At 71.4% G+C, this 57,671-nt stretch carries 45 protein-coding genes, 2 tRNA genes and 1 pseudogene (1 of these 48 running past the window's edge); 38 read left to right on the top strand and 10 right to left on the bottom strand.

Translation table 11 applies throughout. From position 1 onward, the window contains the following. The 9 genes from mrdA to obgE form a co-directional block, all read left to right on the top strand. Positions 1-1,573: the 3' portion of a penicillin-binding protein 2 gene (mrdA, locus tag QQM67_RS19190; RefSeq protein WP_314175185.1), read on the top strand. It extends 590 nt beyond the left edge of the window; the window shows 1,573 of its 2,163 coding nt (coding positions 591-2,163); its start codon lies off the left edge, out of view; its stop codon occupies positions 1,571-1,573. Continuing rightward, the gene (gene rodA / locus QQM67_RS19185) at positions 1,570-2,769 is read left to right on the top strand and encodes a rod shape-determining protein RodA (protein ID WP_314175184.1); all 1,200 of its coding nucleotides are present in this window, start codon (positions 1,570-1,572) and stop codon (positions 2,767-2,769) included. Before mrdA ends, rodA begins: the two co-directional genes overlap by 4 nt. Before the next feature lie 141 nt (positions 2,770-2,910). Then, a complete protein-coding gene (locus tag QQM67_RS19180; RefSeq protein ID WP_314175183.1) occupies positions 2,911-4,836 on the top strand; it encodes a TIGR03960 family B12-binding radical SAM protein in 1,926 nt (641 codons plus the stop codon). A 57-nt stretch (positions 4,837-4,893) separates the two neighbouring features. After that, complete coding sequence (locus QQM67_RS19175) at positions 4,894-6,249, top strand: hypothetical protein (protein WP_314175182.1); 1,356 nt, start codon at positions 4,894-4,896, stop codon at positions 6,247-6,249. 218 nt (positions 6,250-6,467) lie between these two features. Next, entirely contained in the window at positions 6,468-7,226 is a 759-nt protein-coding gene (locus tag QQM67_RS19170; protein WP_314175181.1) for a TIGR03936 family radical SAM-associated protein, read from the top strand. A gap of 576 nt (positions 7,227-7,802) precedes the next feature. After that, the gene (locus QQM67_RS19165) at positions 7,803-12,431 is read left to right on the top strand and encodes an Rne/Rng family ribonuclease (RefSeq protein WP_399067142.1); all 4,629 of its coding nucleotides are present in this window, start codon (positions 7,803-7,805) and stop codon (positions 12,429-12,431) included. Between the two features lie 430 nt (positions 12,432-12,861). Beyond that, positions 12,862-13,188: a 50S ribosomal protein L21 gene (gene rplU / locus QQM67_RS19160; protein WP_314175615.1), complete on the top strand. Its 327-nt coding sequence runs from the start codon at positions 12,862-12,864 to the stop codon at positions 13,186-13,188. 13 nt (positions 13,189-13,201) lie between these two features. Beyond that, the gene (rpmA, locus tag QQM67_RS19155; protein WP_314175179.1) at positions 13,202-13,459 is read left to right on the top strand and encodes a 50S ribosomal protein L27; all 258 of its coding nucleotides are present in this window, start codon (positions 13,202-13,204) and stop codon (positions 13,457-13,459) included. 253 nt (positions 13,460-13,712) lie between these two features. Then, entirely contained in the window at positions 13,713-15,155 is a 1,443-nt protein-coding gene (obgE, locus tag QQM67_RS19150; RefSeq protein ID WP_314175178.1) for a GTPase ObgE, read from the top strand. Positions 15,156-15,180: 25 nt separating this feature from the next. Here obgE and QQM67_RS19145 read toward each other — a convergent pair whose 3' ends face one another. Beyond that, entirely contained in the window at positions 15,181-15,894 is a 714-nt protein-coding gene (locus tag QQM67_RS19145; RefSeq protein ID WP_314175177.1) for an SDR family oxidoreductase, read from the bottom strand. 122 nt (positions 15,895-16,016) lie between these two features. On the opposite strand from QQM67_RS19145, the gene QQM67_RS19140 reads away from it, so the two are divergent. Next, positions 16,017-16,529, top strand: a complete 513-nt coding sequence (locus QQM67_RS19140) for a DinB family protein (protein ID WP_314175176.1) — start codon at positions 16,017-16,019, stop codon at positions 16,527-16,529. Between the two features lie 71 nt (positions 16,530-16,600). On the opposite strand, the gene QQM67_RS19135 is transcribed toward QQM67_RS19140, so the two are convergent. Then, positions 16,601-16,825 (bottom strand): hypothetical protein, encoded by a 225-nt coding sequence (locus tag QQM67_RS19135; protein WP_314175175.1) that lies wholly within the window; start codon positions 16,823-16,825, stop codon positions 16,601-16,603. Positions 16,826-17,018: 193 nt separating this feature from the next. On the opposite strand from QQM67_RS19135, the gene QQM67_RS19130 reads away from it, so the two are divergent. The 3 genes from QQM67_RS19130 (at position 17,019) to QQM67_RS19120 (ending at position 20,370) form a co-directional block, all read left to right on the top strand. Next, positions 17,019-17,945, top strand: a complete 927-nt coding sequence (locus tag QQM67_RS19130; RefSeq protein WP_314175174.1) for a hypothetical protein — start codon at positions 17,019-17,021, stop codon at positions 17,943-17,945. Between the two features lie 134 nt (positions 17,946-18,079). Continuing rightward, positions 18,080-18,715 (top strand): DUF4142 domain-containing protein, encoded by a 636-nt coding sequence (locus QQM67_RS19125; RefSeq protein WP_314175173.1) that lies wholly within the window; start codon positions 18,080-18,082, stop codon positions 18,713-18,715. Between the two features lie 356 nt (positions 18,716-19,071). Continuing rightward, the gene (locus QQM67_RS19120; RefSeq protein WP_314175172.1) at positions 19,072-20,370 is read left to right on the top strand and encodes an erythromycin esterase family protein; all 1,299 of its coding nucleotides are present in this window, start codon (positions 19,072-19,074) and stop codon (positions 20,368-20,370) included. 55 nt (positions 20,371-20,425) lie between these two features. Here QQM67_RS19120 and QQM67_RS19115 read toward each other — a convergent pair whose 3' ends face one another. The 5 genes from QQM67_RS19115 to QQM67_RS19095 form a co-directional block, all read right to left on the bottom strand. Beyond that, positions 20,426-20,929, bottom strand: a complete 504-nt coding sequence (locus QQM67_RS19115) for a GNAT family N-acetyltransferase (RefSeq protein WP_314175171.1) — start codon at positions 20,927-20,929, stop codon at positions 20,426-20,428. A 78-nt stretch (positions 20,930-21,007) separates the two neighbouring features. Next, positions 21,008-22,486 (bottom strand): S41 family peptidase, encoded by a 1,479-nt coding sequence (locus tag QQM67_RS19110; protein ID WP_399067137.1) that lies wholly within the window; start codon positions 22,484-22,486, stop codon positions 21,008-21,010. A gap of 136 nt (positions 22,487-22,622) precedes the next feature. Beyond that, positions 22,623-23,426, bottom strand: a complete 804-nt coding sequence (locus tag QQM67_RS19105) for a MerR family transcriptional regulator (protein WP_314175170.1) — start codon at positions 23,424-23,426, stop codon at positions 22,623-22,625. Further along, a complete protein-coding gene (locus QQM67_RS19100; RefSeq protein ID WP_314175169.1) occupies positions 23,419-23,964 on the bottom strand; it encodes a VOC family protein in 546 nt (181 codons plus the stop codon). Before QQM67_RS19100 ends, QQM67_RS19105 begins: the two co-directional genes overlap by 8 nt. A 59-nt stretch (positions 23,965-24,023) precedes the next feature. Then, complete coding sequence (locus tag QQM67_RS19095) at positions 24,024-24,845, bottom strand: TetR/AcrR family transcriptional regulator (protein ID WP_314175168.1); 822 nt, start codon at positions 24,843-24,845, stop codon at positions 24,024-24,026. A 158-nt stretch (positions 24,846-25,003) separates the two neighbouring features. Here QQM67_RS19095 and QQM67_RS19090 point away from each other — a divergent pair, with 158 nt between their 5' ends. Further along, complete coding sequence (locus QQM67_RS19090) at positions 25,004-26,209, top strand: FAD-dependent monooxygenase (protein WP_314175167.1); 1,206 nt, start codon at positions 25,004-25,006, stop codon at positions 26,207-26,209. Between the two features lie 114 nt (positions 26,210-26,323). Here QQM67_RS19090 and QQM67_RS19085 read toward each other — a convergent pair whose 3' ends face one another. Beyond that, a complete protein-coding gene (locus tag QQM67_RS19085; protein ID WP_314175165.1) occupies positions 26,324-28,432 on the bottom strand; it encodes a hypothetical protein in 2,109 nt (702 codons plus the stop codon). Positions 28,433-28,966: 534 nt separating this feature from the next. Here QQM67_RS19085 and proB point away from each other — a divergent pair. From proB to QQM67_RS19060, 5 genes are all read left to right on the top strand, one after another. Then, positions 28,967-30,106 (top strand): glutamate 5-kinase, encoded by a 1,140-nt coding sequence (proB, locus tag QQM67_RS19080; protein ID WP_314175613.1) that lies wholly within the window; start codon positions 28,967-28,969, stop codon positions 30,104-30,106. 280 nt (positions 30,107-30,386) lie between these two features. Then, complete coding sequence (locus tag QQM67_RS19075) at positions 30,387-30,803, top strand: hypothetical protein (protein ID WP_399067133.1); 417 nt, start codon at positions 30,387-30,389, stop codon at positions 30,801-30,803. A 171-nt stretch (positions 30,804-30,974) separates the two neighbouring features. Beyond that, on the top strand, positions 30,975-32,237 hold the full coding sequence (locus tag QQM67_RS19070) for a glutamate-5-semialdehyde dehydrogenase (protein WP_399067131.1): 1,263 nt from the start codon (positions 30,975-30,977) through the stop codon (positions 32,235-32,237). Positions 32,238-32,342: 105 nt separating this feature from the next. Next, on the top strand, positions 32,343-33,218 hold the full coding sequence (locus tag QQM67_RS19065; RefSeq protein WP_314175163.1) for an SCO2584 family spore wall biosynthesis protein: 876 nt from the start codon (positions 32,343-32,345) through the stop codon (positions 33,216-33,218). Positions 33,219-33,492: 274 nt separating this feature from the next. Further along, entirely contained in the window at positions 33,493-34,653 is a 1,161-nt protein-coding gene (locus QQM67_RS19060; protein ID WP_314175162.1) for an SCO2583 family membrane protein, read from the top strand. Positions 34,654-34,710: 57 nt separating this feature from the next. On the opposite strand, the gene QQM67_RS19055 is transcribed toward QQM67_RS19060, so the two are convergent. After that, positions 34,711-35,808 (bottom strand): M48 family metallopeptidase, encoded by a 1,098-nt coding sequence (locus QQM67_RS19055; RefSeq protein WP_314175161.1) that lies wholly within the window; start codon positions 35,806-35,808, stop codon positions 34,711-34,713. A gap of 354 nt (positions 35,809-36,162) precedes the next feature. On the opposite strand from QQM67_RS19055, the gene QQM67_RS19050 reads away from it, so the two are divergent. The 18 genes and pseudogenes from QQM67_RS19050 to QQM67_RS18970 all read left to right on the top strand — a co-directional run bounded on the left by QQM67_RS19050 (position 36,163) and on the right by QQM67_RS18970 (position 55,867). Then, the gene (locus QQM67_RS19050) at positions 36,163-36,330 is read left to right on the top strand and encodes a hypothetical protein (RefSeq protein WP_314175160.1); all 168 of its coding nucleotides are present in this window, start codon (positions 36,163-36,165) and stop codon (positions 36,328-36,330) included. A gap of 166 nt (positions 36,331-36,496) precedes the next feature. Beyond that, positions 36,497-37,123 (top strand): nicotinate-nucleotide adenylyltransferase, encoded by a 627-nt coding sequence (gene nadD, locus QQM67_RS19045; protein WP_314175159.1) that lies wholly within the window; start codon positions 36,497-36,499, stop codon positions 37,121-37,123. Then, positions 37,120-38,823, top strand: a complete 1,704-nt coding sequence (locus QQM67_RS19040) for an LCP family protein (protein ID WP_314175158.1) — start codon at positions 37,120-37,122, stop codon at positions 38,821-38,823. Before nadD ends, QQM67_RS19040 begins: the two co-directional genes overlap by 4 nt. A 75-nt stretch (positions 38,824-38,898) precedes the next feature. Beyond that, entirely contained in the window at positions 38,899-39,402 is a 504-nt protein-coding gene (gene rsfS / locus QQM67_RS19035) for a ribosome silencing factor (RefSeq protein WP_314175157.1), read from the top strand. Continuing rightward, the gene (locus QQM67_RS19030; RefSeq protein ID WP_314175156.1) at positions 39,399-40,079 is read left to right on the top strand and encodes a histidine phosphatase family protein; all 681 of its coding nucleotides are present in this window, start codon (positions 39,399-39,401) and stop codon (positions 40,077-40,079) included. The genes rsfS and QQM67_RS19030 overlap by 4 nt, the downstream gene beginning before the upstream one ends. 152 nt (positions 40,080-40,231) lie before the next feature. Further along, positions 40,232-40,307 (top strand) — tRNA-Ala (locus QQM67_RS19025). Between the two features lie 138 nt (positions 40,308-40,445). Further along, positions 40,446-41,231 (top strand): IclR family transcriptional regulator, encoded by a 786-nt coding sequence (locus QQM67_RS19020; protein ID WP_314175155.1) that lies wholly within the window; start codon positions 40,446-40,448, stop codon positions 41,229-41,231. 272 nt (positions 41,232-41,503) lie between these two features. Beyond that, positions 41,504-42,304 (top strand): IclR family transcriptional regulator, encoded by an 801-nt coding sequence (locus QQM67_RS19015; protein WP_314175154.1) that lies wholly within the window; start codon positions 41,504-41,506, stop codon positions 42,302-42,304. A gap of 255 nt (positions 42,305-42,559) precedes the next feature. Next, a complete protein-coding gene (locus QQM67_RS19010; protein WP_314175153.1) occupies positions 42,560-43,777 on the top strand; it encodes a sarcosine oxidase subunit beta family protein in 1,218 nt (405 codons plus the stop codon). A 67-nt stretch (positions 43,778-43,844) separates the two neighbouring features. Further along, a pseudogene (locus QQM67_RS19005) lies at positions 43,845-47,014 on the top strand (sarcosine oxidase subunit delta family protein). Beyond that, positions 47,007-47,714 (top strand): sarcosine oxidase subunit gamma, encoded by a 708-nt coding sequence (locus QQM67_RS19000; protein WP_314175152.1) that lies wholly within the window; start codon positions 47,007-47,009, stop codon positions 47,712-47,714. Before QQM67_RS19005 ends, QQM67_RS19000 begins: the two are co-directional and overlap by 8 nt. Before the next feature lie 69 nt (positions 47,715-47,783). Then, positions 47,784-48,440: an MBL fold metallo-hydrolase gene (locus tag QQM67_RS18995; RefSeq protein ID WP_314175151.1), complete on the top strand. Its 657-nt coding sequence runs from the start codon at positions 47,784-47,786 to the stop codon at positions 48,438-48,440. A 142-nt stretch (positions 48,441-48,582) separates the two neighbouring features. Beyond that, a complete protein-coding gene (locus QQM67_RS18990; protein WP_314175150.1) occupies positions 48,583-51,036 on the top strand; it encodes a GcvT family protein in 2,454 nt (817 codons plus the stop codon). Between the two features lie 93 nt (positions 51,037-51,129). Continuing rightward, the gene (locus QQM67_RS18985; RefSeq protein WP_314175149.1) at positions 51,130-52,329 is read left to right on the top strand and encodes a glycine cleavage T C-terminal barrel domain-containing protein; all 1,200 of its coding nucleotides are present in this window, start codon (positions 51,130-51,132) and stop codon (positions 52,327-52,329) included. Between the two features lie 20 nt (positions 52,330-52,349). Further along, the gene (locus QQM67_RS18980; RefSeq protein ID WP_314175148.1) at positions 52,350-53,186 is read left to right on the top strand and encodes a methylenetetrahydrofolate reductase; all 837 of its coding nucleotides are present in this window, start codon (positions 52,350-52,352) and stop codon (positions 53,184-53,186) included. Continuing rightward, positions 53,183-54,880: a formate--tetrahydrofolate ligase gene (locus tag QQM67_RS18975; RefSeq protein ID WP_314175147.1), complete on the top strand. Its 1,698-nt coding sequence runs from the start codon at positions 53,183-53,185 to the stop codon at positions 54,878-54,880. The genes QQM67_RS18980 and QQM67_RS18975 overlap by 4 nt, the downstream gene beginning before the upstream one ends. A 552-nt stretch (positions 54,881-55,432) precedes the next feature. Beyond that, positions 55,433-55,627: a hypothetical protein gene (locus tag QQM67_RS30690; RefSeq protein ID WP_399067123.1), complete on the top strand. Its 195-nt coding sequence runs from the start codon at positions 55,433-55,435 to the stop codon at positions 55,625-55,627. A gap of 6 nt (positions 55,628-55,633) precedes the next feature. Then, a complete protein-coding gene (locus QQM67_RS18970; protein WP_045863337.1) occupies positions 55,634-55,867 on the top strand; it encodes a hypothetical protein in 234 nt (77 codons plus the stop codon). Here the strand turns inward: QQM67_RS18970 and QQM67_RS18965 are convergent. Further along, positions 55,836-57,251 (bottom strand): glycosyltransferase 87 family protein, encoded by a 1,416-nt coding sequence (locus QQM67_RS18965; RefSeq protein ID WP_399067121.1) that lies wholly within the window; start codon positions 57,249-57,251, stop codon positions 55,836-55,838. The genes QQM67_RS18970 and QQM67_RS18965 overlap by 32 nt on opposite strands. Positions 57,252-57,476: 225 nt before the next feature. Between QQM67_RS18965 and QQM67_RS18960 the strand changes: the two genes are divergently transcribed. After that, positions 57,477-57,549, top strand: a tRNA-Ala gene (locus QQM67_RS18960). Positions 57,550-57,671: the final 122 nt, after the last annotated feature.

Genomic DNA, 57,671 nt, shown 5'->3' with positions numbered 1-57,671 from the left:
CAGGAAGACCAAGAACACCGACTCGCCCTTCCTCTCCTCCGACGAGATCGGGCGGTCCGGTCTGGAGCGTACGTACGACGCCATACTGCGCGGCAGTTCGGGCGTGACGCGCTACGAGGTGGACAACCTGGGGCGCGTGATGGGCCGGGCCAAGGGCGACAAGGCCGAGCCGGGCTCCAGCCTCGTGACGAGCATCGACTCGCGTGTGCAGGCCGTCACCGAGAACGAGCTGCTCACGGCGATGAAGAACGCCCGCAAGGAGCACGACAGGAACACCAACAGGAACTACAAGGCGGACGCCGGTGCCGCCGTGGTCATGGAGAACAAGACCGGCCGTGTCGTGGCCATGGCCTCAAACCCGGAGTACGACCCGAACGAGTGGGTGGGCGGCATCTCCGGCAAGAAGTACACGCAGCTCACCGGGAAGAAGTCCAACTACCCGCTGCTGAACCGCTCGATCCAGGGGCTCTCGGCACCTGGTTCGGTCTTCAAGGTGATCTCCACCGCGGCGGCGCTGAAGGCCGGCAACAAGTTCGACGGCGACTACAACTGCTCGTCCTCGTACAACGTCGGCGGGCAGACCTTCAAGAACTTCGAGTCGGAGAGCCACGGCAACATCAGCCTCGGCCAGGCGCTGGAGGTCTCCTGCGACACCGTCTTCTACGACCTCGCGTACAAGCAGTGGCTCAAGGACGGCGGCAACCACCCGAAGAAGGACGCCAAGGACTACTTCTACAAGGCCGCCCACAAGTTCGGCCTCGGCAGGAAGACCAGCATCGACCTGCCCAACGAGGTCGAGGGCCGCGTCCCGGACCGCCAGTGGAAGAAGGACTACTGGAAGGCCAACAAGGACGCCTGGTGCAAGCAGGCCAAGAACCCCAAGTCCTACGCCGACAAGATCGCCAAGGAGAACTGCGTCTCCGGCATGAAGATGCGCGCCGGTGACAGCGTCAACTACTCCATCGGACAGGGCGACACCCTCGTCACGCCGATCCAGATGGCGACGATCTACTCGGCGATCGCCAACGGCGGCACCATGTACGACCCCACCCTCGGCAAGGCGACCATAGGGCCCAAGGGCAAGACGATAAAGGAGATCAAGCCGAATCCGCACGGCAAGCTGCCGGTGAAGAAGGCCGACCTGAAGGAGATGGACAAGGCGCTCGCAGGTGTGGCCGAACGAGGCACGGCGGCCTGGCGGTTCGGCGACGCGGGCTGGCCCCAGGACAAGATCAAGATGCACGCCAAGACCGGTACGGCCGAGGTGGCGGGCAAGCAGACCACGTCCTGGTTCTCGACGTACACCAAGGACTACACGGTCGTCATGACGATCTCCCAGGGCGGTACGGGTTCCGGTGCGTCCGGGCCCGCCGTGCGCAACATCTACAACGCGATCTACGGGGTCAACTCCGACGGCGAGGTTGATGAGAAGGCGGCTCTGCTGCCGCACCCCGAGGAGGGTCTCCCGAAGGTCGACGGCCACGGCAACATCGAGTCGAGGGACGACAAGGACTTCAAGAAGCGCGTCGAGCGTGCCGTGAAGGGCGCACCTGCCGGCGGAGCGGCCGGATGAGCACCCACTCCTACACCCTCAGCGGCTACGGGCCGCAGAAGAAGTCGGCGTGGGGCAGGCTCACCGCGCGGGACTCGGCGGTCTGGCGGCTCGACTGGGTCATGGTGTCGGCCGGCGTGGGTCTCTCCATCGTCGGTTCGCTCCTCGTCTGGTCCGCGACGCGCAACCGCACCGACCTCAACCAGGGCGATCCGTACTACTTCCTGACGCGCCATGTGCTCAGCCTCCTCGTGGGGCTGCTGCTCATGGCCGGGATGGTGTGGCTCGGGCACCGCAGGGTGCGCGGTGCGGTGCCGTTCCTGTACGGGGCCTCGGTGCTGCTCGCGCTGCTCGTCCTCACGCCGCTGGGCGCGACCATCAACGGGCAGCGGGCGTGGCTCCACCTCGGCGGCGGATTTTCGCTCCAGCCCGCCGAGTTCATCAAGATCACGGTGATCCTCGGCATGGCGATGCTGCTGGCCGCGCGCGTGGACGCGGGGGACCGGGAGTATCCCGACCACCGCACCGTGCTCCAGGCCCTGGGCCTGGCGGCGGCTCCGATCGTGGTCATCATGCTGATGCCCGACCTCGGCTCCGTGATGGTCATGGTCATAATCGTTCTGGGAGTGCTGCTCGCCTCCGGCGCATCGAACCGCTGGATCGTCGGGCTGTGTACCGCGGGGACCGTCGGTGCCGTGCTGGTCTGGGCGCTCGGGCTGCTCGACGAGTACCAGATCAACCGCTTCGCCGCCTTCGCCAACCCCGCTCTCGACCCGGCCGGTGTCGGCTACAACACCAACCAGGCGCGGATCGCGATCGGTTCGGGCGGGCTGGCAGGCAAGGGGCTCTTCAAGGGGTCGCAGACCACGGGGCAGTTCGTCCCCGAGCAGCAGACGGACTTCGTCTTCACCGTCGCCGGCGAGGAACTGGGCTTCCTGGGCGGCGCGTTGATCATCCTGCTGCTGGGCGTGGTGATCTGGCGTGCCTGCCGCATCGCGCGCGAGTCCTCCGAGCTCTACAGCACGGTCGTCGCCGCGGGCGTGATCGCCTGGTTCGCGTTCCAGTCGTTCGAGAACATCGGGATGACGCTGGGCATCATGCCCGTCGCGGGTCTGCCGCTGCCGTTCGTCTCGTACGGCGGTACTTCGATGTTCGCGGTGTGGATCGCGCTGGGCCTGTTGCAGTCGATCAGAGTGCAGCGGCCGGTCTCCGCGTAGACCGCGCTCCCCGACGGTCGCCGTGGGGCGCGGCCTTCGGGGGTGGGCGGGGGTGCCCCGCGGCTTACGTGCCCTCTCCGCGTCCGCGTTACGCTGAAGGGTCACCTTGCACCGCGAACGCGCCCGATACGAGGAACCCCCATGCCAGTCGAGTCGGTCTTCCCGCGCCTGGAGGCCCTCCTTCCGCACGTCCAGAAGCCGATCCAGTACGTGGGCGGTGAGCTGAACTCCACCGTCAAGGACTGGGACTCCTGCGACGTCCGCTGGGCGCTGATGTATCCGGACGCGTACGAGGTCGGGCTGCCCAACCAGGGCGTCATGATCCTCTACGAGGTGCTGAACGAGCGCGAGGGCGTGCTGGCCGAACGCACCTACAGCGTCTGGCCGGATCTGGAGAAGCTCATGCGGGAGCACGGCGTCCCGCAGTTCACCGTCGACGCGCACCGCCCCGTCGGCGCCTTCGACGTGCTCGGCGTCTCCTTCGCCACCGAACTCGGCTACACGAATCTCCTCACCGCGCTCGACCTCTCCGGCGTCCCGCTGGAGGCGAAGGACCGCGGCGACGACGACCCGATCGTCATGGCGGGCGGCCACGCGGCCTTCAACCCCGAGCCCGTGGCCGACTTCCTCGACTGCGCCGTCGTCGGCGACGGCGAGCAGGCCGTGCTGGAGATCAGCGAGATCATCCGCGCCTGGAAGGCGGAAGGCCGTCCGGGAGGCCGCGACGAACTGCTGTTCCGTCTCGCGAAGACGGGCGAGGTCTACGTCCCGAAGTTCTACGAAGTGGAGTACCTGCCGGACGGGCGCATCTCCCGCGTCGTCCCCAACCGCACCGGCGTCCCCTGGCGCGTCGCCAAGCGCACCGTCATGGACCTGGACGAATGGCCTTACCCCAAGCAGCCGTTGGTGCCGCTGGCCGAGACCGTGCACGAGCGGATGTCCGTGGAGATCTTCCGCGGCTGCACGCGCGGCTGCCGCTTCTGCCAGGCGGGCATGATCACCAGGCCGGTCCGCGAGCGCTCCATCACCGGAATCGGCGACATGGTGGAGAAGGGCCTGAAGAGCACCGGCTTCGAGGAGGTCGGGCTGCTCTCCCTCTCCTCCGCCGACCATAGCGAGATCGGCGACGTCGCCAAGGGCCTCGCCGACCGGTACGAGGACGACAAGATCGGCCTCTCCCTGCCCTCGACCCGCGTCGACGCCTTCAACATCGACCTCGCCAACGAGCTGACCCGCAACGGCCGCCGCTCCGGCCTCACTTTCGCCCCCGAGGGCGGCAGCGAGCGCATCCGCAAGGTCATCAACAAGATGGTCTCGGAGGAGGATCTGATCCGTACCGTCGCCACCGCCTACGGGAACGGCTGGCGGCAGGTGAAGCTGTACTTCATGTGCGGGCTGCCCACGGAGACCGACGAGGACGTGCTCCAGATCGGCGACATGGCCGTCGACGTCATCGCCAAGGGCCGCGAGGTCGCGAAGTCCAACGACATCCGCTGCACCGTCTCCATCGGCGGCTTCGTGCCGAAGCCGCACACCCCCTTCCAGTGGGCACCGCAGCTCTCGGCGGAGGAGACCGACGAACGGCTCGGCAAGCTGCGGGAGAAGATCCGCGGCGACAAGAAGTACGGCCGCTCGATCGGCTTCCGCTACCACGACGGCAAGCCCGGCATCGTCGAGGGCCTGCTCTCCCGCGGCGACCGTCGCGTGGGCGCCGTGATCCGCGAGGTCTACGACCGGGGCGGCCGATTCGACGGCTGGCGCGAGTACTTCAGCTACCAGCTGTGGATGGACGCCGCCGCCCGTACGCTTCCGGCCTTCGGCGTGGACGTCGACTGGTACACGACGCGGGAGCGCACGTACGAAGAGGTCCTGCCCTGGGACCACTTGGACTCCGGGCTCGACAAGGACTGGCTCTGGGAGGACTGGCAGGACGCCCTCGACGAGACGGAGGTCGAGGACTGCCGCTGGACGCCGTGCTTCGACTGCGGAGTGTGCCCCCAGATGCAGACCGACATCCAGATCGGGCCGACCGGCAAGAAGCTGCTGCCGCTGACCGTCGTCAACTAGGCCGCCGAGTAGGTCCGTTCGGGCAACCGTACGGTGTGCTCGGGCGTCTTCGCCGGTGTGAGCGACAGCCAGCCCGGACACGCCCCCGACGCGGCGGACCCCGCGGGCCCCGCGGCTTCCGGACCCGCGCCCCGCGTCTCCCTGGAGAAGACCGCCCGCACCCCGGACGCGGGCGCGCACGCCGCCGCCGGCGAGGCGCCCTTCGAGGGGTGCCTCGTGAGGGTGGTCCGGATGCCCGTGCGGATCGTGACGCTGCTGCTGATCGTGCCTGTGCGGATGGTCTGGGACGCCCTCACCGTCTGCGGACGGGCGCTCAGGCGCACCCTGTGGGTGCCGTTCGCGCGGGCGATGGGGTGGCTGTGGCGCTCGGTTCTCGCGCCCGTCCTCTTCGCGCTGTTCGTCTGGCCGTGGCTCGCGCTGTGGCGGTACGTGCTCGCGCCGGTGGGCCGCGGACTGCTGTGGCTCGCGAGGACCGCCGGAGCCGGGATCGCCTGGGCCGCGAGCGGTCTGTGGGCCGGGCTGACATGGCTCGGCCGGACCCTCGTCGTCGCGCCGCTGAACTTCGTGTACCGGTACGTGCTGACCCCGCTCGGGCAGGGCGCGCTGGCGCTCGCGCGGGCGGTGGGCGCGGGGCTGGCATGGCTCGGGCGCACCCTGGTCCGCACTCCGCTGAGCTTCCTGTACCGGTACGTGCTGACTCCCGTGGGGCATGCGGTGGTTGCCGTGGTGCTGGGTTTCGGTGCGGGGCTTGCGTGGTTGTGGCGGTACGTGGTGGTGGCGCCGTGCGAGCTGCTGTACCGGTACGTGCTGACTCCCGTGGGTCACGGGGTGGTTGCCGTGGTGCTGGGTTTCGGTGCGGGGCTTGCGTGGTTGTGGCGGTATCTGGTGGTGGCGCCGTGCGGGTTCCTGTACCGGTACGTGCTGGCGCCGGTGGGGCGCGGCATCGCCGTCGTCGCGCGCGAGATCGCGGACGCGCTCGCGCATGCCTGGCGCGTGGCCGGATATGTCTCGCGCGCCGTGTTCCGGTTCTTCGGGCGCGTGCTGCGGTTCCTCGTCGCCGATCCCGTCGTATGGCTGTGGCGACACGTGGTGCGGCCCGTCGGCCGGGGCCTGCGGGACGGGGTGTGGCGCCCGGCCGCGCGCGCGGTTCGGGAGGCCGGGCGCGGCGTCCGTGCCGCCCTGGCCTCGGCCCGCGCCACCGTACGGGAGACGAGGGCGGAGCTCCGGCGGGCGCTGTTCGGCGGGCCGCGCGCGGGGAGGCCGGCCAAGGCGGAGGCGACTCCTGTCTCCGAGCGGAGGGCGCTGGCCGAGAGCGGGCGCGTACCCTGGGTCGCAGGATCACCGCACAACAGCGCGACGGCACCAGGCACATTCGGGCCGAAGCACGACGATGCGGATTTCCGCACCCTTTGAAGCACCCGCAGCACCCGCGGGCGGCACCCGTACCGCCCGCACATGACGCCAGAACCATACGAAGCACGAAGCAGAGCAGTGGTGCGGCACAGCCGCACCTTGAATCCGTACGTACGCGGAGGGCGGTCGACACCCCACGCGTCGCCGCCCTGCATCAGGCACTGAGGAGAGAACCACTGGGCAAGCGACAGCCCGAAGGCCCGCCGCCCGCACCCGCCGTGCAGCGCGTGCGACTGCGATACACCAAGCGCGGCCGCCTCCGGTTCACCAGTCATCGGGACTTCCAGCGCGCCTTCGAGAGAGCGCTGCGCAGGGCGGGGGTGCCCATGGCGTACTCCGCCGGCTTCACCCCGCACCCGAAGGTCTCCTACGCCAATGCCGCACCCACCGGCACGGGCAGTGAGGCCGAGTATCTGGAGATCGCCCTCGTCGAGCGGCGTGATCCGGAGGAGCTTCGGACGCGGCTCGATGAGTCCATGCCGCCGGGGCTCGACATCGTCGAGGCGGCCGAGGTCCGTACGTCCGACTTCACCGACCGGCTGGAGGCCTCCGAGTGGGAGCTCCGGCTGGACGGGGTCGCCCCGGCCGAGGCGGAACGAGCCGCGGCGGCGTTCCTCGCGGCGGAGTCCGTCGAGGTGGAGCGCCAGACCAAGAAGGGTCTGCGCACCTTCGACGCACGGGCCGCCGTCGCCTCGCTGACCTCGGCGGAGGCGATGCCCGGACCAGGGGGCGATGGTCGCGGGGAGGGACCCTGTGCGATACTGCGCCTGGTGGTACGGCACCTGACACCTGCTGTACGACCCGACGACGTCCTGTCCGGCCTCCGAGCTACGGCCGACCTGGCGCCGCCGGTCCCCGCAGCGGTGACCAGGCTGGCGCAGGGGCCGCTCGATGAGGAGACCGGCACGGTGACCGACCCGTTGGCGCCCGACCGCGACGCACCCCTCGTCGCGACGGCGCCGGGCGGCAGCGCGTAGGCCGAGGGCCTGGAGGATCAGCGTTGAAAGCGCCACCGCCGATGCAGGCACCAGGGAGCCACCCGGGTCCGTGTCGTGGCAGGCAGGCGCAGTGACCAGAAGACTTTCGCCGTAGCCGGGCCGTCTGTACGGAAGACAGACCGGAACCGGCGAGTGAGACAGAAGCTCCCGTGTGGCGCCCGCGCCCTGGAGCACGGCCCGCCCCGAGCGTGGGCCGTGGCCGTACGGATGAGGCGCGGCGCCCGGGAGCGTGACGGGAGAAACGCCCGCATGCTCGAACCGAACAACGAGAATGAAAGCGCAGCCGCGGAGAGCGCTGAGAACGCCTTGAACGCGGAGGGCGCGCAGCAGACAGGAAGCGCGGAGCCTCCACAGCCCGCGGAGACGGAGACTGGGGCGCGGGACTGGGCTCCGGCCGGGTCGCCCTGGCAGGCGCCTGCACAGTCCTACGTCCAGGCTGAGACTCAGCCTCAGGCCGAGGCGGCGCAGCCAGAGCCGGCGCAGGAGCAGGAGCAGCGCGAGGCCGCCGGGTCCGCCTCTCCGAGCGACACCCTGCCGCCGCGGCGCCGTCGCGCGGTGAGCAGGCCCGCTGGCCCGCCGTCCGAGTCGTCGACGCCCCCCGAGGTGATCGCGGCGAGCGACACGTCGGTCTCCGCAGGTGCGGCGGCGGCCTCGGAGCCGGTTGGATTCGCAGGTCAGGCCGGTTCCGGCGAGACCGCGGACACCGGTGAGGCCGGAGGGTTCTCGGCCACCGCTGAGCTCCCGGCCGAGGAACCCGCCCCGGTCTCCGCCCCGCCCCGGCGCCGGGCGACCCGCAGCGCCGGTGCCCCCGTGGGCAGCCCGAGCGTGAGTGAGCCCGCGGCGGCCGAGCAGGTCGTCCCGGCCGGTGCGGACCAGCCGGACGAGGCCGTTGCGGCTGGTGACGCCGGTTCAGGCTCCGAGGCCGTGGCGGACCCCGCGCCCCCGGCTCGTCCGCGGCGCAGGGCTGCTGCCCCGGAGGGCGCCCCGGTCGTCTCCGAGCCCCGGGCCGACGAGACCCCGGAGGCCGAAACGGCCACCCCGGAGACCGCTGCGGCCGGTACGGCCGATGCTGCCGGAACGGCGGACGCGGACGACGAGCCCGCCCCGCCCGCACGCACCCGGCGCAGGTCCAGACGCAGAACGGCCGCGGCGGAGAGCGAGAGCCCCGCGGAGGCAGACGCGCAGGACGGCCGGACCACGGGCGAGGCCGAAGAGGCCGCAGAGTCCGACGCGGCCGAAGACACGGACAAGGGCAAGGACGGCGACACGCGTACAGCAGACAGGGAAGACAAGGGAGACAAGGCGGACAAGGGCAAGGTGCGGGCCGCCGGCACGGCCAAGAGCGCCGCCGAAGGCAAGGACGCGGACAAGGATGCGAACAAGGGCGCCGCGGCCGAGGAGCCCGCGCGTACGTCGCGCCGCTCCACGACCCGGAAGGTGAGCGCGTCGGCCCGTACATCGTCGAAGGCGCCGGCGGAGGCCGAAACCGGAACCCGCTCGGAGGCCGAGGCCCCCGAGCCCGCCGCCGCCGAGTCGTCCGCACCCGCCGCATCCGGCGACGCCGCGGAGTCCGGCGCCCGTACGCGACGCCGCACCCCCACCCGTAAGTCCGCGGCGTCCGCCGCCCGCGAGGCCGCCCGGCCCGAGACGGAGGGGGAGGCCGAGCAGGCACCCGCGTCGCGCAAGAAGGCCGGGGCGCCGATGGCCCTCTTCCAGGCACCGGTCTTCACGGAGCCCGCGTTCCAGACCCCGCAGAGCGCGGCGGCCGCGGCCGCCGCCGACGCCGCGGCCGAAGAGGCCGACGAGCTGGACGAAGAGGAAGAGGAAGAGGAGGCTCCGCCCGTCGCCGAGTCTCCGCGCCGTCGCCGTCGCCGTGGCGACTCCTCGGGCAACGGCCGCCGCCAGGGTGCGGAGGCCGACGCCGACGGGGAGAGCGACGAGGACGCGAAGGAGCAGGAGGCCGAGAGCGAGTCCGACGCCGAGGTTGAGGGCGAGGAGGACCAGGAGGAGCGTCCGGCCCGCCGCCGTCGCCGCGGTGGACGTCGCCGCCGCCGGGGTGAGAGCCCCGATTCCTCGGACGAGGCCGCTGCCGAGAGCGGCGGCGACGGCCGGGAGCAGCGGCAGCGCCGCGAGGACACCGGGAAGGGCGAGGGCGAAGGCGACGCCGCGTCCGGCTCCGACGCGTCCGACGAGGCGGACGCAGCCGACGACGAGGCCGAGGAGACCAGGGCCGGAGGCTCCGGCGGCGCCTCGGGCTCTTCGAGCAGTTCACGTCGCCGCCGTCGTCGCCGTCGCCGCGGCAGCGACTCCGGTGACTCGGCCGCCGCGCGCGAGGGCGAGGACGACCCGGAGCGCACGGTCGTCAAGATCCGCGAGCCGCGCAAGCGCAAGGACGAGCCCACCGACGAGGTCCAGGCGATCAAGGGATCGACGCGCCTGGAGGCGAAGAAGCAGCGCCGCCGCGAGGGCCGCGAGCAGGGCCGCCGCCGGGTGCCGATCATCACCGAGGCCGAGTTCCTTGCCCGCCGCGAGGCGGTGAAGCGGGAGATGATCGTCCGGCAGAGCGGCGAGCGTACGCAGATCGGCGTGCTGGAGGACGACGTGCTCGTGGAGCACTTCGTCAACAAGGAGCAGTCGACTTCGTACGTCGGCAACGTCTACCTCGGCAAGGTGCAGAACGTGCTGCCGTCGATGGAGGCCGCCTTCGTCGACATCGGCAAGGGGCGCAACGCCGTCCTCTACGCCGGCGAGGTCAACTTCGAGTCGCTGGGCATGGCCAACGGCCCCCGCCGCATCGAGACCGCGCTGAAGTCCGGCCAGTCGGTGCTCGTGCAGGTCACGAAGGATCCGATGGGCCACAAGGGCGCGCGGCTGACCAGCCAGGTCTCGCTGCCCGGCCGCTACCTGGTCTACGTCCCCGAGGGGTCGATGACGGGCATCAGCCGCAAGCTGCCCGACACCGAGCGTTCGCGTCTGAAGCAGATCCTGAAGAAGGTCGTCCCGGAGGACGCGGGCGTCATCGTCCGTACGGCCGCCGAGGGCGCCAGCGAGGACGAACTGCGCCGCGACGTCGAGCGGTTGCAGGCGCAGTGGGAGGACATCCAGCGCAAGGCGCAGAAGGGCAACGCCCCGTCGCTGCTGTACGGCGAGCCGGACATGACCGTGCGCGTCGTGCGCGACATCTTCAACGAGGACTTCTCCAAGGTCATCGTCAGCGGCGACGAGGCGTGGGAGACCATCCACGGCTACGTCTCCCACGTGGCGCCGGACCTCGCGGAGCGTCTCCAGAAGTGGACGTCCGACGTGGACGTCTTCGCCACGTACCGCATCGACGAGCAGCTGATGAAGGCGCTGGACCGCAAGGTGTGGCTGCCGAGCGGCGGTTCGCTGGTGATCGACCGTACGGAGGCGATGGTCGTCGTCGACGTCAACACCGGGAAGTTCACGGGCCAGGGCGGCAACCTGGAGGAGACGGTCACCAGGAACAACCTGGAGGCGGCCGAGGAGATCGTGCGGCAGCTGCGGCTCCGCGACCTCGGCGGCATCATCGTGATCGACTTCATCGACATGGTGCTGGAGTCCAACCGGGATCTGGTGCTGAGGCGTCTGCTGGAGTGCCTGGGCAGGGACCGTACGAAGCACCAGGTCGCCGAGGTGACGTCGCTCGGGCTCGTGCAGATGACGCGGAAGCGGGTCGGGCAGGGGCTGCTGGAGTCCTTCTCCGAGCCGTGCGTGCACTGCAACGGGCGGGGCGTGCTCGTACACATGGAGCAGCCCGCGGCCGGTGGCGGCAAGAAGGCCAAGAAGCGGGGCGGCCGGGGCGGCGCGCAGGCGAAGGCCGCGGCCGAGCCCGCGACCGAGGCCGTTGAGACTCCGGAGGTCGCGGAGACCGAGGACGCGCAGGCCGGGAAGGCGGAGAAGGCCGGGAAGGCCGCCAAGGCGCCGCCTGCCGAGGAGTTCACGCCGGACGAGGAGCTGTACGGCTCGGTGGCGGAGGCGGAGGCCTCGGTCACGTCCGGGCGCACCGGCCGAACCCGGCGCCGGGGCAGCCGCAAGGCGACGGCACCGCAGGGTGCGCCCGCGTCCGAATCGGCGTCCGCGGCGCAGGAGTCCGGGCCCGCGGAGCGGAAGCAGGAGCCGGTACCGGCCGGCGCGCAGGCACAGGCCACCGCGCAGGCCGAGCCGGAGGTCGCCGGGCAGCGGGTTCCCGAGCCCGAGCCCGTCGGCGCCGAGCCCGGGCCGGCTGGGCGCGATAGTACGGAGCGCGAGAAATCCCCGCAGCCCAGAACGGCCCGTGCGGATACCGGCGATGCGAGCACCCCGAAGGGGGCCGCCGGCCCGGGAAACGGACGAGGCCGCTCGCGGGAAGGCTCCGAAGCTGGTGGCGAGGTCGCCGCTAGTGACGTGAGCGACGCGGGCGGCGTGCAGCAGGACGCCGGTCACGCAGGTACGCGCACACGCCGCCGGGCGGCGAGGAAGGTGTCGGCACCAGCCGGGTCGCCGCCCGCCGCGGAGGAAGCGGTGGTCACGGTCGTGGCGCCGAAGGCGGCCGGGCAGCCCGCGGAGGCGGCCCAGGCGGAGCAGCAGCCGGAGGAGTCACCGCAGCCACAGCCCGTGGCGGAGGCGGCGCCCCCGGCGCGGCCCCGGCGCCGCGTGAGCCGCAGCGTCTCCGCTCCCGCGGGGCCGCCGTCGGTGTCGGACGAGGCCGGTGAGATCGTGCTGCCCGTCTCGGAACGTTCGGCGCCGGTGCAGGAGCCCTTGCAGGCGCCGGCGGCGGACACCGCACCCGAGGCACCCGCCCCGGACGCCGCTCCTCCGGTACGTGCGCGGCGCAGGGTCACGCGGAGCGTCTCGGCTCCGGCGGGCCCGCCGCCGGCGGCGGACGACCGGGTCGCGGCGGGGGTGGTGCCGAGCGATGACTCGGTGGGTCCGGCAGCCCGAGTCGATGCCGGCGACGGCACGGGCGGCCCGGACAGCGGCGACGGCGGCGCGGGCGAGGACGACGCGGCGGACGTTCCCGCCGCCAAGTCCACCGCCAGGAAGTCGGCGGCCAAGAAGACGGCCGCCCGGAAGGCGACGGCCAAGAAGGCCGCCACCGCCAAGAAGCAGGCCACGTCCAGGAAGACGGCCGCGGCCGAACAGGACGCACCGTCCTCCGTGTCCGCACCCGCCGACGAGGAGTGACCTCCGCGCCGAGCGCGCCGAGCGCGCCGAGCGCGCCGACCGGGCCGACCGGACTGCCGATCTGGTCGGCCCGGTCGCCCCGGGTCGGCGTCCGGGTCCGCCCGGCTGCCTTGCCCCGTACGGGAGTTGCACGGGATGTGCACGGAAGCTGCGAGGTCCGTCCGCGCTCAGGGGCGGCCGGGGCCGGTTTGACCAGCGTGTGCGGGGCCCCGTAGCCTTGACCGCTGGCGTGTCGATCAGGATGCGCCATGCTCCTGAGCAACTCCCTCCCGCGGCGTCAGCCGGGGAGAGGCCGCTCAATCCACTCGGATCAGACGGTCCACCGGATCAGATCGTGGAGCCGGGCGGCGGTGCGTCTTCTCACCGCCAGCCGGATCCGCGCCGGGCGGCTGGCGTCAGGAGCTCCGTGACGAGCGAGAGAGAGTTCCGCGTGTACGCAATCGTGCGCACCGGCGGCCGCCAGCAGAAGGTGTCTGTCGGCGACGTCATCGAGGTCGACCGAATTTCCGAGAGCAAGGCGGGCGAGCGCGTCGAGCTCTCCACACTGCTCGTCGTGGACGGTGACACGGTCACCAGCGACCCGTGGGTGCTGGACGGGGTCAAGGTCGCGGCCGAGGTCGTGGACCACCACAAGGGCGACAAGATCCGCATTCAGAAGTACAAGAACAAGACCGGTTACAAGAAGCGGATCGGCCACCGCCAGCTGCACACCGCGCTGAAGATCACCGACATCCCGACGCCGGCCAAGAAGAAGTAAGGACTGAGCAGAGATGGCACACAAGAAGGGCGCATCGTCCACTCGGAACGGCCGCGACTCCAACCCTCAGTACCTGGGTGTGAAGCGCTTCGGCGGTCAGCTCGTCAACGCCGGTGAGATCCTCGTCCGCCAGCGCGGCACGCACTTCCACCCGGGCGCGGGCGTCGGCCGCGGCGGCGACGACACGCTGTTCGCGCTGGACGCCGGTGCCGTGCAGTTCGGCACGCTCCGCGGCCGCAGGGTCGTGAACATCGTTCCCGCCGCTGAGTAGTCAGCCGCGCGGGTAGCGCATCGCAGCACGCATCACCATCGAGGGCGGACGGCCGCTCCTGTGCGTACGCATCGCTCGTACGTACGGGAAGCGGGTCCGCCCTCGGTGCGTCAGGACCCTCTGAACGGTGTGCGCTCCCGCACGCACGCCGGGCGGCACGTTCCGACGCACACTCCGGTACGGACTCAGACACACGCTCACAGACACACGCTCACAGACACACGCAACGATCCTCAGCCTGGAGGCACTTCGCATGACCACCTTCGTGGACCGCGTCGAGCTGTTCGTCGCCGCGGGTAACGGAGGCCACGGCTGTGCCTCCGTGCACCGGGAGAAGTTCAAGCCGCTCGGCGGCCCCGACGGCGGCAACGGCGGCCGTGGCGGAGACGTCGCCCTCGTCGTCGACCCGGACGTGACGACGCTCCTCGACTATCACCACAGCCCGCACCGCAAGGCCACCAACGGCAAGCCGGGGGAGGGCGGTCACCGTTCCGGCGCCGACGGCAAGGACCTGGTGCTGCCCGTCCCGGACGGCACGGTCGTCCTCGACAAGAAGGGCGAGGTGCTGGCCGACCTGGTCGGCAAGGGCACCGTCTTCGTCGCCGGGCAGGGCGGTCGCGGCGGCCTCGGCAACGCGGCGCTCGCCTCGCCCCGCCGGAAGGCTCCCGGGTTCGCGCTGCTCGGCGAGCCGGGCGAGGCGCGCGAGATCGTGCTGGAGCTGAAGACCGTCGCGGACGTGGCGCTCGTCGGCTTTCCCTCGGCGGGCAAGTCGTCGCTCATCTCCGTGCTCTCCGCGGCGAAGCCGAAGATCGCCGACTATCCCTTCACCACGCTCGTGCCCAACCTCGGTGTGGTCACGGCCGGTTCGACGGTCTTCACCATCGCCGACGTCCCGGGCCTCATCCCCGGGGCGAGCGAGGGCAAGGGGCTGGGCCTGGACTTCCTGCGGCACGTCGAGCGCTGCTCCGTGCTCGTACACGTACTTGACTGCGCGACGCTCGAATCCGACCGCGACCCGGTCACCGACCTGGACGTCATCGAGGCCGAACTGGCGCAGTACGGCGGCCTGGAGGGGCGCCCCCGCATCGTCGTCCTCAACAAGGTCGACATCCCCGACGGGCAGGATCTCGCCGACATCATCCGTCCCGACCTCCAGGCCCGCGGCTACCAGGTCTTCGAGGTCTCCGCCGTCTCGCGGCAGGGCCTCAGGGAGCTGTCGTTCGCGCTCGCCAAGGTCGTCGACGAGGCGCGTGCCGCGAGGCCTCAGGCGGAGACGACGCGGGTCGTCATCCGCCCCAAGGCCGTGGACGACGCGGGCTTCACGGTCAGCAAGGAGGCAGACGGCTTCTTCCGCGTACGCGGTGAGAAGCCCGAACGCTGGGTCCACCAGACCGACTTCAACAACGACGAGGCGGTGGGCTATCTCGCCGACCGGCTCAACCGCCTCGGCGTGGAGGACGAGTTGGTGAAGGCGGGCGCCCGCGAGGGAGACGGCGTCGCGATCGGCGCCGAGGACGACGCGGTCGTCTTCGACTGGGAGCCGACGGTGATGGCGGGCGCGGAGATGCTCGGCCGACGCGGCGAGGATCACCGCATGGAGGGCCCGCGTCCTGCCGCCCAGCGCCGCCGCGACCGCCAGGCGGAGCGCGACGAAGCGCTGGGCGAGTACGAGGACTTCGACCCGTTCGAGGAGTAGGAGAGGCCCTCACCGGGGCCGGTGCCTATCGGTGCGCGCCCGTCGGGCGGACCACGAGCGTGTTGACGTCCACGCCGCTCGGCTGACTGATCGCCCACACGATGGACGAGGCGAGCTGGTCGGCGGTCATGGAGACGCGCTCCTTCGGGAGGCCGCCGGCCGGGTCGAAGAACGCCGTCTCCGTGGCGCCGGGGGCGATCAGCGTCACGCCGATGCCGTCCTCGGCCACCATGAGCCGGGTGTTCTCGGCGAGCCCGGTGACGGCCCACTTGGTCGCCCCGTAGATGTTGCCCGGGGTGTGGATGACGCCCGCGACGCTTCCGACGAGGACGATCCGGCCGCGCGTCTCCTTGAGGGCGGGCAGGGCGGCGCGGATCAGCAGCGCCGGGCCCAGCACGTTCGTGAGGACCATCGAGCGCCAGCCGGCGGGATCGCCGTCGGCGAGGGTGTCGTGCGTGGCGAAGCCCGCGTTGGCGACGGCGGCGTCCAGCCGTCCGAACCGTTCGGTCGTCGCCTCGACCGCCGCGAAGACGGCCTTGTCGTCGGACGCGTCACCGGGGATCGTCAACAGGCCGTCGGGAGCGCCGGCTTCGTCGGCGAACCGCGCGAGGCGGCCGCTGTCGCGGCCTGTGACGGCGACGCGGTGGCCCCGGTCCAGCAGCTGCCGCGCGGCTGCCGCTCCGATTCCGCTGGATCCGCCGGTGATCAGTGTGACGGGGGATTCACGAGACTGAGTCATGTGCCGCACGGTACGAATTCGAGTGCGCTCCAAGGCAAGCCTTCCGGCGCCGGACGGCACCGGCGGGCACCGGCCGGAATTGCGATGCGGTGCGGCGCGGTAGCGGTATAGCGTGCGCGCTCATGACTCCTCCCCGCGTACGTCCACGGTTCGACGCCGACGAGCGGACACAGCTCGTCGGGTGGCTCGACATGCAGCGCGCGATCATCCACTGGAAGTGCGAGGGCCTGTCGGAGGCGGACGCCCACCGGTCCGTGCTCCCCACATCCCCGTACATGACGATCGCCGGGATCGTCTCCCACATGCGGTGGGTCGAGCACAGCTGGTTCGAGGTGCTGCTGCTCGGACGGCCCGCCGTGGGGCCGCAGTTCGACGAAGGTCCCGAGGACGCGGACATGATGGTCGAGGGCGTTCCCCTGGAGCGCCTTCTCGGCGAGTACGAGCGGCAGTGCGAGGTGTCGAACGAGATCACCGCCGCGCACGCGCTGGAGGACGTGGGCCGCCACCCGGGGTACAAGGCCGACCAGACGTCGCTGCGGTGGATCCTCCTCCACATGATCGAGGAGACCGCCCGCCATGCGGGGCACATGGACATCGTCCGGGAGCTGCTCGACGGCGGGAAGGGCTACTACTGACGCCTGCCGGATTCCCGCGCCTGCGGTCTGCGACGGGCCTGGGGTCTCTGAGGCCCGCGGTGCGCGATGCGTCAACGCCGGGGCGCCCTCAGGCCGTTGATGAGCGCGCGTAACACCGCGAGGCGGTGGGCGCGAAGCCGGTCGGCAGCCTTGGACTCGTCCGACGGCCCGAGCGCCTTGCGTGCGGCATGGGCCGCGACCAGGGCCAGGATCAGCCGGACCAGAGCGCCGCTGACCACGACGGACGCCAGCACCCAGGCCGCGACCGCGTCCCCCGCCATCTGTGTTGTGAGCATCGTCGATCACCTTCACCGGTCGGAGGACCCAGGTGTACCGCGGCACCGCCTGCCGCCGCTGCGGCGCAGCCGCGCGGTAACGGGGGACGGGGGACGGGGGACGGGGGTACGGGACCCTTCGACTTCGGCGCCGGTACGACTTCAGCGCAGCTGCGCCCTTTCCGTGCCGCGAGGCCCGGAGAAGCATGTGCGCATGCGGAGAAAGAGAGCACCACGAGTCCCCCTGCTGGAGAACGCGAAGGCTCGCACGCAGTCGAGGCGGAGCCTTCCCCACCCGTACGACCTGGACAGGTCCGAGGTGCTGCACAACGTCGGGCGCACCACCCGCGCGAGGGAGAGGTCCCGCGTCCGGCTGGCCAACGACCCCCTCACCGCGGCGTTCCTGAAGGCCGGCATGAGGCTGCTGAACCAGCACCTCGGGCCCGGTGCTCAGCACGGCTCGCGCGGAGAGCGTCCGCTCCTGAACTTCCTCTCGCTGCGCAACGTCACCAAGGAAGTCGGTAACAATCCGCAGCCCTTCCTGCGGCAGGGCAGCCAGTCGGCGCTGCGCGACCGCTGGCCCGCGCAGGAGCAGTTCGTCGCCGACCTCATCAACTTCGCCGTATGGGGCGAGAATTACCGCCCCGAATACCGCGAGCAGCGCGAGGCGAACACCGAAAAGCTCGTGAACGGACCGGACTTCGTGCGGGCCATTCACAAGATGGCCTACCAGCACACCGCCGACGGCGTCGACAAGCCCTCCGTACGCCTCGCCCTGGCCCTGATGACCGTCCCCGACGGGGACCAGGAGGTGAAGCAGGCCATCTCCGCCATGTACGAGGACTACCTCGGGTCGTGGAAGAAGCTGTACTCCGACGTCTTACGCCAGCGCGGGCTGCGGCTGCGTCCGGGCCTGACCCTCGACGACCTGGCCAATGCGCTGTCCACGGCCACCGACGGGGTCATTCTGCGGGCCATCGGGGATCCGGGCTCCGGCGTCGTCGACTACGGTAAGCAGCGCTCCATCATGGGTACGGTCGCGCTCGCCATCGTCCACGCCTTCCTCGAACCGGAGGACGAGGCGAGCGGCGTCTCGCTGGAGCAGGCCGTCGCGTGGAGGTTCGACAAGCGGTCGTACTGAGCGTCGCCGGTGTCACCACGGGTAACGGGGCCGCGAGCGCTTTGTCAGGTCCGGACGAAGCTTCGACCATGGCCTCACGCACACCATTAGTCTCGATCACCGTCGAGGACATGTGTGGAGAAGGGGGCAGGCGCATGCGGTTCGCTCCGACGTCGGCACGGGCGGCCGGTACCGTCATGGTCGTCATCGGGCTGGTGGCAACGCTTTCCGCGCTGCTGGTGCCCATCTACTTCTTCGACGGCAACCGGTCGGTCGCGCTGTCGAGATCCGGGTGGCAGGACGACGGCAAGGGCACCTGGAAGACGGAGTACGGGCCGCTCACCTCCCTCGACCGCGACTTCCTGCGGCATGTGCGCACCGACGGCCTCTGGGAGCTGCCCGTCGGTCGCGCCGCGCGGGAGCGGAGCGACCGCAGGTCGGTACGGACCGTGGGCGACCATCTCGTCAGCGGCGACACGGAGTTGGACAAGCGGGTCATCAAGGCCGGCCGCACGCTGAAGGTGTGGCTGCCGAACAAGCCGACGAGCATCCAGCAGAAGTACATGGAGGAGATCCAGAAGGCCCGGGGCGAGGAGTTCGACCGGCTCCTCGTGAATCATGTGCGGAAGCAGAACGGCGTGGCCTTCAGCCTCGTGAGCCTCGTACGCGACCAGACCCGCAACTCGATGGTGCGGTCGCTGGCGACGAGGGCCAACACCATCGTCCTCGACCACATCACGGCCCTGGAGGACACGGGGCTGGTGGACTACAAGGCGCTGCAACACACCTAGCGGTCGAGGGCACCGAGGTACCGCGACGCCCCGGACGCGGGACGGCGGTACCGCGGCGGTGGCGCACGGATATCCGGGTGCGAACTGCCGCCGGGCGGCGCTATGTTGCGATCATGGCAGTAGGCAGTCTCTTCCTCTGACGGGTCCGTCGGCACCCGCACCGCACCGCGCCGCATGCGCGCCGGAGCCCAGAAGCTCAGGAGCCCGGCGCCGGTCGCGTGCGTGTACGTCCGGCCGGTCCGCGCGCAGCCGAGGTCCGCCGCACAAGCGGCGGTCCGGCACCCGGCCCGAGCCCGGAAAGCCCGGAAACTCCGGACCCCGAACTCCGCATCCCGAGCTGAGAATTGAGCCCGCCCATGCCCGAACAGCCCTCGCACAGCAGCGTGCTCGCCGACTGGTTCCGCGAGCACAGCACTACACTGACCACCCTCGATCCCGATCTGCCCCTCGACGATCTCGAACCGCTGCGGGACATCGCGGGCGACGCCCGCGTACTCGCCCTGGGCGAGAACGCCCACTTCGTCGAGGAGTTCTCCCTCGCACGCCGGCGGGTGCTGCGCTTCCTCGCGGAGCGCTGCGGATTCACCGTCTTCGCCTTCGAGTTCGGCTTCAGCGAGGCCTTCACCCTCGACCCGTGGCTGCGGGGCGAGGGCGACGACGGCGATCTGGAAGAGCTGAGCGACACCTCGGCGGTGTGGCTCGCGGCGGACCTCATGCACTGGCTGCGCCGCCACAACCGTACGAGCGGCCACCCCGTGCGCTTCGCGGGCATCGACCTGCCCATGGCCGGGGGAGCCCTGCGGCCCGCACTGGACCCGGTGGCCGGCTATCTGCGCGAGGTCGACCCCGACGCGCTGCCCCCACTCGAACAGGCCCTGGAGATCAGCGACCGGTTCCTCGCCGGGGCCGCCTCCGGCGCCGCCGCGGCTCCCGCGTGGGCGGCGCTCGGCACCGCCGAACAGGACGCGCTGACCGCCGCGCTGGCCCGTGTGCTGCTGCGGCTGCGGGCCGTCGAGCCGCTGCTCGTCACCCGCGGTGGCCAGCGCCGTTTCGGCATCGCCCGCCGCAGGGTCGAGGCGGCCTGCCACACCGACCACATGTTCCGGGCCATGAACTCCCTGATGTCCGGCGGGGGTTCGGGCGCGGACCTGTCGGTACGGGAGATCTACATGGCCGAGTCGGTGCGCTGGCACCTGGAGAACGCCGGCCCCGGGGACCGGATCGTACTCATGGCGCACAACAACCACATCCAGCGGACGCCGCTGGAGTTCGGCGGCGCCCTCACCACGCTGCCGATGGGGCAGCACCTTCGCCGGATGCTCGGCGAGGACTACCGCTCGGTGGCCCTCGTCCACACCGGCGGCCACGTTCCGGAGATGTATCCCGACCCGGACGCCGACGTCGGCTTCCGCGTCGCCGACGCCGCTCTCGAACCACCGCAGCCAGGAAGCGTCGAGGCCGCACTCGCCGACGCCGGGCTCGGCGACCGGATCACCCTCACCGACCTGCGCCGGTCACCGCGCGACGAGCAGCGGGAGCCTCTGCTCCGGGAGATCCGGACGCAGAGTTCCAGCCTGTCCACGGCGATCCCGGACGCGTTCGACGCCGTGCTGTCGGTTCCGACCGTCACCCGGGAGTCAGGGACGGGTTCCTGAGGGAGCGGGATGCCGACTGCGCCTCCGGATCGACTGCGGTTGCCGGAGGCGCAGTTCAGGCGCGGGCGGCTCCGTCCAGCCGCTTGGCCATGACGAGTTCGCGCCGCCCGTCGGGGAGCGGGGCGCCCGGCACTCCCGTCTCCTCGAACCCGTGCCGCCGGTAGAGGGCGATCGCGTGGTCGTTGCCGGGCATGACGGCGAGGCGCAGCAGACCGGCCCCCGAGCGGACCGCCTCCTCTTCCACGCTCCGCATCAGCCGGTCCGCCACGCCGCGCCCGCGTGCCCGCTCGCTCACCCACATCGAGATCAGACGGACCTCGCGGGCCTTCTCGCCGGGAACACCGCTGGCCAGGCCCACAGGTTCGCCGTCGAGCTCGGCGAGCAGGTCGTACGCGCCGGGGATGCTCAGCCGGGCCCGCCATCGCTCCTCGCGGTCGCCGTCGCCCTGCCAGTCCGCGAGGCGGGTCTTGAAGGCATACGGGGCGTCCGCGAGCGCGGCGAGGCGCACGGCGCGCCAGCTCCGCCAGTCGTCAGGTGTCAGTACGCGCAGCTCGATCACACCCGGAGCGTGCCGCCCGCACGAGGCGGGCGGCAACCAAAATTTCTCCCTGCGCCCCGGGTCGGCCGCGCCCCCCGGTCAGCGGCCCGCTCCTCCATGGGACTTGGGCAGCTCAGCCCGGGCGCGGTCGAACGCCGAGTCGCGGTCGTGGGCGAACTCCTCGTCCGTGAAGACCGGTTCGGCGATGTGCGGCGGAACGCCCGTACCGTCGAAGGTGCGTCCGTCACGGGTACGGAACTCCTCGTTCGGGAGCGTGAAGCTCCAGCCGTTCGGCAGGCGCCGCTCCAGCGTGTCCGAGAAGACCCCCTGCGTGGGCTGCCCGATGCGGACCGTCCGCCCGGGTCGCTCCATCAGCGCCTGCGTGAAGGTCTCCCCGGCGCTGACCGTCGATCCGCCCGTCAGCACGGCGACGGGACCGGTGAAGTGGGGCCGCCCGCCGGCCGGTTGGATGTACGAGGGCTGCGGCCGGGTGAAGCGTGACGGGTCGGACGGGTCGTTGCGTGCCGCCTTGGCGTACGCGAAGTGCGGGCGGCCGGTGAGGCGGGCGGCCAGCTCCAGGCCCAGGCTGTCCGAACCGCCCCCGTTCACCCGCAGATCCACGATCAGCCCCTTGAGGCGCGCGGTGCGCTCCCGCGTCAGGACGGCGTCCAGCGCGCGTCGCAACTCGGCGCGGTCGGCCGCGTAGTCGCCGTCCTCCGTGTAGCCGGTGAAGCCCGAGACGCGCAGATAGCCCTGGCCGCCGGGCAGGTCGGCATAGCCGATGCGGCCGCCGGCGAACTCCCGCAGCGCGTGGCCGCCGAGGTCGCGCTTCTCGATGAACTTCCGGACCTTGGCGTCCAGTTGGGGCGTGGGCATCTCGGTGCCCGGGCGCACCTGGCCGAAGGAGCCGGCGTCGCCCGCGAGTACGGCCACGTGCGCGTCGTAGAGCGGTGTGACCATCTTGCGGAAGACGGCGAAGAGTTCGGCCGGGGTCGTGTCCGAGTCGATCCGCGGACGGTAGCGGTCGCGGACGGCGTGCCAGTCGACGCCCTTGGCCTCGAAGAACGGGTAGTTCTCCTCGAAGGTCTGCCAGAAGACGTCGAAGGTCTTCACCGGGTCCTTGGAGGCGGGGCGGCCGCACGCGCCGGGCAGGGCGTCCACGCGCCGCAGCCGGCGGTCGCCGGGCGAGCCCTCCACGTGCATCGCCGCCCGGTCCCGGCCCGCGGTGCGGCGCAGGGTGAAGCTCTCGCCGTCCTCGGTGGTGTAACGGTCGGCCGTGCCGTGCCCGCCCGTCCGCTTGGCCGAAGTGCCCTTCAGGCAGCTGGTGTCGGTGGTCTCGTACTGCCGCACGCTGCCGTGCTTCACGGTCAGCACCGTGCCGTAGCCGTCCATGCGCCACACGCCCGCCGCCGGGCCCGCGGCGTGCCGGGACGCCGGCGCCGGTCGCTCGCCGTCCTGCGCGGAGGCGACGCTGAGGGCGGCGCTGCCGGTGATGGCCAGCGCCACGACGGCGGTGCCGAGCACCTTGGCCTTGCTGCTGAAGGAGCGTCCGCTGTCGAAGGAGCTTCCGGTCTCCATGATCGATATCCCCCGTGGGTCGGTCGTCGATTGCTCCTGCATGATCGCGAGGACGACGCCGTCCCCGACATCCGGCTGCCCGCCCGCCTCGGAGTGGGGGCAGCCCCCCGGCGTCGCTGCGGGAGGTGTGAAGCCGCTACTGCCAGGTCGCCGTATCGGGGTCGATCCCGTGAGCGCGGGCAGCCTCGTCGACGATCTGCCGGAACCAGGAGGCCAGCCCGGCGCGAACGCCGTCGTAGTGGGCCGCGAAGCCCCGGTCGGACTCGTACATTCGCCCCAGACACACCTGCATCTGCCGCGTGAGCGGGAAGAAGTCCGAGAAGACCTCGCGGTGGCGCTCGACGAGCGCGTTCGCCTCCGGACTGCCCGGAGCGACGCCTTGGTCCAGCGCGTCGCCCAGATCACGCTGGAGCGTGGACATCGCCTCGGAGAGAGACCGCCACTGTTCGCGCGTGCGGGAAGCGGAGCGTTCGGCGAACTGCGCCCACTGCGGGAAGTCCCCCCAGACGACGCGGGCTTGCTCCGATCCGCGCGGGTCCCAGTCCGGGCCGAACGTCGCCGACTGCTCTTCGTCGCTCAGGAGCATTCCGCGTTCGTGCGCCTCGGCCATCCGTTCCAGGCGTTCGTCCAGCTGTTGCAGGTCGCGGATCCGCTCGGCGAGACGGGAGCGTTGCTCACGCAAGGTGGCGGCGATCTCGGTGGTCGCGTCGTCGAGAATCCCGCGGATCGCATCCAGTCCGAGGCCGGTCTCCCGATAGGCGACGATCCGGTGCAGTCGCTGCTGGTCCGCCTCGGTGTAGCGGCGGTACCCGGCCGTGGTGCGGACGGACGGCGACGCCAGGCCGATCTCGTCCCAGTGGTGCAGCGTGCGGACGGTCACCCCCAGGAGCTCGGCGGTCGCGCCCACCGTGAGACCGCCGTCGAGCTCGGGATCAACCATGAACGCCATTGTCGCCCTCGCCCGTTGACTTCGGGGCGACGATCCCGACCGCTTCGAGATCGCGCGCCTCCCGGCTGCCGGGATCGAGCCGCTTCGCCGCGGTGAACACGATCCGCGCCCGCTCGGGCGTGATCACTTCGACGTCGCGAGTGTTCCACGGAGTGTCACGCGGGCCGGTAACGCCGTCGGCGACGAGTCCACGACACGCCTCGGCGAGCTGATCGACCTCGCTCAGGACGCACGCGAAGCTCACGCTCATCGTCGGCACCCCCGTCTGCTCGGAACCACCCTCTGCCGGGACGAGCAGCACGTCCTGGAACGCCCACCGGCGGAGGTGTACGACCTGGCCGGGAATGCCGAACAGCTCGAAGAATCCGAGGCCTTGCACCCAGAAGTCCGTGGACGCCGCCAGATCGGACGTGGGAATCGTCACGAACACCGGCATTCCGTAGATGCCACGAAAGGGCTCAGGCGCACGCGCGTCCGGCCCCGGGGCGGGCACGGGACTCATCTCGAACGCATTGAAGAAGTCACTCATGCACGGCACCGTCCACCCTCACGCAGCGTGAGGGTCAACCCCGGCTCAGGACCCGTCCGTCAGCGTGCGCGCTCCTCGACGAGCACGGCCAGGCCGTCCAGGATGCGCTGGAGCCCGAACTCCCAGGCCTGGTCGCGTCCTTCGGGCTCCGCGGCCGTCGAGGCGAGGGCCGCCGCGAGGGCCGGGTAGCGCTCGCCGCGCTCCTTGAGCACCTCCGACAGTACGACGCTCAGCTCGCCCTCCTGGCTCTCTCCCGGGCTCGTCGCGCGCGCCTGCTGGGCGATGCCGCGCACGTGGCTGCCCAACAGCACGGCGGCGTCCATTCGTTCCGCACCGCTCAGCCTCGTGCCGTCCAGCGCGGCGACCGCGTGCTCGATCCAGTCGAGCTCCGACGGGCCCACGACGCGGGGCCCGGCGGTGGCGTCCAGCACCCACGGGTGACGCAGATACGCGGTGAGCAGCTCCTCGGCCCATGCGGCGAGTCGGCCCCGCCAGCCGTCGCGCCGCCCCTGGCCCTGCTGCCGCTGCTCCGGATACGGGCCCATCGCGTCGTCCACCATCAGCGCCACCAGCTCGGCCTTGCCGGGCACATAGCGGTAGAGCGCCATCTTGGTGACGCCGAGGCGCGCCGCGACGCGGTGCATGGACACGGCCGACATGCCCTCGGCGTCGGCGAGTTCGACACCGGCCCGTGCGACGCGGCCGAGGTCCAGCGTCGGACGGGGGCCGCGCGCGGGCAGGGAGCGCGGGCCGCCCCACAGCAGCCGCGCCGTCTCCGCGTGCCTCGTGCCGCTGCCCTTGCCGCCGCCGGTCCTGCCGCCGAACCGGCCGCGGCTCCCGCCGCCCGGGGCGCTGCCGCCCTCGTCGCCGCTTCCGCTCATGACCTCACGACCTCATGCCCTCATGCCCTCATACGCCCTTGCACCCGTCCACTGGCCCTCGTGCCCTCACCGCTGTTCCCGCGGCAGCAAAACTGCGTCTATGGTACACAGTAATCAGCCGTGTCCCGTGGACACGGTTTCATCCGGAGGGGGAGACCGTGAACAAGACCGTCCTCATCTCGGGCGCGAGCATCGCCGGCCCGGCACTCGCGTACTGGCTGCGGCAGTACGGCTACGAGCCCACCGTCGTCGAGCTGGCGCCGGCCCTGCGCGGCGGCGGCCAGGCCGTCGACTTCCGCGGCGAGACGCACTTCACCGTGCTGGAACGCATGGGCGTACTGCCCGAGTTGCGCAAGCTCCGCACGGGCGGCAGCCGGATCCGCTTCGTCGACGAGGACGGCCGGACGCGACTCGACCTGCCCGCCGACTTCACGGGCGGCGAACTGGAGGTGCTCCGCGGCGATCTCGCCCGGGTGCTCTACGAACACAGCCTCCCCGGCACGGAGTACGTCTTCGGTGACTCGGTCACCGGCCTCACCGAGACCGCCACGGGCGTGCGGGCCGACTTCCGGCACGGCGCACCGCGCGAATTCGGCCTGGTGATCGGCGCGGACGGCCTGCACTCCCAGGTCCGGCGGCTCGCCTTCGGCCCGGAGGAGAGCTATGTGAGCCACCTCGGCTACTACGCCGCCATCTGGCAGTTCCCCGCGGACGAACTCGGCCCGGTGCGCGGCCCCGCCGCATACAACGAGCCGGGCCTCGTCGCGGCCGTCGGCCCCGACGCGCGCGATCCCGAACTGGCCGCCGCCATGCTCCTGTTCGCCTCACCCCGGCTGGAGTACGACCGCCACGACGCCGAGCAGCACAAGCAGATCCTCAACGAGGCGTTCTCCGGCGCCGGTTGGGAGGTGCCCCGGCTGCTGCGCACACTGCGCGGCACCCGCGAGCTGTACTTCGACTCCATCAGCCGGGCGGACGTGCCCACATGGTCCAAGGGCCGGATCGCGCTCGCCGGCGACGCGGCCTGCGGAGCGACCGTCGGCGGCGGGGGCACGGGCTGCGCGGTCGTCGGCGCGTACGTCCTGGCGGGCGAACTGGCCCGCGCGCAGGGCGACTTCGGTGCGGCCTTCGCCGCGTACGAGAGCCGGCTGCGTCCGTATGCCCGGGTCTGCCAGCAGGGAGGCGACCGGGTGGGCAAGTTCTTCGCTCCGCGCACCCGCGCGGGCCTGCGCTTCCGCAACGCCCTCTTCTCCAACCGCCTCTTCGTGAAGGCGATGATCGGCATGGGGAAGAAGGTCAGCAGCACCGTGGAGCTGCCGGACTACGCGAGCGAGGCGGCCGGTTCGGGCACCGCCCGCCACTGAGCGCCCCGGCCGAGCGCACATACGGCGAAGGTCCCGGGAGGCGGGTGAGCCTCCCGGGACCTTCGGACCTTCGGATCCATGGACGTACCGACGTACGGACGGGTGCGGCGGCCGTCAGGCCGTGACCTGATCCGCCTCCTCCGGGTCGGCGGGCGCGCCGCCGTTCGCCCCGGCCTCCAACTCGGCTTCCTCCGCCGCCTCCTGGGCCTCCGTCTCGCGCTGCCCGGGAATCTCGTTCGTACGGCGCGCGACCCGCTCGTTACGGGCGGCCGTTGCCTCGCACAGCTCCGCCACGGCCTGGTTGAAGCGAGTGATCGACGGCGGGTCCGAGGGCCCGAGGAGGTGCACCTTCAGCTCCGCACGGGCCTTGGCGAGGGTGTCCTTGGACGGCTCGCGCACCGACTCCAGCAGCGCCGGGATCTCCTCCGCCTCGGGGGAGAGGATCGCGGCGGCACGCACGGTCGGGAAGCCGGCCCGGAACTCGTCCTCGGTCAGGCCGCTCGTGTTGGCGACAGCGTACGGCTTCTCGCTCGTCAGATAGTCCGAGACGACGGACGAGACGTCGGAGATGAGCAGGTCGGACTGGTTGAAGCAGGTGTAGATCGTCGGCCGCGGGCCGGTGATGATCTGGTGCTCCCACTCCGGGAACGAGGCCCAGTTGGCGGCCTCCCACGCGGCGGTCGCCGCCGCGACGCGCTCCGCCCTGTCCGCCTCGGGCGTGGACTGGAGCATCATCCTCTCCACCTCGTCCGCGCCGCGGCGGAACGCGGTGGTCGTCAGCTCGTCCAACTCGCGTGCGCGGCGCTCCAGTTCGGCCGCGGCCTCAGCACCCGGACGCTCGCCGGAGCGCTTCGCGTTCGCCTCGACGATCATCTCCTGGATGCGCGCGTCGGCGGCGCCCGCGCGGGGGTCGACGGAGCCCGTCATCGGGTGCGGCTTGTACAGCAGCCGCACGCCCGGGTCCGCGAGCAGGGCCCGGACGATGTTCTCCCCGGCCAGGATGATCGAGGTGTTGCCGGGGTCGTTCGTCCAGCCCTCCCAGGTGGGGGCGTACAGAACGGTGGTGTACGTGCCCTGCGGCGGACCCGCGTACGGCTCGATGGGCGACAGCTGCGGGCGGCCGACCTCGACCACGTCGCGGTCGTCCACGCCGATGTCGGCGAGCTGGTAGCGCTCGCGGGCGGCGGGCCCGGCGACCCAGACCTCGTCGTAGGCCTTGGCGTACGGGTTGCAGGAGGAGAGCTTGTCGCTCTCGCCGTGGTTGATGAACGCGTGCTTGATGGTGGGGATGCGCAGCACCTGCGAGGTCTTGCCGGAGTTCGCCGGGTGCAGCATCACCTTCAGCGTCGAGTGCTCCAGGTGCATCAGGTGAGCGACCTTCGGGATGCAGATGATCGGCACGTCCGTCGCGTCGATCTTCTGCACCATGAAGCGCTCGCGCAGCACGATGACCGGGTTGCCGTCGAGCTCGGCGAGCGTGGAGAGCCACATGTTCGCCTGGTACGCGGAGGTCGTGCCCCCCGAGAAGTACATGCCGACGGTGGGCCGGTACTTCGCGAGCCAGCGGTCGAGCCACTCCAGGGCCTGCTGCTCGTTCGCGTGCCGCTTCTTCGGCAGCATCCACGTGCCCAGGTAGACGGCGCCGCCCAGCGACAGCGCGACGCTCAGGCCGAGGCCGAGGATGCCCCAGACCTCGTCGTTGAGCCCGGCGCTCAGCATCAGGCCGATGGTGCTCGGGATCGAGAAGCGCAGCAGGCGGCGGCTGGGCTGCCGGGCCAGCAGCCGCGGCGGGGCGATGGTCAGGCGCAGGTCGGAGGCGTCGATGTTGCGCGTGAGGATCGGCAGCGTACGGCTGCGGCGTACGAACTGTGCGACGGCCTGGCACAGGAAGTGCGAGGCGTAGGCGACGAGCAGCAGCAGCGTCAGGGGGCGCTCGATGTCCGGGGGGACGTCGGGGATGCGGACCAGACCGATGACGATGAGCATGTCGCGCAGCAGTTGGCGCGTGGTGACGTCGAAGCGGACCTTGCCGAGCAGGGCCAGCAGGCCGGGCTGCTTGTGCGTGAGATAGATGTCGAGCGTGATCCCCGCCAACGAGGCGACGATGAAGACGGGCACGTTCGGCAGCAGCGCGCCCGCGAGCTGAGCCGCGTAGAAGACCGTCAGCGCGAGCAGCGCCGTCAGCTGGACGGCGCGTCGGGTGGAGAGACCGGCAGAGGGCACGGGACTGGACTCCTGGCAGGAGGTCGAGGGTCGGGATGGAACCGGCCGGTGGGGGTGGCGGCCGTGGTCGACCACTGACCGTATGCCGGGCACGGGGCCGGTGACAATCTGCGTCGGAGTGTCCTGTGTGAATACGCGGACAAAGGTCGTTATCCCCACCCGTCCACTGGTCGGAACGGGCGAGCGGTCCCGATCTGCGCTCCCGTAGATTGCGGAGACGGGCGCTCACGGCGTTCACCGGCACTGCTCGCGCCGCGGGCGGTCGCACAGGAGACCGCCGCCGGGTGGCGGCGACAAGCCGGACCGTACCGGACGTACGGAACAGAAGTGAACGAACAGGAACGTGAGCAAGAACGTGAGCGGGAACGTGAAGCGGAACGGGAACGCACGGTCGTGACAGAGGGAACAGACGGGCAGCGGGACGTGAGCAGCGATACGGCAGCGGGCGCGGGCGACCCGGGCGCGGGCGGTACGGGCTCCGGCGCGGGCGCACGCGGGGCGGTGCGCGACGCCGGGAGCACGGTGCGCGCCGATGTGGCCGGTGCGCGGCGCATCGTCGTCAAGGTCGGCTCCTCCTCGCTCACCACGGCCTCCGGCGGCCTGGACGCCGACCGCGTCGACGCCCTCGTCGACGTCCTGGCCAAGCACGCGGGTCCCGCGAACGGGGCGCCGGACGGCGCCGCCGGCGGCCCGCAGCGGGAGATCGTCCTCGTCTCCTCCGGCGCCATCGCCGCGGGTCTCGCGCCGCTCGCTCTGCCGAAGCGCCCCCGCGACCTGGCGCGGCAGCAGGCGGCCGCGAGCGTCGGGCAGGGGCTGCTGGTCGCCCGCTACACGGCGTCGTTCGCGCGGTACGGCCGCCGCGTCGGGCAGGTGCTGCTCACCTCCGACGACACCAGCCGCCGCGCTCACTACCGCAACGCCTACCGCACGCTGGAGCAGCTGCTGGCGATGGGCGCCGTGCCCGTCGTCAACGAGAACGACACCGTCGCCACGGAGGAGATCCGCTTCGGCGACAACGACCGCCTCGCCGCGCTCGTCGCCCATCTCGTACGGGCGGACCTGCTGGTCCTGCTCTCCGACGTGGACGGGCTCTACGACGGCGACCCAGCCTCTCCCGGCAGCTCCCGCATCGGCGAGGTCACCGGCCCGAAGGATCTGGAGGGCGTCGAGATCGGCAGCGCGGGCAGCGCGGGCGTCGGCAGCGGCGGCATGGTGACGAAGGTCGAGGCCGCCCGGATCGCCGCGGCGGCGGGCGTGCCGGTCGTCCTCGCCTCCGCCACGCACGCGGCGGACGCGCTGGCGGGCCGCCGCACCGGCACGTACTTCCACCGCACCGGCCGCCGCGCGGCGGGACGGCTGCTGTGGCTCGCGCACGCCTCGACTCCGCGCGGTGCCCTCACGCTGGACGACGGCGCGGTGCGGGCGGTCGTGCAGCGGCGCACCTCGCTGCTGGCGGCCGGAATCGCCGGAGTCGAGGGCGAGTTCGCGGCCGGCGACCCGGTCGAACTCCGCGACGAGCGCGGCGTCGCGGTGGCCCGAGGTCTGGTCAACTTCGACGCGAAGGAGATCCCGCAGCTGCTGGGCCGCTCGACCCCGGAGCTGGCACGGGAGCTGGGACCGGCGTACGAGCGGGAGATCGTGCACCGGGACGATCTGGTGCTGCTGGACTCCTGAGGGGGTCGGCTTCCGGACGCCTCGGCGGCCTGGGCCGCCCCGGACGTCCCGGACAGCCCGGCAGAGTGCGCCCCCGTACCGGCGTGAACGGTTCGTGTAAAGGGCGGGGGAGTGGTGTCCGAACCGTCAGCGGCCGAGGGAGAAGACCAGCCTTTCCACGGACACCTTCCGGAAAACGGCCACGCGGCCGGTCCCGGGCTGGTCAACTTTGTATCGGGGGTCGTGCGGCAGGGAGCGACGCCCGTGAGTCAGAGCATCCCACCGGACGAGGAGGCCATCCGTGAGACGGCTGGTCAGCGTTGACAGAGAGCAGCGGGCCGAATCACGTGCGGGCGCGGGTGCGGAGAGCCTCGAACACACCCGGCTGTGGCACATCACGCTGAGCGTCGCCGGCAAGGAGGCGCCTCTCAAGGAGGTGCGCCGCGCGCTGGAGCAGCTCGCCTACGATCACCCCTTTCTGCTGAACAGCCGGTATGCGAACGACCATGCCGAGATCCGCTATTGGGAAGAGGCACGCGACCTGCACGACGCCGCGGCGGTCGCGCTGCGGCTGTGGGGAGAGCACCGCACCTCGGCGAAGCTTCCGCCGTGGGAGATCGTCGGCCTGGAGGTCATCGGCCGCGAGACGTACCAGCAGCGCGTGGCCGAGGGGTACGGCCCGCCGCCCGCGGCCTCCATGGGCGTCCACCCCTTCTAGTCCGCCGGTTCCAGCCCGCTTCCAGCCCGCCGGCTCCAGCCCGGCTCCAGTCCGCCGGTTCCGGCCTCTCCGCCTTCCGGGCCCCGGCCGGGCTCTCCGGCTTCTCCGCGGCCGTCCCGCACGGTGGGACGGCGCGACGCCTCCGCATCCGCCGTGACTAAGCTCGGAGCCATGAGCGCACCGCAGACCTCGCCCGTCACCGAGACCGCCCGCCGTGCGAAGGAGGCCGCCGCCGAGCTCGCCCCGCTGCCGCGCACGGTGCGGGACGCGGCGCTGCTCGCCGTCGCCGCCGCGCTCACCGCCCGTACGGACGAGATCGTGGCCGCCAACGCCGTCGACGTCGGCAAGGCGCGCGAGGCCGGAACCCCGGACGCCATCGTCGACCGGCTGACCCTCACGCCGGAGCGCATCGAGGCCATCGCCTCCGACGTACGCGACGTGGTCGCCCTCCCCGACCCCGTCGGCGAGGTCGTGCGCGGCTCGACGCTGCCCAACGGCCTCGAACTGCGCCAGGTGCGAGTCCCCCTCGGCGTCGTCGGCATCATCTACGAGGCACGCCCCAACGTCACCGTCGACGCCGCCGCGCTCTGCCTCAAGTCCGGCAACGCGGTGCTGCTGCGCGGCTCTTCGTCCGCGTACGCCTCCAACAGCGCCCTCGTCGAAGTGCTGCGCGACGCCGTCGCCGGTGCCGGAGTGCCCGCCGACGCCGTGCAGCTCGTGCCGGGCGAGAGCAGGGACAGCGTCCGCGAACTGATGCGCGCCCGCGGCCTGGTGGACGTGCTGATTCCGCGCGGCGGCGCGTCGCTCATCCGCTCCGTGGTCGAGGAGTCCACCGTCCCCGTCATCGAGACCGGCGTGGGCAACTGCCACGTGTACGTCGACGAGGCCGCCGACATCGACACGGCCATCGCGATCCTGGTCAACTCCAAGGCGCAGCGGCCCAGCGTGTGCAACGCCGCCGAGACCGTCCTCGTACACGAGGCGGTGGCGGGGGAGTTCCTGCCGCGGGCCGTCGAGGCGCTCAAGGGGGCGGGCGTGACGGTGCACGGCGACGAGGCGTGGCAGAAGGCGAGCGCGGACGTCGTCCCGGCCACCGAGGAGGACTGGGGCACGGAGTACCTCTCGTACGACATCGCCGCCGCCGTCGTCCCCTCGCTGGACGCCGCCGTGCGGCACATCCGCGAGTGGACATCCGGGCACACAGAGGCGATCGTCACGCGGGACACCGCCGCCGCGCGCCGCTTCACCGCCCTCGTCGACTCGACGGCCGTGATGGTCAACGCGTCCACGCGTTTCACCGACGGCGGCCAGTTCGGATTCGGCGCGGAGATCGGCATCTCCACGCAGAAGCTGCACGCGCGCGGGCCCATGGGTCTGCCCGAGCTGACGTCGACGAAGTACGTCGTCACGGGCGACGGCCACACCCGTGGCTAGTGCGCGGCTAGGGCATGCGCGGGCGCCGCGTGGCCTGTTCTGCCTGATCTGACGGAATCCCGCTTCTCCCTGCCCTTATTGACCGCAAAGGTCTACGCTGACAGCGTGCCGGACGACGTGGGGAGCCAGCCGTTCCCGGACGGTGAGGAGCCCGAGTACCACCACGGGGCCGCGGACGAGGAGTTCGCCGCCCTGGTGCTCGACGAGGACTTCGTCCGGTCCGCCGTCATCCACGAGCCCACCGCCGTCGAACGCATATTGGCCGCCGCGCAGTCGCACGCCGAGAGCGAGACTGTCCGCGGCTTCGAGGACGGCTACGTCTACGGGCCGGGCGCCGACGGCGAGTTCGGCCTCGACGACGACCCGGACCGGGACGGTGCCGACCCTGACGGCCTCGCCGACCCGGAGGAGCTGGACGATCCGGACGACGACGAAGGCCGGTTCGACCGCTCCGACTACACCGAATACCTGGAGCCGGCCGACGGAGACGAATACGACCACTACGAGTCGTACGGCCCGTATGAGTCGTACGGCCCGTACGACTTCAACTCCCTCGGCGACAGCGGCCATTACGGCCCGTACCAGTACGGGCGGTTCGCGCACTTCGACCAGTACGACCAGTACGGGCAGTACATCCGCTTCGGCATCAACCGCCGCTACGACCCCCGCTTCGACTTGGGCGAGGAGCACGGCTCCGACTACCGCCGCCGTCCCACGCACGGCAAGCACGGCGCCGCCCCGCGCCGCCGCCGCCCGTACCGCGGCCACGCCCGATGGCAGCGGCCCGTGGCCTGGCTGCTGGCGCTCATGATGGGCATCGGCATGGTCGCCCTCGCCCTCGGCGCCGTCTACCGCGGTACGTCGCAGCAGCGCCAGGACCCTTCGCCGCCGCCCGCGACGACCGGCGTCGACTCCTCCGGCAAGGACCACGACGGGGCGCAGCGGACGCCGGACATACCCGCGCAGTCACGCCCCGGCTGAGACGGGCTCGTCCGGTACACATCCACGCGTACACATCCACGCGTTCAGAACCTCCCGTACAGAACCGCCCGTACGGAGCCTCCCGTACAAAACCTCCCGCACGGACCGTCAGGCCCCTGCTCCTGCCGGAGCGGACCGTGAGACGGCCCGCATGGCCCGCATGGTCACCGGCTCGTCACGCCAGGGCGACGAGGTGTTCACGAACACGGGGATCCGCCGGGTTGTCGGCGCACAGAAGCGTTTACGTAGCGCCGGGCGGACCTACTCTGTTGGTATGGCCGGGCGAGGCAATCCCCCAGAGGGAACACCCGACGACGCCTCCGGGGGCGACGACGAATACCGCGACGACTACCGATCCGTCGTCTTCGACGAGTCCTTCATCAAGGCTGCCCGGCTCCAGGAGTTCTCGGCGCAGGAGCGGATGGAGGACGAGGGCCACGCCGCCGTGCGCAACCGTGCCTTCTCGCCTGCCGGCGACGGCACCGACGCGGAGCTGAACACGGCGTACGGACGTGGCTCCATCACCGCGTCCCGGCAGGGCATCGTCCTGGTCCTGCTGATCGTCCTCGCCTTCGGCACCGCGATCTACATGGGCATCCGCAACCCCTACCAGGCCCCGCCGGAGCCGCCCGCCGAGCCGATGCGCAACTCGCTGCTTCCGCTGGCGCCGCGCGACGAGGTGCCGGGCGCCACGCCCGCCGACCTCTACCAGCACAGCCCGGCCGCCCAGTTCCGTGCCGGGGCCGACGGCGTGACGCTGCCGCCGGTGCGCCGCACACGGCACTTCTCCGAGAGCCAGGTGCTCTCCGCTCTGACGGCCGCCAAGGAGTACATCGTCACCACGTCGCTCGATCCGGCCGTGCTCAGCGGGAACTCCGTCCGTGACGTACGGATCATGCTCGACCCCGCGCAGCAGGAGCAGTTCGACCAGAGCATGGACCACCCGCGCAACGACGGGCGGCACTCCTCGACGGCATGGATGGTCCGCTTCGACCCGTCGAAGACGACGCTCGCCGACCACCGGATCCGCGTCAACGGCACGATGACGGTGCAGGAGTCGGGCGCGGACGCGCTGGAGGTCGTCGCGGACCACGTCTTCGTCTACGCGGTGCGCGCGACGGAGGAGGGCGAGGGGAAGCGGGCCCAGGAGAATTCGTCCCTGTTCACGGTGCGGCGCGAAGTGCGCTTCCAGATCGACCGTGAGGACCTGAGGCGCCAGCAACTCAGCGTGCAGCAGGTCTCGATGAGGGCCGGACCGCTGCCGTGCTCCGCCGACATGTCGGACGCGCTGACGCCGCTGCTGGCCGGGGAGAAGGCCAAGGACGACGGTGCGGCGGGCACCGACCCGTACGCGCGCGGACGGTCCTCGGCCTCGCTGTGCGGCGTGCTCTCCACCAGCTCACAGCCGAGCCCGGCCGCGCAGAAGGACGGTTAGTCCCGAACTCCCGCGTGCCGGGCCCTTGCTGACGGCTGACGTTGACGGCGGCTGGTCTCAGGCGGTGCCGCCGCTCCCCGAACTGCCGTTGCTGCCGCCCCCGTTGTCGTCCCCACCGCTGCCGCCGCTGCTCCGGCCGGTGAAGGTGTCGCGCAGCTTGCCGCCCAAGTCGCCCGCGCCGCCCGCGATATCGCGTACGAGACCCATCAGCGGGTCCTTGCTGTTCTTGAACGACTCGGTGTAGTGGTCGGCCGACTGCTTGAACGAGTCCGAGACGGACGTCTGCTTGTCGTCCTCGCGCCGGTCGTAGTGGCCGTCCACGATGCGCTGGTAGTCGCGGCTCTCGGCCCACTTCTTCAACTCGGCCGCACGCACCGCCACGAAGGGGTGGCTGCGCGGCAGCACGTTCATGATCTTCAGTACGGAGTCGCGGATGTCGCCGCCCGACTCGTACTCCTCGGCCTGCGCGAGGAAGGAGTCGACGTTCATCTCGTGCAGGTGGTTGCCGCCCGCGAGCTTCATCAGTCCGCGCAGCGACGCCTGGAGGTCCTGCCCGACAAGCAGCCCCGCACGGTCCGCCGACAGCTCCGACTTGCGGAACCACTCGCGCAGCGCCGTCACTATCGCCATGATCGCCATGTTCCCGAGCGGGATCCAGGCGACCTTGAGCGCGAGGTTGGTGAGGAAGAGCAGGATGGTGCGGTAGACGGCGTGGCCCGACAGGGCGTGGCCCACCTCGTGGCCGATGACCGTCCGCATCTCCTCCTCGTCCAGCAGCTCGACGAGACCCGTGGTGAGGACGATGACCGGAGCGTCGAGCCCGATGCACATGGCGTTCGGGTTCGGGTCCTGACTGACGTACATCGGCGGGACCTTCTCCAGGTCCAGTATGTAACAGGCGTCCCGCAGCATCGAGTTGAGGTGCGCGAACTGCTCGTCGTTGACGCGCACCGAGTTGGCGAGGAAGAGCAGGCGCAGGCTGCGCTCGGTCACCAGCCCGCTCAGTGCCTTGAAGACCGAGTCGAATCCGCTCAGTTTGCGCAGCGCGACGAGCGCCGAGCGGTCGGAGGGATGTTCGTAGGCCCGGGAGGAGATCCCCGGGAAGCGGCGCCGGTTGCGGCCGGGCAGCCGCTCGGTGCCTGTGGTGTCGCTCATCGCGTTCCCCCTGTCCATTGGCCACCGTTCGCGGTGGATTGAGGTCAGCCTAGGCGCTCGGAACCGGAATGCCCGGGGCGAACGCGTCCGGTGAAATCCCGGACGTGGGGAGGAGACGTCGTACGGCCCTCGGAAGGTTGCGTCGCCGGGACGAGCCGAGGAGATCGGGCAGATCGGGCAGGACGGGCAGGTCGGGCAAGAGGGGACGCGGACCGGGCGGAGAGCCGGGAGGGAAGCGGAGCAGCAGCGCGGGCGCGGAACCGAGAGGTGGCGTCGGCGGGCCGCGGGCGGCCGCTTACGATGTGCAGCACACGACGTACTGTCCGGCCCACTCGTGGATAGGTCCCGCCGACGATGACGCTTCTCAGCACCACTCACAACGCCCTCACCGTCCTGGCCGCCGAGGGCGGCGAGCACAGCGGCGATCACGACCCCGCGCTTCCCTTCATCACCGGCGGCGGCGCGCTGCTGGCCCTGCTCCTGCTGCTGTGGATCACGACCCGCTTCAACCGGGACCGCTGACCCTCCCTGCTCCGCGGCCCTGCTCCGCGTACGGTCCCGGGTGATCGCGCGTCCGTCGCCGCGTCGCCGTCCCGTCACCGCCCCGTCGCCGTCCCTTCGCGCGGGCGGCCGGGCGTCGTACGGGCGGAGCAGCGAAGCGGGCATAGAGGGGATAAGGTCGGCTCGCATGGGAGAGGACATAGTGCCCGGCACCGGCAAGCGGCGGCTGGGGGTGATGGGCGGGACGTTCGATCCGATCCATCACGGGCACCTCGTCGCCGCGAGCGAGGTGGCCACGCGCTTCCACCTCGACGAGGTCGTCTTCGTGCCGACTGGGCAGCCGTGGCAGAAGAGCCAGCAGGAGGTCTCGCCGGCCGAGGACCGCTATCTGATGACGGTCATCGCGACGGCCTCCAACCCGCAGTTCTCCGTCAGCCGCATCGACATCGACCGCGGCGGCCGTACGTACACGATCGACACGCTCCGTGATCTGAGGGCGGCCAACCCGGAGAGCGACCTCTTCTTCATCACCGGCGCCGACGCCCTCGCCCAGATCCTCGGCTGGCGCGACGCCGACGAACTCTTCTCCCTCTCCCACTTCATCGGGGTCACCCGGCCCGGCCACGCGCTGACCGACCCGGGCCTGCCGGACGGCGGGGTGTCGCTGGTGGAGGTTCCGGCCCTGTCCATCTCCTCGACGGACTGCCGGGCGCGGGTGCGGCGGGGCGATCCCGTCTGGTATCTGGTCCCGGACGGCGTCGTGCGCTACATCAACAAGCGGGGGCTGTACGGGGAGGAGGCGCCCCAGACATGAACGAGCGCTACGGGTACGACCCGTACGGGCAGCAGCAGGGCCCGCAGCAGTCCGAGCAGCCCCGGTTCCTCGGGTACGACGAGTACGGGCAGCCCGTCTACGGTTACGACGAGAGCGGGCCGTACGGAACGGGCGGCCGGCAGCAGCCGCCCCAGCAGCCCGGCCCCTCCGAACCGCAGGGTTACGGCTACGGCGGGAGTGGCGGCCAGGGGTACGAGGGCTACGGAACCGGCGGCGCCCAGGAGGGCTACGGAACCGGCGGAACTCAGGAGGGCTACGGCGGCTACGGGCAGCAGGCACCGCCGCAGCCGTACCCCCAGAGCCCCGGGCAGCAGACCCAGCAGGAGTGGATCCCGCAGCAGCAGCACCAGCAGGCGCCGCCGTCCGCGGGCGCGCCCCCGCCCGACGCCGGCGCGAGGACGGGCGCCCCCGGCCGGGACGCCGACGGCGGATACCGCACGCAGCAGTTCTCCTTCGTCGAGGAGCAGACGGACGACTCCGAGGACGTCATCGACTGGCTCAAGTTCAGCGAGAGCCGGACCGAGCGCCGCGAGGAGGCGAGGCGGCGGGGCCGCAACCGCGTCGTCACCCTCGTCGTCGCCCTCGTCCTGGTGGCGGCCGGCGGCCTCGGATACCTCTTCTACGCGGGCAAGCTGCCCGGCCTCACGGACGACCAGGGCGGGCCCGCCACGGCGGCCGGCCAGCAGCGCGACGTGATCGTGGTGCATCTGCGCTCGCTGAACGGCGGCGGCAGTTCGACCGCGCTCCTCGTGGACAACGCCGACGCCAAGCGGGGCGACACCGTCCTGCTCCCGAACTCCCTCGCGGTCTCCGGCGAGAACGGCACGACGACCACCCTCGGCAAGGCCGTCGAGGACGAGGGCACCGCCCCGACCAGGGAGGCCCTCGGCACACTGCTGGGCGCGGACATCAAGGGCAGCTGGCGCCTGGACACCCCGTATCTGGAGAACCTCGTCGAGCTGGTCGGCGGCATCAAGATCGACGCGAACGCGACAGTCCCCGGGGAGAAGAAGGGCGACAAGCCGCTGGTCGAGCGCGGCAAGGCGCAGACCCTCGACGGGCGCGGAGCGGTCGCCTACGCCACGTACCGGGGCCGGGGCGAGCCGCAGACGCGGCAGCTGGAGCGCTTCGGCGAGGTCATGCACCAGACGCTCCGGAAGCTCTCCAGCGATTCGAAGTCGGCGACGAAGACCGTCGAGACTCTCGGCCAGATTCCGGACCCGTCCCTGCCCGAGCCCGAGCTGGGCGCCTCGCTGGCGAAGCTGGCGGACCAGGCCAAGGGCGGCGCGTACAAGACGCAGGTGCTGCCCGTCAGGGCCAACGGCACCCTCAGCGCACGTACGAGTGACGGCCTGGTGAAACAGGTGCTCGGCGGCACCGTGAAGAACACCGACCCGAACGCGGCACCCAGGGTGAAGATCGTCAACGCGAGCGGCAACCGCGGCAGCGACGACGCGGCCTCCGCGGCGCTGGTCAACAGCGGCTACACGGTGGTCAAGGGCGGCGCGGGCAGCAAGGCACAGGCCCGCTCCCAGGTGACGTACGCCGACGGCAAGTTCAAGCCCAAGGCGGAGGAAGTCGCCAAGACCCTCGGGCTCCCCGGAAACGCGGTCCGCAAGGGCAAGAGCGCGGCGAACGCCGATGTGACGGTCGTGCTGGGCAAGGACTACAAGGAGTGAGAGCCCCCGGCAGGTCGTGAGATCCTGGTTCCGGATACGCACACATGACCGCCGCTCCCGACGAAAGCTCTGCCTGTGACCGCCACGGACCGTTCCATCGAGCTGGTCGACGCCGCCGCCCAGGCTGCCGCCGACAAGCTCGCGCACGACATCGTCGCCTATGACGTCAGCGACGTCCTCGCCATCACCGACGCCTTCCTGCTCGCCTCCGCGCCCAACGACCGGCAGGTCAAGGCGATCGTCGACGAGATCGAGGAACGACTGCTGAAGGAGCAGGGCGCCAAGCCGGCCCGCCGCGAGGGCGAGCGCGACGGGCGCTGGGTGCTCCTGGACTTCATCGACATCGTGGTGCACGTGCAGCACAGCGAGGAGCGGGTCTTCTACGCGCTGGAGCGGCTCTGGAAGGACTGCCCCGAGCTGGAGCTCCCGGAGGACGCCAAGGCGACCCGCGGCAAGGCCCGCGAGCACGCCGTGCAGGAGGCGGCCTCCGGCGGCGACGGCGACGGTGCGGGCGGCAACGGGGTCTCGGGAGCGTACGAACCCGCGTCCGAGCGGAGCGGAAGTGACGGCCCCCGGTGACGGCGCGGCCCACCGTCACCCCCACTCCCGCGCCGCCCGTGCGCCGAGACCGCAGGGTCGTGCTCTGGCGGCACGGCCAGACCGCCTGGAACCTGGAACGCCGCTTCCAGGGCTCCACCGACATCGAGCTGACCCCGGCAGGGCTGGAGCAGGCGCGCCGTTCGGCCCGTCTCCTGGCCGCGCTGCGCCCCGACGCGATCCTCGCCTCGGATCTGCAACGTACGGTCGCGACTGCCGCCGAGCTCGCCGCCATCACCGGGCTCGACGTCACGCACGACGAAGCGCTGCGTGAGACGTACGCGGGAGCGTGGCAGGGCCTCACGCACGAGGAGATCGTCGAGCGGTACGGCGAGGAGTACGCGGCGTGGAAGCGCGGCGAGCCCGTGCGGCGCGGCGGCGGCGAACTGGAGACGGAGGTCGCCGACCGGGCCGCGCCCGTCGTGGAGCGGAACGTGGAGAAGCTGCCGCCCGGCGGCACGCTGGTCGTCGTCAGCCACGGCGGCACCATCCGCACGACCATCGGACGCCTGCTGGGCCTGGTGCCGCACACGTGGGAGGCGCTCGGCGGGCTCTCCAACTGCTGCTGGTCCGTGCTGGGGGAGGGCCTGCGCGGCTGGCGGCTCCTGGAACACAACGCGGGCACGCTTCCGCAGCCGGTGCTCGGCGACGACGACTGAGACGACGACTGACTCGGCCCGACTGCGGCTGCACGTCCGCCCGTTGGCTTCGTCTGTGGCTGATTTCCCATCCGGCCTGGTCGCCGGTTAGGCTTCCTCCCGTTCACGAGGCAGGGCTGCGGCCTCCGCGCCGGCCGGTACGTGAACTGCCCGGGGCTATAGCTCAGTTGGTAGAGCGCTTGCATGGCATGCAAGAGGTCAGGAGTTCGATTCTCCTTAGCTCCACCAGGTTTGTCATTGCACGTGCACCTTCCCTGGTGAGTGATCCCGATTCGGCGCTGCACGTCGTGCAACGGCTGGCGTCGGGTGACATGAACATGGTTCGCAACCGGGGAAGGGCCCGGTGACCACCTCTATAGTCGCGTTATGAGCAACAGGTCTCGGGAGACGTCCGCAACCTTCACCGTGCAGGCGGTCGACCGCGCCGTCGACGTGCTCGAGTTCCTGGCCCGCAAGCAGAGAGCGGGCGTCACGCAGATCGCCGAGGCCCTGGGCGTGCATAAGTCGACGGCCTTCCGGCTGGTCAACGCGCTGGCCGCGCGGGGCCTGGTGGAGCAGCGGGAGTTGCGCGGAAAGTACTGCCTCGGTTTTGAGCTGATCCGCCTCGGCGGCGCGAAGCGCCTTCAGCCGGACACGATCACGCTGGCGAACCCGATCTGCGAGGCCCTGGCGGAAGAGGTGGGCGAGACCGTCAACATCGCCGTGTCCGACGACGGCATGGCGGTGAACATCGCGCAGGTGCGTGGTCTCGCCGGGGTCATCACGCAGAACTGGATGGGCCGCCGTACGCCACTGCACGCGACCGCGAGCGGCAAGGTGCTGCTCGCGTTCACGCCGTCGCGCGAGCGTGACGACCTGTACGCGGCGGGGCTCGACGAGTTCACGCCCGCAACGGTGACGGATGTGGCGGCGCTGGAAGAGGAGTTGGCCCTGATCGCCTCACAGGGTTACGGCCTGGCTTCGGAGGAGCTGGAGGTGGGGCTGAACGCGGCGGCCGCCCCCGTGCGTGCGGCGGACGGGACCGTGGTCTTCGCCGTGAGCGCCTCGGGACCCTCGTACCGGCTCACCCCAGAGCGGCTGCCGGACGTCGCCAAGTCGGTGATCGACGCAGCGACGGAGATCTCCTGGCTGCTGGGGTTCCTGCCGGAGTGACCATGCCGGCGTGATGGGCCGGAGTGCTCGCCCCGGGCGGTCCGCGCTGGTGCTCCATGACGATTCCTCCGTACGCGGGCGGACACCTGACAGCAGCCGCGGATACGACAAGGGACGTGAACGGGCATGCAGAACACGGGTGTTGACGAGTCGCCACTCGGGAGAGTTGCGTATTGCACAGCCTGACTGGCGATGCGCAACAACCAGACAATGCAGGCGCCGGGGAAGCAGTGTCAAGCAGAAGTTCGAGCCAGCCGATATACCGTTCGGCCATGGCCAACGAGACGCAGAACAACGCCGCCTCCGGAGGCAGGCCCGCGGGCTCGCTCGTGCAGTCGGTGGACCGCGCGGTCACCGTGCTGGAGATCCTCGCCCGGCACGGCGAGGTCGGAGTGACCGAGATCGCCGAGGAGCTGGGCGTGCACAAGTCCACCGCCTTCCGGCTCGTCGGTGCGCTGGAACAGCGCGATCTCGTCGAACAGACCGCGGACCGCGGCAAGTACGAGTTGGCCCACGGCATCGTGCGGCTCGCCGGCGCCGCCAGCGCCCAGCTGGAGATCACACGGGAGAGCCGCGCCGTGTGCCAGCACCTCGCCGAGGAGTCTGGCGAGGGGGTCAACATCGCCGTCCTCGACCGCGACGAGGCCATCAATGTCAGCCAGATCCGCGCGCTCCGCTCCGTGAGCGCCTACAACTGGGTGGGCCAGCGCACCCCGCTCCACGCCACGTCCAGCGGGAAGGTGCTGCTGGCCTACGAACCTCCCGAGCGCGGCGAGGAGTTGCTCGCCGACGGGCTGGAGCGGTTCACGGACCACACGATCTGCGACGTACGCGAGTTGCAGGGCGAGCTCGCAGAGGTGCGCCGGCGGGGCTGGAGCAGCACGTCGGAGGAGCTGGAGATCGGGCTCAACGCCATCGCGTGCCCGATCTACGGCGCGGAGGGCGCCGTCGTCGCCTCGCTGAGCATCTCCGGTCCCTCGTACCGGCTGTCGACGGACGTCTTTCCGCAGCTCGCGGAGATGGTGAGCACTGCGGCGGCCGAGATCAGCGCGCGCATCGAACGCCGCGGTTAGGGCGTGTGGTTCGACGCGAGGGCGCGCGGTGGCGCGACTGCTCCGACGGGCCGTCGAAGTGGCCTGGAAATTCCCTGAAAGGGGTTGACGCACGGCCATGACCCTCCATACTCGTGCCGCGGAACCGTTTCTCATAAAGAAGCGAGTTGTGTAATGCGAAACAGCGTCCCGCTGTTCTCGCTCTGTATCACCCTCCGTCTCTGTCACCATCCGTCTCTGCCTGGACCTGTCCCGCGCTGACAGAAGGGTCCGCCCATGGCATCTGTGGTGCCCGAACACCCCCCAGCACTGTGGCGTAACCCGCGCCCACGGCGTACCTACGACGTGGTGATCGTGGGCGCCGGCGGACACGGTCTGGCCACCGCCTACTACCTGGCCCGGAACCACGGGATCACCGACGTCGCCGTGCTGGAACGCGGCTGGCTCGCGGGCGGCAACATGGCCCGGAACACCGCGATCATCCGCTCCAACTACCTCTGGGAGGAGAGCGCCGCGCTCTACGAGCACGCGCTGAAGCTCTGGGAGGGACTGTCCGAAGAGCTGGACTACGACGTGCTGTTCAGCCAGCGCGGGGTCCTCAACCTCGCCCACACCCTCCAGGACGTACGCGACAGCGTGCGGCGGGTCGAGGCGAACCGGTTGCAGGGCATCGACGCCGAGTGGCTCGATCCCGCGCAGGTCGAGGAGTTCTGCCCGATCGTCAACGTCTCCGAGGAGGCGCGGTACCCGGTGCTGGGCGCCACCCTGCAACGGCGCGCGGGAATCGCCGATCACGACCGGGTCGCCTGGGCGTACGCCCGGGCCGCCGACGCCCTCGGCGTCGACCTGATCCAGAACTGCGAGGTCACCGGCATCACCGTGCGGGACGGACGCGTGACCGGAGTGGAGACGAACCAGGGTGCGATCTCCGCGGGCAGGGTGGCCCTTGCCGCCGCGGGCCACACCTCGGTGCTGGCCGGGATGGCGGGGCTGCGGCTGCCGGTTCAGAGTCACCCGCTCCAGGCACTCGTCTCCGAGCTGTTCGAACCCCTGCATCCGTGCGTGGTCATGTCCAACGCCGTCCACGTGTACGTGAGCCAGGCACACAAGGGTGAGCTGGTCCTCGGCGCCGGGGTGGACCGGTACAACTCGTACGGCCAGCGCGGCGGTTTCCACGTGATCCAGCAACAGATCGCGGCGGCGCTGGAGTTGTTCCCCGCCTTCGCGCGGGCCCGGGTGCTGCGTACCTGGGCCGGTGTCGTGGACGTCTCACCGGACGCCTCGCCCATCGTCGGCCGCACGCCCGTCGACGGGCTGTACCTCAACTGCGGCTGGGGAACCGGCGGTTTCAAGGCCACTCCCGGGGCGGGCTGGGTGTTCGCCCACACCATCGCCGAAGACCGGCCCCACGCGCTGAACGAGCCGTTCTCGCTGGAGCGGTTCACCACCGGCGCGCTGATCGACGAGCACGGCGCGGCGGCCGTCGCCCACTGACGCCGTACACGGCCGACAACCGCAGACAGTCGCAGCCCCGCAAGCGGAACGGAACACAGGAGGCGCCATGCTGCTGATCCCCTGCCCCTGGTGTGGTGACCGAGACGAAGTGGAGTTCCACTACGGCGGTCAGGCACACGTCGTGCACCCGGCGGCTCCCGACGCGCTCAGCGACGAGGCATGGGCCGACTACCTGTTCGTGCGGGACAACCCGAAGGGCTGGTTCGCCGAGCGGTGGCAGCATTCGGCCGGCTGCCGGCGCTGGTTCAACGTCCTCCGGCACACGGTCACCCACGAGGTGGGCGGCAGCTACCTCCCCGGCGAGACGGCACCGGTGATGGCGTCATGAGCGGCCGCCGGCTGCGCTCGGGAGGCCGCATCGACCGCGAACGGCCGCTCTCCTTCACCTTCGACGGCGTCGCGTACGCCGGCTGCCACGGCGACACCCTCGCCTCGGCACTGATCGCCAACGGCGTGCGCACCGTGGCCGAGAGCGCCGTGCACGGCAGGCCGCGCGGCGTGTACGCCGCCGGGGTGGAGGAGCCCAACGCCCTGGTGCGGGTGCACTCGGACGGCTTCGCCTCTCCCGTCGAGCCGATGGCGCAGGCCACGGTGGTCCCGCTGTACGACGGACTGCGCGCCACCTCCCTCCGCGGCGGCAAGGGGCGGCTCGATCCCGGCGACCCTGCCGACCGCGGGGCCCACGACACGATGCACGCCCACTGCGACGTACTCGTCGTCGGCGGCGGCCCGGCCGGACTGGCCGCCGCCCGTACGGCCGCCGCCACCGGTGCGCGGGTCGTACTCCTCGACGAGCAGCCGGAGTGGGGCGGCAGCGTCCTCGGCACCCGCGAACGCATCGCGGACCGGCCCGCCCTGGAGTGGGTCCGGCGCACCGCCGCCGAACTGGAGGGGCGCGCCGAGACCACGCTCCTCAACAGCACCACCGCGCTTGGCCGTTACGACCACGACTACGTGGTGGCCGCGGAACGGCGCGGGGGCGCGGGCGACAGGCTGTGGCACATCCGGGCACGCCGCATGGTGCTGGCCACGGGCGCGCACGAGCGGCCGCTGCTCTTCGCCGGCAACGACCGGCCCGGCGTCATGCTGGCCGGAGCGGCACGCACGTACGCCAACCGCTACGGCACCCTGCCCGGCCGCCGGGCAGTGGTCTGCACGAACAACGACAGCGCGTACGCCGCCGCCGTCGAACTGGCCGAGGCGGGCCTGGAGATCGCCCGGCTCGTGGACGCCCGCGACCGGGTGCCCTCGTACTGGGCCCGGATGTGCGCGGACCGGGACATCCCCGTGTCCGCCGGGCACATGGTGATCGGCAGCAGCGGGAGCCATGAGGACGGCGGGGTCACCGCCGCGCGCGTGGCGCCGCGGCCCGGCGGAGGCCCGGCGGACGCGGCGTCGGCGACCGGCGCGGCCACCGGTGTCGACTGCGATCTGCTGCTGGTCAGCGGGGGCTGGGACCCGGTCGTCCACCTGCACACGCAGCCCGGCGGACGCATGCGCTACGACGAACGGCTGTGCGCGCACGTGCCGTTGGAGCCGGATCCGCGCCGCCGGGTCGCCGGGGCCGCTCGGGGCCTCCAGCGGCTGGGCGAGTGCCTGGCCGACGGCGTCGCGGCCGGAGCGGACGCCGCCGCCGACCTGGGGCTGACCGCCGGTCAGGTGCCGAGGCCCCCGGGCGCCTGGGAGCCCGAACCGGCGCCGCCGCTGTGGCCGTTGCCCGCACACCCGGCGGCGGACCCCGCGGCCCAGTACGTCGACCTCCAGCGGGACTCCACGCTCGCGGACGTCGAGCGCGCGGTCGGCGCGGGCATGCGCTCCGTCGAGCACGTCAAGCGCTACACGACCATCGGCACCGCGCACGACCAGGGCAGGACGTCCGGTGTGACGACCGCGGCGGCGACCGCCGGCGCCCTCGGTGTGCGGGCCGGCGCGCTGGGCCCGACCACGCACCGGCCGCCGTACACGCCCGTGCCGTTCGCCCTGCTGGCGGGGCGTGCGCGGGGGCGGCTGTACGACCCGGTGCGTACGACTCCCATGCACAGCTGGCACGTCGGAGAGGGAGCCGTCTTCGAGAACGTCGGGCAGTGGAAGCGCCCCCGCTACTATCCGCGGCCCGGCGAGGACATGGCGGCGGCGGTGCTGCGGGAGTGCCGGGCCGCACGGGAGGGCGTGGCGGCGATGGACGTCTCCACCCTGGGCAAGATCGAGATTCAGGGCCCGGACGCCGCCGAATTCCTGAACCGCGTCTACACCAACGGATTCGCCAAGCTCCGTGTGGGCTCCTCCCGTTACGGCGTCATGTGCAGGGCCGACGGCATGGTCTTCGACGACGGCGTGTCCCTGCGGCTCGCCGAGGACCGGTTCCTGATGAGCACCACCACCGGCAACGCCGCGGCCGTACTGGACTGGCTGGAGGAGTGGCTGCAAACGGAGTGGCCCGAGCTGCGGGTGTTCTGCACCTCGGTCACCGAGCAGTGGGCGTCGGTCGCGGTGGCCGGCCCGCGGGCTCGCACCGTGCTCTCGCGTCTCGCTCCCGAACTGCCGCTCGCAGGCGCCGACTTCCCCTTCATGGCCTGGCGGGACGCACAGGTGGCGGGCCTGGACGCACGGGTTGCGCGGATCAGCTTCTCCGGCGAGCTGGCCTTCGAGATCAACGTCTCCGGCTGGTACGGCCTGGCCCTGTGGGAGGCCGTCATGGCCGCCGGAGCGGACGAGGGCATCACGCCGTACGGCACCGAGACGATGCACGTACTGCGCGCGGAGAAGGGCTTCGTGATCGTCGGCCAGGACACCGACGGCACCGTGACACCGCAGGACCTGGGGATGGACTGGGTGGTCTCCAAGCGCAAGGAGTTCATCGGCAGGCGGTCCCACGAGCGCGCGGACATGCGACGGCCGGACCGCAAGCACCTGGTCGGGCTGCTGCCGTGGAACGCGCACGAACTGCTCCCCGAAGGCGGCCACATCACGGACGGCGAGGCCGCCCTCGGAGCCCGGGGGCCGGACCGGCAGGCGGTGCCCGTCCCCTCGCTGGGTCACGTCACCTCCAGCTACCGCAGCGCGGCGCTCGGCCGCACGTTCGCGCTCGCCCTGCTCAAGGGGGGCCGGGGCCGGATCGGCAGCACGGTCCACGTGCCCCTCGACGGCCGGACCGTGGCCGCACAGGTCACCGAGCCCGTCTTCTACGACAAGGAAGGGAGCCGCAGGGATGGCTGAATCGACCGCGACGCTGTCCCGGCCGCTGACCGGGGCACCGCCTGTCCGGCGCTCGCCGTTGCAGCACCGGGCGGACGAGTTGGAGCGAGCGGGACGGGCGGACGTCGTCGCGCTCCGGGAGGTCCCGTTCCTCACGCAGTTCAACATCCGGATCCGGTACGCCGCCGGGCAGCCCGTACCGCCCGAGACCGCGCTTCCCCTGCCGTCGCCGCTCGGCCTGCCCCGGACGCCGAACACCGTGCACCGCGCGGGCGGCCGGTCCGCGGTCTGGCTCGGGCCCGACGAATGGCTGGTCGTCGGGCCGCCGGGTACGGCCACCGAGGCCGAGGGCGCGATCGCGACCGCGCTGCGGGAGGTGGCGGCGGCGACCGCCTGCGCGGCGTACACGGACGTCTCGGCGCACAGCACCGCGCTCCGGCTGAGCGGCCGGCGATCGCGGGACGTGCTGCGCAAGGTCTGCTCGATCGACGTCCACCCACGGGTGTTCGGCGGCGGAGCGTGCGCGCAGACGCTCCTGGCACGCGCCGCCCGCGTGCTGCTGGTGGCCGACGGCGAACCGGACACCTTCCTGATCTTCGTACGGGCGTCGTTCGCCGACTACGTCGCCGACTGGCTCCTTGACGCGATGGCCGAGTACGCGGGCGGCCCCGACTCCGGTGCGGACGGCGGCCCTTGGACTCTCACGAACGAGAAGAGGTGACTGATGATGCAGCGAGTCCCAGGGGGGCATCGCTTCCGGCAAGGGCGAGCGTTCGGTGGTGATGCTGCGATGCCGGCAAGTACCGCACGCACCGCACGCACCGCACGTATCGAACGGCTCGTCACCTCCGGCGTGTTCGCCCTGGACGGCGGCGAGTGGCAGGTGGACAACAACGTATGGCTCGTCGGCGACGACCACGAGGTCGTGGTCATCGACCCGGCCCACGACGCCGAAGCCGTCACGGACGCGGTGGCCGGACGGACCGTCCGGGCGATCATCTGCACCCACGGACACAGCGACCACATCGACGCCGCCCCGGCGGTCTCCGCCGCCACCGGCGCCGGGATCCGCCTCCATCCACGCGACCACGTGCTCTGGGAGCTCACTCACCCGGCCTTCCCACCGGGACGTCACCTGTCGGACGGCGACGAACTCACCGTCGCCGGAGTCGATCTCAAGGTGATCCACACGCCCGGGCACACACCCGGTGCCGTCTGCCTCTACACCGCCGCGCTGGGCACCGTCTTCACCGGAGACACGCTCTTCAACGGCGGTCCGGGCGCGACCGGCCGCTCGTACAGCGACTTCGACACCCTGATCACTTCCATCCGCGACCGTCTGCTGACCCTGCCGAGCCGTACGGCGGTGCTTCCCGGCCACGGCGACAACACCATCATCGAGGCCGAGGCGAAGGCGGTCGACGAACTGCTCACACAGGGCCGCTGACCGGGGCGGGCCGACCCGCTCCGGTCCCGGCTCCCGGCGACCGCGGGGCCGGATCCGAACGCGGCCACCCAGGCACACGCATGTCCCGCAGTCGTTGCGTATTACGAACTCCACATCTCTTAGCGAAACAAGGAGGTCGACCATGGCGGCACAACCCCGCATCGTGATCATCGGAGCCGGCATCGTCGGCTGCGGGCTCGCCGATGAGATCACCGAACGCGGTCTCACCGACGTCACCGTGCTCGACCAGGGCCCGCTGTACGCCACCGGCGGGTCCAGCTCGCACGCCCCCGGCCTCGTCTTCCAGACCAACCCCTCGAAGGCGATGACCGAGTTCGCCCAGTACACCGTGCGCAAGTTCGCCCGGCTGTCGCTCGACGGCGCCTGGTGCTTCCGGCAGTCGGGGTCGCTCGAAGTGGCCGGCTCCCCGGCACGCTGGGCCGACCTCAAGCGCAAGCACGGCTGGGCGACTTCGTGGGGCACCCGGGCGGAGCTCCTCGCTCCCGAGGAGTGCGCGAAGCTGCACCCGCTGCTGGATCCGGACCATGTGTACGGGGGCCTGCACGTCCCAAGTGACGGGCTCGCCAAGGCGGTTCGCGCGGGCGAGGCGCAGGCACGGCGTGCGGGCGCCCGGGGCGCACGCTTCCTCGCACACCAGGAAGTGACGGGCATCGAGCAGGAGCACGGCCGGGTGACCGCGGTCCGCACCGCCGATTCCCGGTTCCCGGCCGACATCGTGGTCTCCGCCGCCGGCTTCTGGGGGCCGAAGATCGGCCGGATGGTGGGCCTGACGGTGCCGCTGACACCGCTGGCGCACCAGTACGCCAAGACCGGCCCGCTCGAATCGCTCGCCGGGGTCAACGGCGACCAGGACGAGGCGGGCATGCCGATCCTGCGCCACCAGGACCACGACCTGTACTTCCGCGAGCACGGGGACCGTATCGGCATCGGCTACTACGGGCACCGGCCGATGCCGGTCGCCGTGGACGACGTACTCGCCCCGGACGAGGCGCCGCAGATGCCGTCGATGCTGCCCTTCACCCCGGACGACTTCGCGCCCGCCTGGGAGGAGAGCGTCCGGCTGCTGCCCCAACTGGCAGGCACCAGCGTGCAGGAGGGCATGAACGGGCTGTTCTCCTTCACGCCCGACGGCATGCCGCTGCTCGGCGAACACCCGGAACTGAGCGGCTTCTGGCTCGCCGAGGCGGTCTGGGTGACCCACTCCGCGGGCGTCGCGCACGCCGTCGCGGAGTGGCTGGCCGACGGCAGGCCCTCCACCGACGTGCACGAGTGCGATCTGAACCGCTTCGAGGAGACACAGCTGACGCCCGACTACATCCGCGAGCGCGGCTGCCAGAACTTCGTCGAGGTCTACGACATCATCCACCCGCTCCAGCCGATGGAGCGCCCGCGCCCGCTGCGCCTCAGCCCGTTCCACACCCGGCAACGCGAACTCGGCGCGTACTTCCTGGAGGCGGCGGGCTGGGAGCGACCGCACTGGTACGAGGCGAACGCGGCCCTGCTCGACGGCGTCCAGGTCCCGGAACGCGACGAGTGGTCGGCCCGGTACTGGTCGCCGATCGCCGCCGCCGAGTCCAAGGCGACGCGTGAGCGCGTGGCGCTCTACGACATGACCCCGCTCAGGCGGATCGAGGTCACCGGCCCCGGCGCCGCCGCCTTCCTCCAGTACCTGACCACCAACAACGTCGCGAAGAAGCCGGGAGCCGTCACGTACACGCTGCTGCTCGATCCGTCCGGCGGCATCCGCAGCGATCTGACGGTGGCACGGCTGTCCCGGGACCGCTTCCAGGTCGGCGCGAACAGCAACCTGGACCTGGACTGGTTCCGCCGCCACCTGCCGGGGGACGGGAGTGTCCAGCTCCGCGACATCACGCCAGGCACCTGCTGCGTCGGCGTGTGGGGGCCGCTCGCGCGCGAACTGGTACAGCCGCTGACCCGCGACGACTTCGGCCACAAGGCCTTCGGCTACTTCCGCAACCGGCTCACCTCGATCGGGAACGTGCCCGTCGTCGCGATGCGGCTCTCGTACGTCGGCGAGCTGGGCTGGGAGCTGTACACGACGGCCGACACGGGACTGAAGCTGTGGGACGCCCTGTGGGAGGCGGGCCAGCAGCACGGCGTGATCGCGGGCGGGCGGAGCGCCTTCAACAGCCTGCGGCTGGAGAAGGGCTACCGCTCGTGGGGCACCGACATGACCGACGAGCACGACCCGTACGAGGCGGGTCTCGGCTTCGCCGTGCGCATGGACAAGGAAGGCGGCTTCATCGGGCGCGAGGCGCTGGAGGGCCGCAGCGAGGAGACAGCCCGCCGCCGCCTGACGTGCCTCACCGTCGACGACCCCGCGCAGACCGTGCTCGGCAAGGAGCCGGTGCATGTGGACGGCGCCCCCGCCGGCTACGTCACCAGCGCGTCCTTCGGCTACACGGTCGGCACGACGGTGGCCTACGCCTGGCTGCCCGCCGCCGCGGCCGTGCCCGGAAGGGGGGTGATCATCGAGTACTTCGGCGAGAAGGTGCCCGCCACCGTGGCGGCTGAGCCGCTCTTCGACGCCGCGATGGACCGCATCCGCCGCTGAGCGCCGGCCCATCGCCACCAGCACACCAGCACACCAGCACACCACTGATCTCACTGATCCAGTGATCCACTGATCCGCGAAGGAGCATCTGTCATGACCGTGAATCCGAACCCCGGAATCCTCCAGTACACCCGCCTGCGCAAGTCGCCCTTCTTCCACGCCTCCCGGCAGCACGGGGTGGGGCTCTACAGCGTCTACAACCACACCTACCACCCACGGCACTACGGAGACCCGGTCGGCGAGTACTGGGCGCTGCTGGAGGGGGTGACGCTCTGGGACGTCGGGGTGGAGCGGCAGGTGGAGATCACCGGCCCGGACGCCTTCGAGTTCACCAACATGCTCGTCCCGCGCGACCTGAACAAGTGCCGCGTCGGCCAGTGCAAGTACGTGTTCGTGACCAACGAGGACGGCGGGATCATCAACGACCCGGTGCTCCTGCGGCTGGGCGAGAACCACTTCTGGCTGTCGCTGGCCGACAGCGACGTGCTGCTGTGGGCCAAGGGCCTGGCGCACGGGCTGGGGATGGACGTGCAGATCCGCGAGCCCGACGTGGGCCCGGTGCAGGTCCAGGGACCCAAGTCCCAGGAGGTGATGGTCGATCTGTTCGGCGAGTCCATCAGGGACGTGCCCTACTACTACGCGGTCGACCGCGAGCTGAACGGGATGCAGGTGGTGGTCTCCCGCACCGGGTACACCGCCGAACTGGGCTACGAGATCTACCTGCACGACGCCTCCCGTGACGGCGTCAAGCTGTGGGAGACGATCTGGGAGGCCGGCCGGCCGCACGGGATGCGGGTGATCGGCCCGTGCCACATCCGGCGCATCGAGGCCGGAATCCTCTCCTGGGGCTGCGACATCACGTACGAGACCAATCCGTTCGAGGTCGGCTACGGCTTCGAGAAGACGTGGATGGTCGACCTGGACCAGGAGGCCGACTTCCTGGGCAAGGAGGCGCTGACCCGGATCAAGTCCGAGGGCGTCACGCGCAAGCTGGTCGGGGTGCACATGGACGGCCCCTCGGTGGGCTCGTTCAACGACGGCCGGATGATCGAGCCGTTCGCCGTGCACGACCCCCACGGGCTGCGCATCGGCGAGGTCACCTCCGCCTGCCACTCGCCGCGCCTGGACCGCAACATCGGCTTCGCGATGGTGCCGGTGGCCTACCAGGAGCTGGGCACCGAGCTGGTGGTGCACACCCAGCACGGCCCGCAGCAGGCCGAAGTGGTCGAGAAGCCCTTCCTCGACCCGCAGAAGGCCATCCCCAAGACCGCCCAGCGCACCGCGACGGCCTAGCTGCGAAGGGGGGCTGGAGCATGGACACCGCTACCCGACGGCTGCACGAGATGCTGTGCGGCGCCCGGTTCGAGGTGCTGCCGGTGCGCGGCGCCGTGGAGCAGTGCGAGCAGCTGCCGCCCGGCACCGCCGTCACCGTCACCTCGTCGGCGGCCAAGGGGCAGGACGCGACGATGCGCACGGCGGAAGAGCTCGCCGGGCTCGGGATGCGCGTCGTGCCGCACCTGGCCGCGCGGTCCGTCGCGAGCCGGGCGCACCTGGCCGAACTGCTCGACCGCGGCGCGGCGATCGGTTCCGACGTATTCGTGGTCGCGGGCGATTCCCCGGAACCCGTCGGGGAGTTCCCCGACGCGCTCGGTGTGCTGCGCGCGATGGAGGAGCTCGGCCGCCGGCCGTGGCGGGTGGGCATCACCGGCTACCCGGAGCGGCACGCGTTCCTGTCCGACGAGGCCACCGTGCGTGCCATGACCGACAAGGCCCGGCACGCCGACTACGTGGTCTCGCAGATCTGTTACGACCCGCAGCGCATCGCGAACTGGCTCGGCGAGGTCCGGGCCCGTGGGGTCGATCTGCCCGTCCACATCGGCCTCCCGGGGGCGGTGGACGCGGCACGGCTGCTGCGGGTGTCGATGAAGATCGGCCTCGGCGGATCGCTGCGCTTCCTGCGCAAGCAGCACGGCATGGTCGGCAAGCTGCTGGCGCCGTACACCCCGGACGCGCTGATCGACGGGCTGCGCCCGGAGTTCGGGCAGCCCGGAGGCGTCGCCGGCTGGCACCTGTTCACCTTCAACGAGGTCATCCGCACAGCGCAGTGGCGCGACGCGGCGATCGCCCGGCTCCAGGAGGTTCCCGCATGAGCATCCCGTCCGATCTGGACATCTCCCGGGCCACGCAGCTGAAGCCGATCGACGAGATCGGCGCCCGACTCGGGCTCGGCAGCCACCTGCTGGAGCCGTACGGCGGACACGTCGCCAAAGTCTCCACGGCCGCTGTCGACGAGCTCGCCGCCCGGCCTCCGGCGAAGTACGTGCTGGTCTCGGCCGTCACGCCCACCCCGCTGGGGGAGGGCAAGACGACCACGACGGTCGGGCTCGGGCAGGCGCTGCAATACCTCGGGCACCGCTCGGCGGTGACCGTCCGGCAGCCGTCGATGGGGCCGACGTTCGGCATCAAGGGCGGCGCGGCCGGCGGTGGTTACAGCCAGGTGGTGCCGATGGAGTCGCTGAACCTGCACCTGACCGGGGACATGCACGCGGTGACCTCGGCGCACAACCTGCTCGCGGCGATGGTGGACAACCACCTGCACAAGGGCAACGAACTGGACATCGACCCGCAGCGGATCACCTGGCGGCGGGTGCTGGACGTCAACGACCGGGACCTGCGCTCGATCGTGACCGGGCTCGGCGGCCCGGCCGACGGCAGCCCGCGGCAGACCGGCTTCGACATCACCGCGGCGAGCGAGGTGATGGCGGTGCTCGCGCTGGCGAACTCGCTGCACGACATGCGGGAGCGGATGGGCCGCATCGTGGTCGGCTACTCCCGCTCCGGCGCGCCGGTCACCGCCGAACAGCTGCGGGCGGCCGGGGCGATGACGGTGCTGATGCGGGAGGCGATCAAGCCGAACCTGATGCAGACCACGGAGAACACTCCGGTGTTCGTGCACGCGGGCCCGTTCGGCAACATCGCGCACGGCAACTCCTCGGTGATCGCCGACCGGATCGCGGCACGCTGCGCCGACTACGTGGTCACCGAGGCCGGGTTCGGCGCGGACATGGGCGCCGAGCGGTTCTTCAACATCAAGTGCCGTACGTCCGGGCTGCGTCCGGACGCCGCGGTGCTGGTGGCGACGGTGCGCGCGCTGAAGGCGCACTCCGGCAACCACCGCATCGTGGCCGGCAAGCCGCTGCCGCCGGAGCTGCTGGCGGAGAACCCGGACGATGTGCTGGCCGGGGCCGCGAACCTGACCAAGCAGATCGAGAACATCCGGATACACGGCGTCTCGCCGGTGGTGGCGGTCAACGCGTTCCCCGGCGACTACCCCTCCGAACACGCCGCGATCCGGGAGATCGCCGAGGCCGCCGGTGCCCGCGTGGCGGTCAGCGACCACTACCTCGGCGGCGGCAAGGGCGCCAAGGACCTCGCGGAGGCCGTGGTCGAGGCCTCCGAGGAACCCAGCCGGTTCGAGCCGCTCTACCCGGATTCGGCCACCTTGGAGGAGAAGATCGAGACGGTCGCCCGCCGCGTCTACGGCGCCGACGGGGTCTCGTACTCCGCCGCGGCGGCGAAGGCGCTGAAGGGCTACACGGCGAACGGCTTCGGCTCGCTGCCGGTGTGCATCGCCAAGACGCACCTCTCGCTGAGCTCCGATCCGGCGCTCAAGGGGGCGCCGACCGGCTGGACGCTGCCGGTGCGGGAGGTCCGCGCCTCGGTCGGGGCAGGGTTCGTCTACCCGGTCTGCGGGGAGATGCGGACGATGCCGGGCCTCGGGTCGCACGCGGCGGCCGAGCACATCGACATCGACGAGAACGGGCAGGTGGTCGGGCTGAGTTGACGCTCCGGGACTCGGCCGTCCGGGACTTCCCGTACGAGGTGGCCGCGCCGGCGCCCACCGCCACCGGCGGCGTGGCCGGCGCGGCCACTCTCGCGTTCGACGGTGCGAAGGCGGCGTCGCGCGGCGACCGTGGGTCTCCGGCGGAGCTTGGCCTGCGGCCCTTCGTCCTGCTGCGACGCGGAGCCGTGCCGCACCAACCGGGCGGCCGGTACGGGCCCGTTCGCGGGCCGCGCCGGGTGCGGGACCGGGGCGCTCGGCCCGGGACATCGGTCGCCGGGCGCCAACTGGCGTCCCTGCGCCGGATAGTGGCCCGCCCCGGGGCCGGCCCGCCGCCGCGTGCGCGGCCGGCACACCACATGTCCGGAACCGGAACGCGTCCGCGCCCGTCGATTCTGCGAGGCTTCGCCTCGCGAACGCCTCGCGAACCCCGGACGGACACATCGCGACGCGGTCCGCGCCCCTATCGCCGACCAGGCCTCCTGTGCAATGGGAGAACGTGGCAGAATCGTGACGGCCGGAAGGGGGGTACGGCCGAGGGGAGGGACGTGTGCGATGTCGGCAGTGGTCCTCACCGAGGGCGGTCGGCAGTCGGCCGGTCCGCGCACATGTCCAGCCACGGGGCCCGCAGCGGTGTCGTCAGGGACGTTGCTGTGTCCGGCATGCGGTTCATCGAACGTTGCCCAGATGCTCGGCGACAATGGAGGAGTTTCCTACGTGTGCACGACCTGCGGCCACAGCTGGGGCTGATGACTGATGGGTGCACACAGCCGGAAGTGCGACTGGTGCGGCAGCGGAACGCCCATCGTCCGCGACATGGAGCCCGTCAACCCGGAGTTCCAGTACTGGTGTGAGGACTGCGCGCGGGCGTTGATCATAAAGGGCGACCCGATCGAGACGTACCGCGAACTGGACGGCGAGCCCATCTACGGGCGTCTGCTCGACGAGCACTGCACCCTCAAGCGGTTCTACTCCTTCGCGACGGCCTGACCCGCGCCCGTAGCGACAGCGCGGCGGCCACCGCGAGAAAGCACAGTCCGGCCGCGGGGTAGAGCGCCGAGAGCACCATCTGGCCGCCGGTCTGGTGGAGTTCGGGCTTGACCGGGCCGGTCGCGCCGTGCGGGACCCACCACACCGCGTACGAGCAGAACAGCAGCATCGCCGCCCCCGCCGACACTCGCCACCGCAGGGCGCGTCGACGCTCCAGCGCCTCCGCGCCGAGCAGCATCACCAGCGGCACGCACCACACCCAGTGATGCGACCACGAGACGGGGCTCACCAGCAGCGCCGTGACGGCGCACGCCATGGCCGCGCACGCCGGCGCGTACGGCAGCCGCTTGCGGTCCGCGAGAGCCGCCGCCACGGCGACCGCCAGGCCGAACAGGGCCACCACGGCGGCCAGTACGAGCCACGGCCACCCCGGGTCGCCCACGTGCGCCAGCCGGGCCACGACGCCACGCAGCGACTGGTTGTCGGTGATCTCCGCGTGCCCGACGCGCTCCGACTGGAAGAGCGCGCCGAACCAGAAGCGCCGCGAGTCGGACGGCAGTGTCAGCGCGCCCAGCAGCACCGTCCCCGCGAACGCCCCGGCAGCGACGGCGGCTTGGCGCAGCTCACCGTTCGGGGTGCTCGGGGTGCTCGGGGTGCTCGGGGTGCCTGGTGCCGCGGCGCCGCTTCCCGCGCCACGCAGCCGCCGTACGGCCCGTACGGTGCCGCACAGCGCGAGGAAGACCGCGAACAGCGCCGGTGTCAGCTTGATGCCCGCGGCGACGCCGATGCCCACACCCGCGAAGCGGTGACCGGGACGGCGAGAGAGGTCCCACAGCACAAGTGCGGTCAGCAGCAGGTTGATCTGCCCGTAGCGCAGCGTCGTCCACAGCGGTTCGCACCACACGGCGACGGACGAGATCAGCAGCGTGGCAGCGGGCTGCGGCAGTCGTGGGAGGAAGGAGAGGTCGGAGGACGGGGACGAGGACGAGCGAGACGGGCGCCCGATCAACTGAAGGGAGAGATGGACGACCGCCACGAGCAGAACGAGGTTCCCCGCGGTCGCCAACGTCCGCATGTCCGCGACGTCCAGCAGCGTCAACGGCATGAACAGCAGTGCCGCGAAAGGCGGATAGGTCGTCGGGAGGTCGGCGTAGGTGGCGCGCATCGCGTACAGATCGCCACCGTTGCGTACGGTCCAGCCCTCCGCCCGGTAGACCATGAGGTCGATCATGGAGACGTCCGTCACGCGCTGCGCCGTCCAGAACGCGGCGAAGGAGAACAGGCAGACGCCCGAGGCGATCAGCACCGGGCGCGCCAGGAGCCGGGCCATGAGCGGGCTTCGGGCGCGGGCCCGGCTCTGTGCGTACTGCTGGAGGGCGCTCACGGCGGTGCGGACTCCGGAGTCGTGATCGTGGGGGAGATGGTCGGACGGTCGGATCTGGGGCGGACGGGATACGGGATACGGACGGGCCGTCGACAGTACCTGCCGGTGCCGCGGGCCGGGCCGGGCTCCCGCCAAGGGGCGGGAAACCGATTTGGCGGAAGACGGCAGCGGCCGTGTAAGGTTGGCGACGCCGCCGCGGAGCACACCTCCCGGCGGACCAGAGTTGGGGCTATAGCTCAGTTGGTAGAGCGCTTGCATGGCATGCAAGAGGTCAGGAGTTCGATTCTCCTTAGCTCCACGAGTTCGAGGGTGATCTGTGTCCGCGGAAAGCGCGGACCGGGTCGCCCTCGTTGTTTTTGCGCGGCTGGCGCCGCGCGGGGCGGGGGCTCCGCCACCCGCACCCCCGGCGGGGGGCTTCGC

The organism is Streptomyces winkii, from assembly GCF_032248595.1.
Lineage (GTDB): Bacteria > Actinomycetota > Actinomycetes > Streptomycetales > Streptomycetaceae > Streptomyces > Streptomyces winkii.
Note: the sequence above shows the minus strand (reverse complement) of the source record. Positions and strands in the feature narration are given on the sequence as shown.

Excerpts from the sequence above, each read along its gene's own strand:
- rodA (WP_314175184.1), top strand. The coding sequence starts at position 1,570 with ATGAGCACCCACTCCTACACCCTCAGCGGCTACGGGCCGCAGAAGAAG.
- QQM67_RS19180 (WP_314175183.1), top strand. The coding sequence starts at position 2,911 with ATGCCAGTCGAGTCGGTCTTCCCGCGCCTGGAGGCCCTCCTTCCGCAC.
- rpmA (WP_314175179.1), top strand. The coding sequence starts at position 13,202 with ATGGCACACAAGAAGGGCGCATCGTCCACTCGGAACGGCCGCGACTCC.
- obgE (WP_314175178.1), top strand. The coding sequence starts at position 13,713 with ATGACCACCTTCGTGGACCGCGTCGAGCTGTTCGTCGCCGCGGGTAAC.
- QQM67_RS19145 (WP_314175177.1), bottom strand. The coding sequence starts at position 15,894 with ATGACTCAGTCTCGTGAATCCCCCGTCACACTGATCACCGGCGGATCC.
- QQM67_RS19140 (WP_314175176.1), top strand. The coding sequence starts at position 16,017 with ATGACTCCTCCCCGCGTACGTCCACGGTTCGACGCCGACGAGCGGACA.
- QQM67_RS19135 (WP_314175175.1), bottom strand. The coding sequence starts at position 16,825 with ATGCTCACAACACAGATGGCGGGGGACGCGGTCGCGGCCTGGGTGCTG.
- QQM67_RS19130 (WP_314175174.1), top strand. The coding sequence starts at position 17,019 with ATGCGGAGAAAGAGAGCACCACGAGTCCCCCTGCTGGAGAACGCGAAG.
- QQM67_RS19125 (WP_314175173.1), top strand. The coding sequence starts at position 18,080 with ATGCGGTTCGCTCCGACGTCGGCACGGGCGGCCGGTACCGTCATGGTC.
- QQM67_RS19120 (WP_314175172.1), top strand. The coding sequence starts at position 19,072 with ATGCCCGAACAGCCCTCGCACAGCAGCGTGCTCGCCGACTGGTTCCGC.
- QQM67_RS19110 (WP_399067137.1), bottom strand. The coding sequence starts at position 22,486 with ATGGAGACCGGAAGCTCCTTCGACAGCGGACGCTCCTTCAGCAGCAAG.
- QQM67_RS19105 (WP_314175170.1), bottom strand. The coding sequence starts at position 23,426 with ATGGTTGATCCCGAGCTCGACGGCGGTCTCACGGTGGGCGCGACCGCC.
- QQM67_RS19100 (WP_314175169.1), bottom strand. The coding sequence starts at position 23,964 with ATGAGTGACTTCTTCAATGCGTTCGAGATGAGTCCCGTGCCCGCCCCG.
- QQM67_RS19095 (WP_314175168.1), bottom strand. The coding sequence starts at position 24,845 with ATGAGCGGAAGCGGCGACGAGGGCGGCAGCGCCCCGGGCGGCGGGAGC.
- QQM67_RS19070 (WP_399067131.1), top strand. The coding sequence starts at position 30,975 with ATGAGCGCACCGCAGACCTCGCCCGTCACCGAGACCGCCCGCCGTGCG.
- QQM67_RS19060 (WP_314175162.1), top strand. The coding sequence starts at position 33,493 with ATGGCCGGGCGAGGCAATCCCCCAGAGGGAACACCCGACGACGCCTCC.
- QQM67_RS19055 (WP_314175161.1), bottom strand. The coding sequence starts at position 35,808 with ATGAGCGACACCACAGGCACCGAGCGGCTGCCCGGCCGCAACCGGCGC.
- QQM67_RS19050 (WP_314175160.1), top strand. The coding sequence starts at position 36,163 with ATGACGCTTCTCAGCACCACTCACAACGCCCTCACCGTCCTGGCCGCC.
- nadD (WP_314175159.1), top strand. The coding sequence starts at position 36,497 with ATGGGAGAGGACATAGTGCCCGGCACCGGCAAGCGGCGGCTGGGGGTG.
- QQM67_RS19040 (WP_314175158.1), top strand. The coding sequence starts at position 37,120 with ATGAACGAGCGCTACGGGTACGACCCGTACGGGCAGCAGCAGGGCCCG.
- QQM67_RS19020 (WP_314175155.1), top strand. The coding sequence starts at position 40,446 with ATGAGCAACAGGTCTCGGGAGACGTCCGCAACCTTCACCGTGCAGGCG.
- QQM67_RS19015 (WP_314175154.1), top strand. The coding sequence starts at position 41,504 with ATGGCCAACGAGACGCAGAACAACGCCGCCTCCGGAGGCAGGCCCGCG.
- QQM67_RS19010 (WP_314175153.1), top strand. The coding sequence starts at position 42,560 with ATGGCATCTGTGGTGCCCGAACACCCCCCAGCACTGTGGCGTAACCCG.
- QQM67_RS19000 (WP_314175152.1), top strand. The coding sequence starts at position 47,007 with ATGGCTGAATCGACCGCGACGCTGTCCCGGCCGCTGACCGGGGCACCG.
- QQM67_RS18995 (WP_314175151.1), top strand. The coding sequence starts at position 47,784 with ATGCCGGCAAGTACCGCACGCACCGCACGCACCGCACGTATCGAACGG.
- QQM67_RS18990 (WP_314175150.1), top strand. The coding sequence starts at position 48,583 with ATGGCGGCACAACCCCGCATCGTGATCATCGGAGCCGGCATCGTCGGC.
- QQM67_RS18985 (WP_314175149.1), top strand. The coding sequence starts at position 51,130 with ATGACCGTGAATCCGAACCCCGGAATCCTCCAGTACACCCGCCTGCGC.
- QQM67_RS18980 (WP_314175148.1), top strand. The coding sequence starts at position 52,350 with ATGGACACCGCTACCCGACGGCTGCACGAGATGCTGTGCGGCGCCCGG.
- QQM67_RS18975 (WP_314175147.1), top strand. The coding sequence starts at position 53,183 with ATGAGCATCCCGTCCGATCTGGACATCTCCCGGGCCACGCAGCTGAAG.
- QQM67_RS30690 (WP_399067123.1), top strand. The coding sequence starts at position 55,433 with ATGTCGGCAGTGGTCCTCACCGAGGGCGGTCGGCAGTCGGCCGGTCCG.
- QQM67_RS18970 (WP_045863337.1), top strand. The coding sequence starts at position 55,634 with ATGGGTGCACACAGCCGGAAGTGCGACTGGTGCGGCAGCGGAACGCCC.